We start from the raw sequence: 57,266 nt of genomic DNA, 5'->3' as shown, positions 1-57,266 counted from the left end.
CTCTCCTACGGCGCGTCCGTCGAGTTCGGCGACGGCACCGGCGGAGTGCGGCAGTCCATGACCGAGTTCTACGGCGGTGTGCTGTGCATCGTCGAGGCCGGATTCGGGGCGCACCTGGCGGTGCTGGCGTCCGACGAGGCCGACGTCGGGATCGTCGGCCACAACATGAACGAGCTCGTCGAGCAGATCGGCGAGCACCTGCGGAGTCCGAACCGGGTCGAGGTGTCATGACCAGGCGGCTGCTCGACGACGAGAACCCGGACCGGCTCTACATCGTCACCGGCGGCCGCACCCGCCCCGCCGACGAGGGTTTCGACTCGGTGACCTTGGTCGTCGCCGAGGGCGAACCGACCCCGGGGATGCAGTCCGAGCACGCCACCATCCTGCGCCTGGGACGCCGGCCGATCTCGGTGGTCGAGCTCTCCGCCGAGCTGCGGCTCCCGGTGAGCGTGGTGCGCATCCTGCTCGGTGATCTCCAGGCGATGGGCAAGATCACCGCCCGGCACCCCACGACCCGTCGCGACCCGTCGGAGATCCCGACGCCCGACTTCCTCAAGCAGGTGCTCGTTGGACTTCGCAACATCTGACCGGACCCCGTTGCGGCACACCGCCTCCGACGGGTTGAAGATCGTCATCATCGGCGGTTTCGCGGTCGGCAAGACGACCATGGTTCGCTCGGTCAGCGAGATCCGGCCGTTGAACACCGAGGAGACCATGACCACCGCCGGCATCGGCGTGGACTCCACCGCAGGTGTGGGCGGCAAGACCACGACCACGGTGGCCTTCGACTTCGGTCGGCTCACGCTCAACGAGCGGATGGTGCTCTACCTGTTCGGAGCGCCGGGGCAGGAGCGGTTCTGGTTCATCTGGGACCAGTTGTTCAGCGGCTGCCTCGGTGCGATCGTGCTGGTGGACTCCCGCCGCATCGAGGACTGCTGGTACGCCATCGACCGGCTGGAGGAGCAGGGCACGCCGTTCGTGGTGGCGCGCAACGTCTTCGGCGTCCCCAGGCACGACCTGCAGCAGGTGCGCGAGGCGCTGGACCTGCCCGACGAGGTACCCATGATCGACTGCGACGCCCGGGACCGGGAGTGCAGCAAGGAGGTGCTCGTGCGGTTGGTGCAGCACCTGCACGAGATGTCGCTGGCCCGGAGCCGGTGATGGACCCGCACGTGGGCGCGACCCCGTTCTTCGGCGCGCGGTTCCACCGCGACCCGGCCGCGGTGTACCGGCGGCTGCGTCACGAGCACGGCCCGGTGGCGCCGATCCAGCTGGAGGGCGGCGTACCGGCCTGGTGCGTGCTGGGATATCGCGAAGTGCACTACGTGGTGGGCAATCCCGAGACCTTCAGCCGCGATCCGAGGCGCTGGAATCGCTGGAACCGCGTCCCGGAGAACTGGTCGCTGCGCGCCTACGTCGAGCCCCGGCCGTCGGCGCTGCTGGCCGACCTCGCCGAGCACCGCACCCGAGGGAAGGGCGTGCACGAGGCGCTGGCCACTGTGGACTCCGTCGAGCTGGACTCGGAGGTGGAGCGCATCTGCGACACCCTGATCGACCGCTTCGCCGGTCGCGGCTTCGCCGATCTGGTCGTGGAGTACACCCATCAGATCCCGCTGCTGGCGATGGCCAAGATCTACGGGATCCCCGACGACGAAGCCCCGATGCTCACCCACGACGTCGCGCTGTCCGGGCAGGAGGGCGAGGAGGCGGTCCGCGCGCACGAGCGCACCGTCGGCCGGATGCTGCGACTGGTCCGCGAGCGCCGGGCGAGGCCGTCCGGCGACCTGGTCTCGCACCTGGTGAAGCACCCGATCGGCTTCTCCGAGGACGAGGTCGCCGCCGACCTGTTCATCACCCTGGGCAAGGCGCATCTGACCACATCGGACTGGATGGGCAACGCGCTGCGGTTGATGCTCACCGAACCCCGCTTCGCGATGGACCTGGCGGGCGGGCGCAGCAGCGTCGGTCACGCGCTCAACGAGGTCCTCTGGGAGGACACCCCGACCCAGAACCAGGTGGGCCGGTGGGCGACCCAGGACATCCAGCTCGGCGGAAAACCCATCAGGCAAGGGGATCTGCTGGTCCTGGGGCTGGCGGCGGCCAACGCCGATCCGCAGGTCCGGCCCCACGGCCACGAGGGCGCGATCGGCAACCACGCGCACCTGTCCTTCAGCCACGGGGAGTACGGCTGCCCCTACGCGGCTCAGGAGATCGCCAGGACCATCACGACCACGGGGATCGAAGTCCTCCTCGACCGCCTGCCGGACACCGAGCTCGGAGTCCACCCGGACGACCTCACCTGGCGGCCCTCGGTCCTCATGAGAGGTCTCACCTCCCTCCCGGTCACCTTCTCCGCCCACTGACCCCGTCCGCAGAAGAAGGGGAGTGGCGGCGACGGAGGTCAGAGCCAGCGGTAGCGGCGTTCCGGGCGGCCGGTTCCTCCGTAGCGGAGGCGAACCTCCGCCCGGCCGGTCTCGACGAAGTGCTCCAGGTACTTCCGGGCGCTGACCCGGGACAGCTCGGTGGTGTCGGCGCACTCGGTCGCCGACAGGTCACCGCCGTCCGCGGACTGATCGCGGAGGATTTCCTCGACGATGCGCGCGGTTTCGGGCGAGAGCCCCTTCGGCGGCGTGACGCCGCGGGCCCGCGTGCCGAAGAGGCGGTCGACGTCCTGCTGCGCCGCGGGGGAGTCGCCGGGCAGCTCGCCGAGCGCGCGGTGGACCGACCGGAAGCTCTCCAGCCGCTCCCGCAGCGCCTCGTAGCTGAACGGCTTGATCAGGTAGTGCAGCGCTCCGCCGTGGATCGCGCCGCGCACGGTGTCGAGGTCGCGGGCCGCGGTGATCACGATGACGTCGGGATCGGCGGAGGAGCGACCGCGCAGCTGGCGCAGCACGGACATGCCGTCGATGTCGGGCAGGTAGATGTCCAGCAGCACCAGGTCGGGGCGCAGTTCGTCGACGGCGACCACCGCGTCGGCCCCGGTGTGCGCGACGCCGACGACCTCGAATCCCTCGACCCGCGAGACGTACCCGCTGTGCACCTTGGCGACCATGAAGTCGTCGTCGACGACCAGAACTCTGATCATGCTCCCTCCCACGGCAGCCGCGCGGTGAACACCGCGCCGTCGGCGTTGTGCACCTCGACCGATCCACCGCGCTCGCGGCAGATCTGCCTGGTCAGCGCGAGACCCAGCCCGCGCTCGCCGCCACGGGCGGCCTTGGTGGTGAACCCGTGCCGGAACACCTCCTCGACGATCTCCGGAGCCACGCCAGGACCGGAATCGCGCACCACGACGGTGATCTCGTCGCTCTGCCGCAGCTCCACCTCGATCCACGCGTCCTTCGTGGACTCCAGCGCGTCGAGCGCGTTGTCGATGAGGTTGCCCAGCACGGTCACCACGTCGGCGGAGAGCTGCTCGTCGATCTCGCCGAGGAAGCCGCCCTCGTCCAGCCGCAGGCCCACACCTCGCTCGGCGGCGAGGCTCGCCTTGGCGATCAGCAGCGCGGCGGTGGCGGGATCGCGTACGCGCGAGGTGACCTCGGTGTGCCACTGCTCGCTGTGGTGGCTGATGCGCTGCACGTAGCGCTGCAGCTCGTCGTACTCGCCGAGCTCCACCAGCCCGGAGATGGTGTGCAGGCGGTTGGAGAACTCGTGGGTCTGGGCGCGCAGCGTGTCCGTGGTGTCGCGGTGCACCGCCAGCTCGCGCTGCAGGTCGACGAGTTCGGTGCGGTCTCGCATGGTCACCACCGCGCCGACCGAGGAGATCGGCATCCGGTTGAGCACCACGACCCGTCCTCGTCGCAGCACGATCTGGTCGACGCCGTCGGAGCGCCCGGTGAGCACGTCCCGGGCGCGATCCCCCAGTGCCAGGTCGTCGATGTCGCGGCCGAGGCAGTCCTGCGGCAGCGCCAGCAGCCGCAGCGCCTGGTCGTTGACCAGCGTGATCCGGTTCTGCTCGTCCACGCCGACGACGCCCTCGCGCACGCCGTGCAGGAGCGCTTCGCGGTGCTCGACCAGCCGGGTGATCTCCTGCGGTTCCAGGCCCAGGGTTTGCCGCTTGACCCGGCGTGCCAGCAGCACCGAACCCGCGATGCCCAGGAACGCGGCGAACGACAGCAGCGCGAGCGGGTTCTCGGGTGCTTGGCGCAGGCCTTGCAGGAGGTCGGGCGTGTTGCGGCCGGCCGCGACGATCCCGATGATGCGCGCGTTGGTGGAGACGACCGGAACCTGGGCCACGAGCGTGTCCGTGCCGTCCGCCGAGACCTCGCCCACCCAGGCCGAACCGTCGAGCACGCTCGACTCGCCCAGCGGCAGCGGTTGCCCGCGCTGACCCGGATCGGGCGAGGTCAGCACGATGCCGCGGGCGTCGGCGATGATCACCTGATCGGCACCGGAGAGGCTGCGCGCGCTCTCGGCGAGGATCGGCAGCGCGTCGCGCCGGTAGGGGTCTCCCAGGCTCGCCCGGACGGTCTCGGTCGCGGCCACGTCCTCGGCGACCGACAGCATCTTGCGACCCTCGCTCGCCCGGAACGCGGCGTCGCTCTGCGACACGGAGTAGACGGCGACGGTGCCGAGCAGCACCAGGATGATCAGCAGCTGCCAGCTCAGCAGCTGCCGCGACAAGCTCCCCTGCACACGCAGCACCGCGCACCTCCTAGCCGGGAACGGTAACCGCTCGCGGCCCGGCCGCCGCAAAGCACCTGCTCAAAACGGACAGCGCCGCTACCAGGCGATCCGGGTTCCGCTGCTTGCGCGCGAATTCCGCCTTCGTCGCCACCGTGGGCTAGGGGTCGTTTCAGAGTGCGGCGGAGCCGCTGTTTCAGGTGTGGGACTCAGCCGGCACCGCCGCGGGTTCTGACACGTCGTCTGGCGAGTACGCCGCGACGCCGTGTATTGGCATACATCAGGAGTGGCGCACGGAGTCCAGACGGCGTGTCAGGTTCCGCTACCCGCACCGCCACGCAAGGTGATTCTGATGAAACGACTGCTTACACAAGTTTCGGAAGTGTCGTTAGGTGATTAAGGGAGACACGGCGTCGTGCGGGCGTGCAGCATGAGCCGGCTCACGTTCCGACCACAATGGAGAGGCGGGATCGCCCGTGCGGCTACGCAGCGCGCTGGCTGTGATCGCAGCCGTGCTGCTGGTGCTCCTGGTGCCACCACTGATCAGCACCAGCGGTGACAGCAGCGCCGAAGCGCAAATCCGGGGACTGCGGATGCTCGTCCCCAACTCGCCCGGCGGCGGGTACGACATCACAGCCCGGACCGCGGTCAAGGCGATGGAGGACGCCGGGCTGCAGGACAACACCGAGGTGTTCAACCTCCCCGGCGCCGGCGGCACCGTCGGGCTGGGGCGCGTGGTCAACGAGCGCGGCAACGGCAAGCTCGCCATGTCGATGGGACTGGGCGTGGTCGGCAGCGTCTACACCAACCACTCCCCGGTGTCGTTGGCGGACATCACGCCGATCGCGAAGCTCGTCGAGGAATCCAACGTGATCGTGGTCGGCAAGGACTCGCCCTACCGGAGCCTCGACCAGCTCATCAACGATTGGAAGGCCCACCCGGGTGAGGTCCCGGTCGGTGGTGGTTCGTCCCCGGGCGGACCCGACCACCTGGCGCCGATGCTCATGGCCAAGGCCATCGGCCTGCAGCCCAAGCAGGTCAACTACGTGCCCTTCGACGGTGGCGGTGAGCTGCTCGCCTCGGTGCTCGGCGGCAAGGTCGCCTTCGGCGTCTCCGGCATCGGTGAGTACCGCGACCAGATCGAAGCCGGTGAACTGCGCGTGCTGGCGGTGACCGGCCCGGAGCGGCTGCCCGGTGTGAACGCGCCGACGCTGCTCGAGTCCGGTGTGGACGTCAACTTCACCAACTGGCGCGGCATCGTCGCTCCGCCCGAGATGAACGAGCGGGACCGGGCCAAGCTCGTGTCGCTGTTCGAGCGCCTCAACGGGACCCCGGAGTGGAAGGAAGCCATGCAGCGCAACGGCTGGACCGAGGCGTTCCAGCCGGGACCGCAGTTCGGTGAGTTCCTGGCGCAGGAGAACGACCGGGTGGCCACGGTGCTCAAGGAGTTGGGACTGGCATGACCGAAACCGCGACCACGACCCCGGAAACCCCCGAGTCGCCGAAGCGGAACTGGCTGCGGGAGCACTCCGAGCTGGGCATCTGCGTGCTGCTGGCGCTGCTGGGCGTTCTGGTGCTCGCCGACGCCGCGTCGATCTCGGCCGACTTCACCCAGCGCGGCCCGGTCGGACCGAAGACCGTGCCGTTCCTCATCGGCGGTCTGCTGCTGGTCGTCTCGGTGCTGCTGGCGCGCGACGTGCTGCGCGGCGGGCGAGGTGAGTCCGAGACCGGCGAGGACGTCGACCTGTCGGCGCCCAGCGACTGGCGGACGGTGCTGCTGCTGTCTGCGTCGTTCCTGGCGAACGCGGTGCTGATCAACGTCATCGGGTTCCCGCTGTCCGGGATGATCCTGTTCTGGGGCTGCTCCTACGCGCTGGGAAGCCGCAACGCCGTGCGGGATCCGCTGCTGGCGGCGGTGCTCTCGGTGGCGACGTACTTCGTGTTCAACAACCTGCTCGGTGTCCCCCTGCCCGGCGGCCCGCTGATGGGGGTGCTGTAACAGATGGAATCGCTGAACCTTCTCCTCGACGGTTTCGCCACCGCGCTGACCCCGATGAACCTGGTGTGGGCGGCGCTCGGCGTGCTGCTGGGCACCGCCATCGGCGTGCTTCCCGGGATCGGGCCGGCGATGGCGGTCGCGCTGCTGCTGCCCGTCACCTACGCGCTGGAACCGACGAGCGCCTTCATCATGTTCGCCGGCATCTACTTCGGCGGCATGTTCGGCGGGTCGACGACGTCGATCCTGCTGAACACGCCGGGGGAGAGCTTCTCGGTGATCGCCGCGCTCGAGGGAAACCCGATGGCCCGCAAGGGGCGTGGCGCTCAGGCGCTCGCGACGGCGGCGGTCGGGCACTTCATCGGCGCGATCGTCGGCCTGACCCTGCTGGTGCTGCTGGCCCCGACCGTGGCGTCGCTCGCGGTGGACATCGGCGCGCCCGATTACCTGGCGATCACGGTCCTGGCGTTCATCGCCATCACCTCGGTGCTCGGCAAGTCCCGGATCCGCGGATTCGCCTCGCTGCTCATCGGTTTGACGATCGGGATCATCGGCCTCGACGAGATGACCGGTCAGCAGCGGTTGACCTTCGGCATGCTGCACCTGGCCGACGGCATCGACGTCGTCCTCGTCGCGGTGGGGCTGTTCGCCATCGGCGAGTCGCTGTGGGTCGCCGCGCACCTGCGGCGCAGCAACGCGGCACCGATCCCGGTCGGGCGCGCGCTGCTGACGGGTTCCGACGTGCGGCGCACCTGGAAGCCGTGGCTGCGCGGCCCGTTCATCGGGTTCCCGTTCGGCGCGATTCCCGCTGGTGGAGCGGAGATCCCGACGTTCCTGTCCTATGTGGCCGAACGTCGTCTGTCCAAGCACCGCGACGAGTTCGGCAAGGGCGCCATCGAGGGCGTGGCCGGACCTGAGGCGGCGGCGAGCGCGTCCGCTGCCGGCACCATGGTGTCGATGCTGACGCTGGGTCTGCCGACCACGGCGGTGGCGGCGGTGATGCTGGCCGCGTTCCAGCAGTACGGCATCCAGCCGGGTCCGCTGCTGTTCGCGCGCGAGTCGGAACTGGTCTGGGCGCTGATCGCGAGCATGTTCATCGGCTCCGTGCTGCTGCTGGTGCTGAACCTGCCGCTGGCGCCGGTCTGGGCGAAGCTGCTGCAGATCCCGAGGCCGTACCTGTACGCGGGCATCCTGTTCTTCGCCAGCGTCGGTGCCTACGCGATCGGCGGTGAGCCGCTCGACCTGGTGCTGCTGTTCGTGATCGGGCTGATCGGCTTCGCCATGCGCCGGTACGGCCTGCCGGTCCTGCCGGCGATCATCGCGGTGATCCTCGGACCGACCTCGGAGCAGCAGATGCGGCGGGCGCTGCAGATCAGCGATGGCAGCCTCAGCGGATTGGTCAACACCCCGTTCGCGATCACGGTCTACTGCATCGTCGCGCTGATCCTCGTCTGGCCCTTGCTCGCTCGTCTCCTGCCCCGGCGCGAGGCGAAGCCGCAAGAACCCCAAGAGGGGGAGAGGGTCGACGCCTGACCCCCGAGGCGTCTCCCTCCGGTGGCCCGGTCGAACTCCCCCCGTCCGACCGGGTCACCTCGCGGTTTCCGCTGCTGGCGGGCAAGATCGAGCGCGCGCCCGAACGACGTGGCACGACCTCGAATCCAATTTGGCCGGAAACCCGGAAAAAGTCCCGGCGGCGGATCCGGGGTTTCCCGGCGCGACCGGTGAATGTCCGCAGGGCACGGGGATCAGCGCGGGTTGCGCGGAGTTACTACACTGATCGAGGTGGTGGACTATCGGATCGACGACCTCGCTCGCACTGCGGGAACAACGGTGCGCAACGTGCGCGTCTACCAGGACCGCGACCTCCTGCCGCCACCTCGCAAGGAAGGCCGCACGGCGATCTACTCCGACGCGCACCTGACCCGGCTCAAGCTGATCATCAGCATGCTGGAGCGGGGATACGCGTTCGCCCAGATCAAGGAGATGATCGGCGCCTGGGAGTCGGGCCGCAGCCTGGGTGAGGTGCTCGGCCTGGAAGAGGTAGTCGCGGACCGGACCTGGGCCGTGGAGAAGCCGCGCTCGGTGACGCTCGGCGAGTTGCGCAGGAACTTCGGTTCGCAGATCACCCCGAGCGTGGTCAAGCGGGTCATCGACCTCGGGATCCTGGAGCGTCGTGGACGCGGATTCGTCACCACGAGCCCCCTGCTCTACGACGCGGCCGTGGACATGGTCGCCCTCGGCATTCCGCTCGGCGAGACGCTGACGATCGCCGAGGACATGCTCAGCAAGGTCGGCGAGCTCGGTGACGACCTCGCCGGCCTGGTCAAGGAGCACGTCGTGACGCGCGTGGCGACCGTCGAGGAAGCCGCTCCGTTCTACGGCGACGTCATGGACCGGCTGCGCCCGCTGGTGTTCAACGCGCTGCAAGCGGCGGCCATCCGCTCCGCCGAACGGCTCATCCCGGCGGTGGTCGGGGAGCGCATGGCCGACGTCATGGCTCAGACGCGCGTTCCGGAGGGAAGCCAGGAACCTTCCCGGGGCTGAGCCGTCCGCGCCCCGCTCGAATCGACCCGTTCCACCGCTCCCTGGTCCAGTGTGGACCGATGTCGTCCTGATCGGTTCAGCTCGGCGGAGAGTGCGGTCAGAGCCTCAGGTCGAAGTGCCCATCCGGCTGGTGTGACGGGGTTTCAGCGGAGTTCAGCCCGCGAATGCCGCCGATTTCCTGGTTCTGGTCGTCGTCGCCGCCAGGAAGGGGCGTTCGGCCCGGATGCCATCATTACCCTGCAAGGACTGGCGGACGGTCCGTGCGGACGCGGGTCCGGTCGCCATCCTCGATGAGCTGGAAGGCGCGAGAACATGACAGCGAACCCGGCCGGGTGGCGAGCTTCGTCGCGGTCTCAGAACGTGAGTTCCCGCGTCGAGGTAGGCCCGTTGAGACCCGGTGTTGCCGTGCGGAATTCGAGGCACCAGGACGGTGTGTACCTGACGACTTCAGCGGAGCAGTGGAGGTCGTTCCTCACCGCGGTCAAGACCGGGCGTTTCGACCGATGACGTGCGAAGGGGCTCCTCCCGATCGAATCGGAGGAGCCCCTTCGCACGTTCTGCCTCAGTTCTTGCCGAAACCCGCCCTGCGGAGGGCGTCGGCCATGGAGCCGCTCGGGGCGTCGTTGCGCTGACGACCACCGCCGCGGTTCTGCTTGCCCCCGCCGTTGCCGCCGCGGGGACCACCGTCGTTGCGGTTGCCGCCGCCGTTGCCGCCGCGCGGGGCGTTGCCCCTGCCGCCGCCCGCTCGGGAGCCCTGCTCGGCTCGTTCCGGCTTGACGCCCTTGCCCGGCTCGTCGTCCAGCCGCAGCGTCAACGAGATCCGCTTGCGCGGGATGTCGACGTCGAGGACCTTCACGCGGACGATGTCACCGGACTTGACCACGTCGTGCGGGTCGTTGACGAAGTTCTTCGACATGGCGGAGACGTGCACCAAGCCGTCCTGGTGGACGCCCACGTCGACGAACGCGCCGAACGCGGCGACGTTGGTGACCACGCCCTCCAGCGTCATGCCCTGCTGGAGATCGGCGATCTTCTCCACGCCCTCCGCGAACGTCGCGGTCTTGAACTCCGGACGCGGGTCGCGGCCCGGCTTGTCGAGCTCGGCGAGGATGTCGGTGACCGTCGGCAGACCGAACTGCTCGTCCACGAAGTCCTGCGGGCTCAACTGCTTGAGCAGCGTCGCGTTGCCGATCAGCGATCCGATCTCGCTGCTGGTGCTGGACAGGATGCGGTGCACCACCGGGTAAGCCTCGGGGTGCACGGCGGAGGAGTCCAGCGGGTCGTCGCCGTCGGGAATCCGCAGGAAGCCCGCGCACTGCTCGAACGCCTTCGGGCCCAGCCGCGCCACGTCCTTGAGCGCCTTGCGGTCGCGGAACGGACCGTTGCCGTCCCGGTGTCCCACGATGTTGGCCGCGAGCGTGTCGCTGATGCCCGACACCCGGGTCAGCAGCGGCGCGGACGCGGTGTTGACGTCCACGCCGACGGCGTTCACGCAGTCCTCGACCACCGCGTCCAGCGAGCGCGACAGCTTCGACTCGGAGACGTCGTGCTGGTACTGGCCGACGCCGATGGACTTCGGGTCGATCTTGACCAGCTCGGCCAGCGGGTCCTGGAGCCTGCGGGCGATCGAGACCGCGCCGCGCAGCGACACGTCCATGTCCGGCAGCTCGCGCGAGGCGTAGGCGGACGCGGAGTAGACCGACGCACCGGCCTCGGAGACCGAGACCTTGCTGAGCTTGAGCTCGGGGTGCTTGGTGATCAGCTCGCCGGCCAGCTTGTCGGTCTCCCGCGAGGCCGTGCCGTTGCCGATGGCGATCAGGTCCACGTCGTGCTGCTGGGCGAGCGCGGCCAGCTTGGCCAGCGCCTGGTCCCACTGCCGCTGCGGCTGGTGCGGGAAGATCGTGTCGGTGGTCACCACCTTGCCGGTGCCGTCGACGATCGCGACCTTGACACCGGTGCGGTAGCCCGGGTCGAGACCCATGGTGGCGCGCGAACCCGCGGGCGCGGCCAGCAGCAGGTCGCGGAGGTTCGCGGCGAACACCCGGACGGCCTCGTCCTCGGCGTGCTGGCGCATCCGCAGTCGCAGGTCGACGCTCAGCCGGGTCAGCACCCGGGTGCGCCAGGCCCAGCGGACCACGTCCGAGAGCCACTTGTCGGCCGGACGGCCCTGCGCGGAGATCCCGAACTGCTGGGCGATCCGCAGCTCGTAGGGCGTCGGGCCTTCCACCGGGGTGCCGTCGTCGGGTTCCAGCGAGAGCTCCAGCGCCTCCTCGTTCTCACCGCGGAACAGCGCGAGGATGCGGTGCGAGGGCAGGTCGGTGAACGCCTCGTCGAACTCGAAGTAGTCGGCGAACTTCGCGCCCTCCTCCTGCTTGCCCTCGCGGACCTTGGAGACGATCCGGCCGCGCGTCCAGACCTGTTCGCGCAGCTCACCGATCAGGTCGGCGTCCTCGGAGAAGCGCTCCACGAGGATCGAGCGGGCGCCGTCCAGCGCGCCCTGGGTGTCGGCGACGCCCTTCTCGGCATCGACGAAACCCTCTGCGGTGGTCTGCGGATCGTTGCTCGGATCCGAGAGCAGCTGGTCGGCAAGGGGTTCCAGACCGGCCTCGATGGCGATCTGGGCCTTGGTGCGCCGCTTGGGCTTGTAGGGGAGGTAGATGTCCTCCAGGCGCGCCTTCGAATCGGCGGCGTTGATCTGGGTTTCGAGCTCGTCGGTGAGCTTGTCCTGCGAGCGGATCGACTCCAGCACCGTGGCGCGCCGCTCTTCGAGTTCGCGCAGGTAGCGCAACCGTTCTTCGAGCGTGCGCAGCTGGGCGTCGTCGAGTGCCCCGGTCACTTCCTTCCGGTAGCGCGCGATGAAGGGCACGGTCGACCCGCCGTCGAGCAACTCGACAGCAGAGGCCACCTGGCCTTCGCGGGCTCCGAGTTCCTCGGCGATCTTCTGATGAACAGTCGTCACGTTTCCTGGTTCCGCCTTCTCTGCGATCTTCGCCAGATCCGATCGAGCATTGTGCCCGACGGGAGTCCAGCGCAACCGTGCCACTCGGCCCGGCGTGTCGGTTCGGCCGGGGTCGTTCGCGATCCGTTGGACCGTACCGATTTCGAGCCTCTGTGACCCTTGTCCCACGGAGATCGCGACTGTATACAGTTGTGGACAGTCCGTTCGACGGTGAACGAGGCGAACGATGCGGCACTCTCCGGCGACAGTGATCCCCTGGGCGGTGGCGGTGCTGCTCACCTGCGCCGTCGTGGCCACCGCACCCGCCGAGCAGCGGCAGGGGAGCCCCGTCGCTCAGGTGCTCGGCGACCGGCAGCTGCGGCTGATGGCACCGGCCGCGCCCGGCGGCGGATGGGACCAGACCGCGCGCGAGATGCAGAACTCCCTGCAGGACCTCGTCGGGCGCACCGAGGTCTACAACGTCAACGGCGCGGGCGGGACGATCGGGCTCAGCCAGTTCGTCCGCTACCAGGCAGATCCGGCCCAGCTGCTGGTGACCGGGCTGATCATGGTCGGCGCCGTCAAGGCCAACGACTCACCGGTCTCGCTCGAGAACACCACTCCTCTGATCCGGCTGACCACCGACGCCGAAGTCATCGCGGTGCCGCAGGACTCGCCGATCCGCTCGCTGTCGGACCTCACGGCTCGGATGCGCGGCGACCTCCGAGCGGTGTCCATCGCGGGAGGCTCGGCCGGCGGCGCCGAGCACATCCTGGCCGGCCTGCTCGCCCAGGCCACCGGCGCCGACCCCGCGCAGCTCTCCTACGTCGCGCACTCCGGCGGCGGCGAACTGCTCAGCACCGCGCTGTCCGGGCGGGCGACCATCGCGATCTCCGGCGTCTCCGAGCTCGAACCGCAGATCACATCCGGGCAGATGCGGGCGCTGGCGGTCTCCAGCGCGCAACGCGCACCCACGTTGCCCGACGTGCCGACGCTCCAGGAGAGCGGGCTGGACGTGCAACTGGACAACTGGCGCGGAGTCGTCGCCCCGAAGGGCATCTCCGCCGAGCAGGAGCGGGCTCTGGAGCAGGCGCTGCTGGAGATGACCCGGTCGCCGAAGTGGCGCGAGACGCTCGCCGAGCAGGGGTGGGGCGACGCGACCCTGGGAGGCCCCGAGTTCGAGACCTTCCTGCGCGCCGAACAGGACCGGGTTGCCGACGTGCTCTCCAAGATCGGGTTGGGGTGATGGCCGTGCAGGACCGGCGAACCGCGCTCGCCACCGGGCTCTTCGGGGTCCTGATGCTGCTCGCAGCGGTGGTGCTGGTCGTCGACGCGATGCGGTTGCCCGACCAGGGCTCGGCGATGGGGCCCGCGGTGATGCCGGTCATCGTCGCCGTGCTGCTGGCCGCGGTCGGGATCGGTCTGGCGGTGCGGTCCGGGAGGCAGCTGCCCCGAGCCGAGCGGGACGAGCGCACCGGCGCCTGGTGGCGGGTGGTCGGCCTGGTGGCCGCGCTGCTGGCGTTTGCCGCACTGCTGCCGGTGGTCGGGTACGTGCTCGCGGCGACCGGGCTGTTCGTGGCCGCAGCACTGCTGCTCGGAGCTCCTCGCCGCTGGGTCGTGCTGGCCTACGGGTGGGCGCTCGCCGCGGCGGTGTTCCTCGTCTTCGACCGGCTCATCGGATTGAGCCTGCCCAGCGGACCTTGGGGTTTCTAGGTGGAACAGATCGGACTGCTGCTCGAGGGGTTCGGCAACGCCCTCACGCCCGGGCACCTGCTGTGGGCGCTGGTGGGCGTGACCATCGGCACGGCCGTGGGTGTGCTTCCCGGCATCGGGCCCGCGCTGACCGTGGCGCTGCTGCTGCCCATCACCTTCCGGCTCGAAGCCTCCAGCGCGCTCATCCTGTTCTCCGGCATCTACTACGGCGGGATGTACGGCGGGTCGACCACCTCGATCCTGCTCAACACTCCCGGTGAGAGCGCCTCGATGGTCTCCGCGCTGGAGGGCAACAAGATGGCGCGGTCCGGACGCGCCGCAGCGGCGCTGGCCACCGCAGCGCTCGGCAGCTTCGTCGCCGGGACCATCGGGACCCTCGGCCTGACCTTCCTCGCGCCGGTGGTTGCCGGGTTCGCCACCAGCTTCGGGCCGCCCGAGTACGTGGCGCTGATGGCGGTGGCGTTCGTGACGGTCAGCGCGCTGCTCGGCCCGGACCTGCTCAAGGGCGTCGCGAGCCTGCTGGTCGGGGTAGCGGTCGGTCTGGTGGGCATCGATTCGCAGACAGGTCAGCCCCGGCTGACGTTCGGCGTGGACTCGCTGCTGGACGGCGTCGACGTGGTCATCGTGGTGATCGCGTTGTTCGCGCTCAGCGAGTCCTTCGGGCACCTGCTCAGCGGGACCGGGGCCTCGACCGTGCAACCGCTGCGCGAGCGCGTCGTGCTGTCCCGCTCCGACCTCCGCCGTTCCTGGCCGGCGTGGCTGCGCGGGACCGCGCTGGGCTTCCCGATCGGGAGCCTGCCCGCGGGCGGCGCGGAGGTGCCGACGTTCCTGAGCTACAGCGTCGAGCGGAAGCTGACCAAGCACCCCGAGGAGTTCGGGCACGGCGCCATCGAAGGCGTGGCCGGGCCAGAAGCCGCCAACAACGCCGCGTCGGCGGGCGTGCTGGTCCCGCTGCTGACGATCGGGCTGCCGACCTCGGCGACGGCGGCCGTCATCCTCACCGCCTTCCAGTCCTACGGGCTGCAACCCGGGCCGGAGCTCTTCGAGGAGTCCGGGCCGCTGGTGTGGACGCTCATCGCCAGCCTCTACATCGGCAACCTGATGCTGCTGGTGCTCAACCTCCCGCTGGTGCGGCTGTGGGCCACGCTGCTGACGATCCCCGCCTACGGCATCTACGCCGGGGTGCTGGTCTTCGCCACGCTCGGCACCTACGCCGCCGGTGGGACGACGGTCGACCTCGTGGTGCTGTGCGTGCTGGGGCTGCTGGGCCTGGTGATGCGGCTGGCGGACGTCCCGGTCGCTCCTGCGGTGGTCGGCCTGATCCTGGGGCCCATCGCCGAGCAGCAGCTCCGCCGCGCGCTGACCATCTCCGAGGGCGACCTCTCGATCCTGTTCTCGGGCCCCATCGCCCTCGCCCTCTGGGCCGTGGCCGCCCTGGCCCTGCTCATCGCGATCGCCGCTCCACTGCGCCGCACCCTGACGGGCGGTAGCCGGTGACGGGCGGTGACCGACGACGGGCGGTGACGGGCACGGGGTGGTTGTGGTCCGAACTGTCCCGACGAAACGGACATTGATCATGGACGGTTCGGACCAGAACTGCCTCCCGCCCGCGGCTCGCCCCAGGCGGAGGCCGGTGGAGCGTTCGCGTGGGGCGGTGACCGGGCGGGGTCGTGATGTGGTTAGGATTCGGCCAGCCCTGGGGGCGACTCACGGCGAGTAGCCGGATATGTGGGCAGTGATACCCAATGGGGTGAACCTAGGTAGTCGCCTAGGTATAAACCTCGATGGCAGGACACTCTCCGTCGCGGAGTGTGGGGCTCGTGAAACCCGAGACCCCCGACCACAGCAGATCCCCCGAAAGCAACGACCACGTCTCGACCCCGAAGCACGAGGCGAACGAGCGCGGCTGGCAGGCCAAGGCGACTGGCGTCGACGACGCCCTGCGCACGGCAGTGGATCGCGTGCGGCCGGCGGCGCACCGCGTCGGCCAGTGGCTCGCGCCGCTGATCCAGCGCCTGATGCAGTGGCTGACCCCGCTGCTGCAGCGCGTGCAAGACGCCCCCGCTGTGCGGCGCCTCCGGGAGAGGGTTGCGCCGCACGTCCCCGACTCCGTCAAGAACGCCCCCCGACTGCGCTCCATGCAGGTGGGAGCCGGCATCGCAGCCGTCGGCATCGTCGGCCTGATCATCGGCGGCCTCGCCGGCGGTGACGACCGCGACGTCGAGGAAGCCGCGATGGCCTCCCCCATGGAGCAGAAGAAGGCCGAGAACCCGCAGACCCGCGCGGAGACCACGTCCGGCGACAACACGCAGGACGCCCCGCTGGGCCCGCCGGTCGAAGGCATCGACGTTTCCAACCACAACGGGAACATCGACTGGAAGAAGGTCGCCGGCGACAACAAGAAGTTCACCTTCGTGCTCGCCAGTGACGGCACCGACTTCGCCAACCCGAAGTACTCCGAGCAGTACCACGGCGCCAAGGACGCGGGCCTGATCGCAGGTGCCTACCACTTCGCGCGGCCGGACGACTCCGACGGTGCGACCCAGGCGAACCGGTTCCTGGACATCATGGACTACCAGAACGACGGCAAGACCCTGCCTCCGGTGCTCGACCTCGAGGTCGACCCGAACGGCGGCAGCTGCTACGACATGAGCGTCGACCAGATGCACCAGTGGACCAAGGCGTTCAACGACACGGTCAAGCAGCGCACCGGCAAGGACCCGATCATCTACGCGAACCCGTCCTTCTGGAAGCAGTGCATGGGAAGCACCGACACCTTCAGCAACCACAACCTGTGGCTGGCTGCTTACGAGGTCGACAGCCCCACGGTGCCCAAGGGCTTCCAGGACTGGGACTTCTGGCAGTACACCGACAAGGGCAACGTCGCCGGCGTCGGCGGCAACACCGACATCAACCAGTACAAGGAAGGCATCGAGCGCCTCAAGGAGCTCGCCGGCTGACCGAGTGCTGAATCCCGGAGAGCGGGTCGTCCATCACATGGGCGGCCCGCTCTTTCGCGCGTGCGGGGGAAAGGTGGCCGCGGCCGGTTTGCGAACGCCCGAAGGGCGATATTCTCGTCAGCGGCGATCACCCGATCGGAGGGCGCGGCGGAATGTCACGGTGGGAGCAAGAGGTCACTCGAGCGAAGCAGCTGCTGCTCGACAGTGATCACGACGCCGCTGCGCAGGCGTTAGGCACCGTGCTGGAGGAAGGTGACTACGAAGCCGCCGCCCAAGCCGGGCTGATGCTCGGCGCGATCCTCACCGAGGACGACGACCTCGTCGCCGCTCGCGACGTATACCAGCGCGTGATCGACTCCGGTCACCCCGTGCACGCCCAAGCCGCCGCCATCGCACTCGGCCACCTGCTGCTCAACACCGGGGAACTGCCCACCGCCCAGGTGCTGCTTCGCTTCGCCACCGAAGGGGCCGAGCCCGACGACGCCGGCCGGGCCGACGTCCTGCTGGCGCAGGTGCTCCAGCAGCTCGGCGACGTCGCCGGTGCGCGTGAGGCCCGGACCCGGGCGCTGTCCTGCGGCGATCCCGCCGTGGTCGAAGCCGCCCAGCACCTCAACCTGCCGCCCGAGCGCACCGAGGGAACCGAGTTCCTGCAGATCGCCTACCAGCGCGCTCTGGCGATGCTGGAGCAGGGACGCGACCACGACGCCGAACCGCTGCTGCGCAAGCTCCTCGACAGCGGTCATCCGCACTACGGCTCGCTCGGCGCGGGCAAGCTCTACGCCCTGCACGTCGGGGACACCGGCATCACCAAGCAGCTGGCCGAGCAGATCATCGAGCTCGGTCATCCCGAGCACCTCGCGTGGGGCCACGTGCTGCGCGGCGGCGTGCTGGTGGCCCTGGACGACCCGGCCGGTGCCGCGCGTGCCTACGAGCGCGCCGCCCGGGACCCGCGCCCGAGCGTGCGGCTGCGGGCGCTGATCCAGCTGAGCCTCCAGCTGCGCCGGTTGGATCGCGTTCCGCAGGCGCGCGAGGCGCTGCAGCGGGTCATCGACAGCCGGCACCCGCGATTCGGCTTGGAGGCGCTGGGCGTGCTGGCCGAGCTGCAGCGCGACACCGGCGAGATCGAGGCCGCGATCGAGACATTCGGCATGGTGGTGGCGTCCGGGCATCCGGACAAGGCTCCGCGGGCTGCCTACCACGTCGGCGTGTTGCGCTACGACCTCGGCGACGAGGACGCTGCCGCGGAGGCGTTCCGGCTCGCCGCGGACGCCGAGGACGCCAACGTGGCGCACGAGGCCGCCCTCGCTCTGTCCATGATGGACAGCGATGAACCGGAGCCGGGCGTGGAGGACACCGCGCAGCTGGTGATCCCGCCGATCGATCCGGAGCCCGCGCCCGAGCCCGAGGAACCGGTCGCCCCCGCCGAACTGGAGCGGCGCGCGCGGCAGGCTGCCGCCTCCGGCGACATCGGCGCCGCGCGCGAGTCGTACGAGTCGCTCATCGACGGTGATCCCGAGAACGCCGACCGCGCGCGGGTTTCCCTCGCCATCGCGGAAGCCGCGTTGGGGGACCCGGGGCGTGCCCGGCACCTGCTGCGCAGGGTCGCCGTCAGCGATGCCGGAGCAGATGCGCGGCACGCCGCGTTCGTCCACGCGCTGTTCGACGAGCCCGCAGCCCGCGACGTGCTTCCCGTGCTGCTGCGCGTCGAGCGCGACGAAGAGTCCGAAGTGGACGCCCTGCTGGCCGCGGCCGAACCGCACGTGCGCGAGCTCGCCGAGGCGGCCCGCGCCGAACGCGGCGGTGGGGCACCGGTGGAGGACCTCGCGCGGCTCTCCGAGTCGCCGAACGCTCTGGTCGCCACCGCAGCGCGCAACGCGCTGGCCGAGAACCTGCTGCTCGGCGACGAGCAGGCGCGAGCGATCGGGCTGCTGCAACGCGTGGTCGACGAGGGACATCCCGCGTTGCGGCCGTGGACCGCCAGCAGGCTGGGCGAGCTGCTCATGGAGCAGGGAGATCCGGACGGCACCATCGCCGCGTTCGAGACCGCGCTGGCCACCGGGCACCCGGTGATCCTCGGTGACGTGTTCGGCAAGCTGGTGTTGATCTACCGGACGCTGGAGCGCGACGAGGCGTTGGTCGACCTCTACCAGCGCACGGCCGTCAGCGGACATCCCGAGTACGGGCCGCGCGCCGCGTTCCTGCTCGGTGAGCACCACGTCGACAACGACCGGCTGGACCAGGCGCTGGACATGTTCACCCGCGCCGCGGGGTCGTCGTCGACGGCGGCGTCCGAGTCGGTGTTCGCGATGCGCGCGCTGCGCCAGGAGCTGGAACCGGCGCGCGCCAGCTTCCTGCTGCTCGCGGACGAGGACGAACCGCACTACACCGCCAGCAGGCTGTGCCTCGACCTCGCGCAGCGCTACCTGCGCCGCGGCGTCCCGGAGTTCACCGACTGGGCGCTGCGCCTGGTCGCCGAGTCCGGTCACGGCGAACTGCGGCAGCGGGGCCTGCTGCTGCTCGGCGCGTTGCGCGAGGAGAACGGCGACGTCGGCGGTGCGCTGGAAGCCTGGCAGCGGGCCGCGGAAGGGGTGGACCCGGAGGAAGCCGCCGTCGCGAAGATCAGCATGGCCGATTCGCTGCACCGCGGTGGGCGAACCGAGCACGCGGCCGAGCTGCTCGCCGAGGTCGCGGGGGCCGGGGTGGGCAGGTCCGAGGAGGCCGCCGCCCGTCTCGCCGAGATCCGTCCCGCCGAACCTGAGCCGGAAACCACTGAGGAGCGAGAAGAATCCGTCGAGGAGCGCGCGCATCGCCTGCTGCGCCAAGGCGATGCGGACGGCGCTCGCGCTCTGATGGCCGAGCACCACGGATCCGGCCAGGTCGGCGGCTTCTGGTGCGCGGTCCGGACCGATCTCGCCGCTGCCGCCCGCATTCTCGCCGAATCCGATGACGAGGAGTCGCACGTCTGCTCCGAGCTGGCCTTGGACCGGGGTCGTCGGGCGCGGTCGGCCGGTGATCCGGAGGCTCGCGCGTTCTTCCGGCTGGTCGCCGACCACGGTCACCGCGCCACGCGTCCGAAGGCGCAGATAGCGCTGGGCAAGCTCGCGGACGAGCGGGGTGAGAACGCGATCGCGCTGAGCTGGTACCGCCGCGCGATCCGCACCGGTGAACCCGTGGCCGTGGCGCGCGCGGGAGTCCTCCTGGCGCAGCTGCTCGTCCGCGTGCACGACCTCAACGGCGCGATCGCCGTCGCCCGCCACGCCCGGACGGAGGGTGCCGGGAGCGCCGCGGTGGAAGCCGGTGTGCTGCTGGGGCACCTGCAGCACCGGGCCGGTGAGCCCGCTGCGGCCGAGCAGACCTGGGACGAGGCCGAACGCGCAGCCGAATCGTCGGAGATCTTCGGCACGGCGTTGCAGCGACGCATCCGGGCCGTCGGCGAAACCGCGCCTGAATCAGCGGAGATGTTGTTGCGCGCGGCCGAATCCGACGACGCGCCCACCGCGGTTCAGGCGCACCTGCTGCTCGCCGACCGCGCCGAGCAGCAGGCCGAAGCGATCCGCTGGCTGGAGCGCGCCGTGGCGCTGGGCGTGCCGGTGCAGTCCGACTCCGCCCGCGGCCGGCTCGGCGAACTGCTGCTGGACGAGGGCGAGAAGGGCGAGGCCGAGCGCCACTTCGCGCGGGTGAGCCACTGCGACGTGCCTGAGGTCGCCGCTCGCGGTGAGTTCGGCATCGGGCTGATCCGCTACGAGTCGGGTGACCTGCCGGGCGCGGTGAACGCCTTCGTCAAGGCGGCCGGGCACGTACCGGAGGCCGAGCTGGGGGAGGACGCGCTGAACAACGTGCGGGTCGTCCTCGACGAGCAGCGCGGCCACGGCGACCACGTGGAGGCCGCCGACACCCTGCGCCGGATGACGGCCGTGGTGCCGGAGGCGCACGTCGCGGAGTGGGCGCAGGAAACCGGTTCGGCTCTGCTGGCGGACGACGACGCGGATTCCGCGCTCGTCTACTTGCGCTGCGCGGTGGAGATCGGTGCCCCGGACCCGGCACCGGAGACCGTCCTGACGCTGGGGGAGGCGTTGCACCGGCGAGGCGATCTCGCCGGCGCCCGCCAGGCGTACGAGCGGGTGCTGGGTGCGGACGAGCACCTGGCAGCGCAGGCGAACTTCCGGCTCAACGAGCTGCGGGCGGACGAAACTCCCGTCGGAAGCAGGGAAGCGCGCTAGAGGCTGTTGATGAATTCGCCGGAGGAGATTCGAGCTCAGGCCCGGATGAGCGTTTCGGGCAGGGCGAGGACCTGGTCGACGACGTCGATGACAGCACCGCTGGTGCGCCAGTAGGCTGCGTTGTCGTCGGTGCGGATCTCGCCGCGTCGTGGAACCCTCGCGGCGCGGACGTGGTCCTCGGCCAGCACTTCCACGATGTCGATGACGTCCCCGTGGGGGCGCACGTAGATCAGCGCCTCCAGTTCGCCGGTGCCATCGCGCACCGGTGGCATGAGTTGAAAGCCGCGCAGCACGAGCTGGCGCAACCACATGCTCGGGTCGGGTTGGCCGCCCACCTGTTCGGACGAGAGCATCTGCTTCCCCCAGATCTTTCGTCGCAGCTCATCTGCACGTGCACGCGATTCGCCAGACTTTAACACAGCGGAGAGCTACCAGTCGATCACGGAAAGTGATTGCATGGCCCGTTCGCAGGGCGAACGCGATATCCATCGGTGCAACCAAACGCTTGCTTGTTTTCAAGGTCCTGCCGGGACTACTCTCAAGCTGGCCACTGGTGGCGACGGAAGGGACTCCTCATGGCGGAGGCTTACATCATCGACGCGGTTCGCACGCCGGTCGGTAAGCGCGGCGGCGGACTCAGCGGGATCCACCCGGCGGACCTGTCCGCCCACGTGCTGCAGAACCTGGTTGACCGCACCGGAATCGACCCGGCGGCGGTCGAGGACGTGATCTGGGGCTGCGTCGACACCGTCGGCGCGCAGGCCGGGAACATCGGCCGCACCGGCTGGCTCGCGGCCGGCTACCCCGAGCACGTTCCCGGCGTCACGGTCGACCGCCAGTGCGGCTCGTCGCAGCAGGCGGTGCACTTCGCCGGACAAGCCGTGATGTCGGGGGTCAGCGACCTGGTCGTCGCGGGCGGCGTGCAGAACATGAGCGCGATCCCGATCGGCAGCTCCCTGCGCGGATCCGACCAGCTCGGGTTCCCCCGCGCCTACGGGCCCGACTGCGGATCGGAAGGCTGGGCCAAGCGCTACGGCGACGAGGTCGTCACCCAGTTCCGCGGCGCCGAGCTCATCGCCGAGCAGTGGGACCTCTCGCGCGAGGCGATGGAGGAATTCGCGCTGCGCAGCCACCTGCGCGCGATCGCCGCCATCGACGGCGGGCACTTCGACGGCGAAACCGCGCCGCTGGCCGGTGTCGAGCGCGATGAAGGGCCGCGGCGCGACACCGACAAGGACAAGCTCGCTGGGCTGAAGACCCTCACCGAGGGCGGACGTCTCACCGCGGGCGTCGCCAGCCAGATCTCGGACGGATCGGCCGCGATCCTGGTGGCCTCCGAGCAGGCGGTCCGCGAGCACGGACTGACCCCGCGAGCCCGCATCCGGCACATGAGCGTGCGCGGTGACGACCCGGTGAAGATGCTGACCGCACCGATCCCGGCGACCAAGCACGCGCTGGAGAAGGCCGGGATCGCGGCGTCCGAGATCGATGTCGTCGAGATCAACGAAGCCTTCGCGAGCGTCGTGCTCGCGTGGCAGAAGGAGATCGACATCGACCCGGCCAAGGTGAACCCCAACGGTGGGGCGATCGCCCTCGGCCACCCGCTCGGCGCCACCGGCGCCAAGCTGATGACCACCATGCTCAACGAGCTCGAGCGCACCGGCGGTCGCTACGGCTTGCAGACCATGTGCGAAGGAGGAGGCACAGCCAACGTGACGATCTTGGAACGTCTCTGAGCCTTTCCAGTGGACCCTTTTGCGTGGCGGTGCGGGTAGGGGAAACCCCGGAGGGAAAGCACAGCGGCTTCGTGGACTCCGCGCGCCACTCCTCGTGTATGTCCAATACACGTCGTCGCGGCGTGCTCGCCACGAAGCCGCTCAGAACCCCCGGCGGTGCCGGTTGCTCAGGTGGGGTGGTGCGAAAGCACCTGCGGTGCTTGCCTGACGGTTCTCGGTATCGGTTTTTTGGTTCGGGCTGTTGGTTTTTTGCTCGGCGGAGGAATTGTGGCTATTAACAGGGATTACATCGGGTTCGAGTTCTCCTCGGACGAGGCGTACGAGGTCACTCGGGGGAAGATCCGGGAGTTCGCCGATGCCGTCGGCGATCCGAACCCCGCGTACCGGGACCGGGCCGCGGCGCGGGCGCTCGGGCATCCGGACGTGATCGCACCGCCGACCTTCGGGATCGTGGCGACCGGTGCGGCGTCGGAGAAGAACCCGATCCTGCGCCCGGACTTCGGGCTGAACTACCGGATGGTCGTGCACGGCGAGCAGAAGTTCAGCTACCGGCGCCCGATCCGCGCCGGCGACGTGCTCAGCACCAGGGGCCGGATCGTGGAGATCCGCGACGCCGGGCGCAACGAGCTGATCCGCATCGAGACCGACATCGTCGACGTCGACGGTGACCTGGTCGGAACCGCGGTCAACACGATCATCTCGCGCGGAACCGCAGAGGGAGGGCAGTGAACGTGGCTGCGAGCGTGGCATTCGATCAGGTCGAGGTCGGCACCGAGATCCCCGCGCAGCGCTATCCCCTCCAGCGCTTGACGCTGGTGCGCTACTGCGGTGCTTCCGGTGACTTCAACACCATTCACTGGAACGAGCGGATCGCCAAGTCCGCCGGGCTCCCGGACGTCATCGCGCACGGGATGCTGACCATGGCCGAAGCCGCCCGGCTGGTCACCGACTGGGTCGGCGACCCCGGTGCCGTCGAGGAGTACGGCGTGCGCTTCGCCAAGCCCGTCGTCGTGCCCGATGACGACGCGGGCGTCGAGGTCGAGGTCGCCGGTCAGGTAACCGAGAAGCTCGACGGCAACCGCGCGGTGGTGGAGCTCTCGGCCACGTCCGGTGGCGAGGAGGTGCTGGCCCAGGCCCGCGCCGTCGTCCGCCTCGCCTGAGGCGAGCACAACGCGAGGCCGCAGGAATCGTCATCAGGATTCCTGCGGCCTTCACGTGGTGCGCTAACCGGTCAGCAGGGTGGCGCGGTGGGCGCTCGGGGTCCCGAAGAGTTGGGTCGCGGAGTGGGCGCGCTTGAGCTGGAGGTGCGCTTCGTGCTCCCAGGTGATCCCGATGCCCCCGTGCAGCTGCACCCCTTCGGCCGCGATCGCGTAGTGCGCCTCGGTGCAGGACGACTTCGCCATGGCCGCCAGTTCGCTCGCCCTCTCGTCCTGAGTGGACACCGCCCAGGACGCGGCGTAGGACAGCGATCGCGCCGATTCCACCGCCACGTAGCAGTCGGCCATCCGGTGCTTGAGCGCCTGGAACGAGCCGATCGGACGGCCGAACTGGGTGCGCATCTTGGTGTACTCCACCGTCTCGTGCAGCCACCGCTGCGCCGCTCCCACCGACTCGGCCGCCACACCGGCGGCGGCGACGTCGAGGATGCGCCGCACCGGTGGCCGTCCGAGCAGGCGTGCCGGAGTGGCGGAGAGGTGGATCTCGGCCATCCGGCGGGTCAGGTCCAGAGGAGCGGTGGCGACCGCGGTGGCAGATCCGGTTTCGAACAGCGCCGGTCGACCTTCGCAGTCCGCCAGCACCAGGACCGTGTCGGCCTGCGCCCCGTCGAGGACGTCGACCTTGCGGCCGTCCAGCACCCACCCGTCGCCGGAGCGTCGCGCGGTGGTGGCGAAACCCGACTCCTGCCAACCGGAATCCGGTTCTGCCCAGGCCAGCGCGACGATCTCCTCACCGGAGGCGATGCCCGGGAGCAGCCGGCCGCACGCCTCGGGGTCGCCTGCGGCCAGCAGTGCCTCGGCGCCGAGCACGACGCTGCTCAGGAACGGGATGTCGGAGAGCCTGCGCCCGAGCTCCTCCACGACGATCAACGTCTCCAGCAGGCTGAAACCGCCGCCGCCGTACTCCTCGGGGATTCCCAGCGAGTGGGCCCCGACCTGCTCGGCCAGCTGCTTCCAGACCTCGCGGTCGAACCCGTCCGCCAGGACGTCGGGTTCTCCAGCCGCGGGCCCGCCCCGGCGATCCAGCAACCGGCGCACCACTGCCCGGAGCTCCTCCTGCTCCTCGGTCCAGGCGAACCGCACAACAACCTCCAAGTTCGGGCGAATCCACGTCCGCGCCGCTGTCGACGAAACTTCCCGACTTCACACGAAGGCCGGGCGCGTGGTGGTCAGGGGCTTCCGATGGGGGTGTCCGGGTCGGTGGAGAGGGAGGTGGCGATGCGCCGCCGGTGCCACGCGGGGGTTCCCCACGACTGCCGCAGGGCGGTGGCCTTGGTGAGGTAGCGGTGCAGGTCGTGCTCGGCGGTGTAGCCGATGGCGCCGTGCACCTGCAGCGCGACCCGGGCGGCCAGGTGTGCGGCGTCCGCAGCGGCGACCTTGGCCGCCGAGGCGTCGCGACCCCCGTGCGGGGTTCCCGCCGACAGCGCCGCTCCCCGGATGAGCGGGCGGGCGAACTCCAGCTTCAGCAGCGCGTTGGCCAGGTGGTGCTTGACGGCCTGGAACTCGCCTACCGGGCGGCCGAATTGCTGCCGCTGCTTGACGTGCTCGGTGGCCAGGTCCAGCATCCGGTTGCCCAGCCCGAGGGCGTAGGCGGCGCACCCCAGCACGGCCAGGTCGAAGGCCCGGTCGAAGTCGGCCCCCGCGATCTCCTCGTCACCGCTGGAGGAGACCTCGAACAGCCGCCGGGTGGCGTCGAAGGATTCCCGGCGCTGCAACGAGATCCCGGTCAGCAGGCGGCTCGAGGTCGGACCGACGGCGTAGACCTCGTCGGCGAGGTCGGCGTCGAGGGCGTAGGGGACGTGCCGGTCGACGACCGCCGTACGCGCGGTGGCGTCGGCGGTGAGGTCCGGCAGCAGTGACGGCAGCAGCGCCAGCGACTCGATCACCGGTCCCGGCAGTCCGGCGTAGCCGCATTCCTGCAGGCAGAGGGTCAATTCGATGGGGCCGAGGCCCAGTCCGCCGCGCTCCTCGGGCAGCGTGATGCCGGTGACCCCGAGGTCGGCGATGCGCTGCCACAGCTTGCGCCAGCCCTCGCCGTCGCCGGCGGCCCAGGCGCGGGCGATGTCCGGCACGTCGGCCGCGGCGAACATCGAGCGCAGGGTGTCGGCCATGTCCTGCTGTTCGGGTTCGAGCACGAACCTCATCGCGACCCCCTCGGCAGGCCGAGCACCCGCTCGGCGGCGATGTTGCGCTGGATCTCGTTGGTCCCCGCGTAGATGGGGCCCGCCAGCGAGAACAGGTAACCCTCGACCCAGGAACCGGTTTCCGCCTCCGGCCCCAGCAGGTCCCAGGCGGTTTCGTGCATGGAGGTGTCCAATTCGGACCAGAAGACCTTGTTCAGGCTCGCTTCGGCTCCCAGTCCGGCTCCGTCGAGGACCTTGGTCACCGTCTCGAACGTCGCCAGCCGGTAGGCCTGCGCCGACATCCACGCGTCGACGACCCGGTCGTCGTCGAGCGCGTCGGGGACCTCGGTGAGCCGTCGGGCGGTGGCCAGGAACCGGCCGGGACTGCGCAGCGTGAGCCCGCGCTCGTTGCTGGCGGTGCTCATCGCGACCCGCCAGCCGTCGCCGACCCCGCCGAGCACGTCCGCGTCGGGCACGAAGACGTCGTCGAGGAACAGCTCGGCGAACGCGGGTTTGCCGTCGATCCGCTGGATCGGCCGCACGGTGACACCGGGGGCGTCCAGCGGGAACAGGAAGTAGGTCAGTCCCTTGTGCCGGGGTGCGTCCGGATCGCTGCGGAACAGGCCGAAGGCGATGTCGGCGAAGGCCGCGCGAGAGCTCCACGTCTTGTTCCCGCTGAGCAGCCAGCCGCCGTCGACGCGGCGCGCGGTCGAGCGGATACCGGCCAGGTCGCTGCCGGCCTCGGGCTCGGACCACGCCTGCGCCCAGATGTCCTGCCCGGCGGCCATCCTGGGCAGGTAGCGCTGCTTCTGCTCAGCTGTCCCGTGCTCGAAGAGCGTGGGGGCGAGCAGGAAGATCCCGTTCTGGCTGACCCGGCCGGGGGCTCCGGCGGCGTAGTACTCCTCCTCGAAGATCACCCACTGCAGCAGCGACGCGCCGCGGCCGCCGAACTCCTCGGGCCACGACACCACCGACAAGCCCGCCGAGTGCAGCACCTTCTCCCACTCGCGGTGCGCGGCGAACCCCTCGGCGGTCTCCAGCGACGGCAGCGGTTCGGCGGGCACGTGCTCGGCCAGCCACGTTCGCACCTCGTCGCGGAAGGCCAGATCGGTGTTGGAGAACGACAGGTCCACGGCTCACCCACGCTCCTCGTTGGACTTCTTCATGCTGCGCGCGTCCATGCCCGCCAGGGAGTCCTTGCCGACCTCGGCGTTGTGCGCGTGGGCGAAGTGGTGGAGCCCGAACACCGAGTCCATGCCGCTCTGCATGCCCATCAGGTCCTCGGCCTGGTTGACGGCCTTCTTGGTCAGCGACAGCCCGAACAGGGGCATCTCCGCGACGGTGCCCGCCAACTCCATCGTCGCGCCGGAGAGCTCCTCGCGCGGCACGACCTGGTTGACCATGCCGATCTCGTAGGCGCGCTGGGCGCTCATCCGCTTGCCGGTGAACAGGAACTCCTTGGCGATCCTGGGGCCGAGCATCCACGGGTGGGCGAAGTATTCCACGCCCGGGATGCCCATCTTCACCACGGGATCCGCGAAGAAGGCGTCCTCGCTGGCCACGATCAGGTCGCACACCCACGCCAGCATCAGCCCACCCGCCACGCAGGCGCCCTGCACCGAGGCGATCACGGGCTTGGGCATCTCGCGCCAGCGGCGGCACATGCCCAGGTAGACCTCCTGCTCGCGGGCGAAGCGCGACTCGCCGCCGGAGTGCTTGGTGTGGTCCCACCACAGGCCCGCCCGACGCGGGTAGCTGACGTCGATGTCGCGCTCCGGCGAGCCGATGTCGTGACCGGCTGAGAAGTGCTTGCCCTCACCCGCCAGGACGATGACCTTGACCTGGTCGTCCTCGCACGCCTGGTAGAACGCGTCGTCGAGCGCGTAGGTCATCACCGAGTTCTGCGCGTTGCGGTAGGTGGGCCGGTTCATCGTCACCACGGCGACCTGGTCGCGAACCTCGTAGTTGACGACCGCTTGTTCTGCTGCCATCGGGCGCTCCTAGCTCGGCCTTGCGATTGCGGCACGTCGAGGTTAGCCGAACAAGCAAGTGCTTGGTAGAGTGACGATCCAGGGAGGGCGGCGTTCGCGCTGAAAGCGTCGCCCCAGCGGGGGTGTGGCGGTTCCGCTCGGAGCCGCCGTGGAGACGCCGAGGAGGCGGTCGTGGACCTCACCGACAGTGCCGGCGAAGCGGCGTTCCGCCGCGAAGTCCGGCAGTGGTTGTCCGAGAACCTGACCGGCGAGTTCGCCGAGGCGCGGGGTCTCGGCGGGCCCGGGCGCGAGCACGAGGGGTTCGACGTGCGGCTCGCCTGGGACCGGTTGCTGGCCGAGCACGGCTGGACGTGCCTGGGCTGGCCGAAGGAGTTCGGCGGACGCGAAGCGACCGTGGGGGAGCAGGTGATCTTCCACGAGGAGTACGCCCGGGCTCAGGCTCCGGTGCGCGTCGGGCACATCGGTGAGGAACTGCTCGGACCCACCCTGATGGCCTTCGGCAGCCCGGAGCAGCAGGAGCGCTTCCTGCCTGAGATCGTCGGCAGCCGGGAGCTGTGGTGCCAGGGCTACTCCGAGCCCGGAGCGGGATCGGACCTCGCCAACGTCTCCACCACCGCTCGCCTGGAGGGCGACGAGTGGGTGCTCAACGGGCAGAAGGTCTGGACGTCGATGGCGCACGTCGCCGACTGGTGCTTCGTCATCGCGCGCACCGACCCGGAACTCAGTCGCCACAAGGGACTCTCGTACTTCCTGGTGCCCATGGACCAGCCGGGAATCCGGGTGCGGCCGATCATGCAGCTCACCGGAACCTCCGAGTTCAACGAGGTGTTCTTCGACGACGCCCGCACCGCCGCGGGCCACGTCGTGGGCGAGGTCGGGGAGGGCTGGAAGGTGGCGATGGGCACGCTCGGCTTCGAGCGCGGCATCGGCACCGTCGACCAGCAGGTCGTCTTCCGCCGCGAACTCGCCGAGATCACCGAGCAGGCCCGCGCCTGCGGAGCCGTCGAGGACCCGCTGCTGCGCGATCGCCTCGCCCGCGCCTGGACCGACCTGGAAGCCCTGCGCTGCAGCGTCTTCCGCCTCCTGGGGGCGGACGGCCCACCGGGGCCGGAGTCCTCGGTGGTCAAGCTCCTGTGGTCGAACTTCCACCGCGAGCTGGGGGAACTCGCCATGGCGGTGGCCGGGCCCAGCGGGCTCACGGCGCAGGCCCAGCCCTACGACCTCGACAGCCGTCAGCGGCTGTTCCTGTTCACCCGCGCCGACACGATCTACGGCGGCTCCAACGAGATCCAGCGCAACATCATCGCCGAGCGGGTGCTCGGCCTGCCGCGCGAACCCCGACCCCAGGAGGGCTCCCGATGACCCAGGCACCGCCCCCGCACGGCCTGCTCAACGGAAGGACCGCGGTGGTCACGGCCGCGGCCGGCACCGGAATCGGCTCGGCGGTCGCGCGCCGGATGCTCGAAGAGGGAGCGCAGGTGCTCATCAGCGACCGGCACGAGCGCCGGCTCGCCGAGACCCACGCCGAACTCGCCGAGCTGCCGGGCGCCAAGGTCGCCTCCGTTGCCTGCGACGTCACCGACGAGTCGCAGGTGCAGCGCATGTTCGACACCGCGACCAGCACGTTCGGCCAGGTCGACGTGGTGGTCAACAACGCCGGGCTGGGCGGCACGGCCTCGATCCTGGAGATGACCGACGAGCAGTGGGACAAGGTCGTCGACGTCACCCTCGGCGGCACCTTCCGCTGCACCCGCGCCGCGACCCGGCTCTTCCGCGAGCAGGGCAATCCGGGCGTCGTGGTCAACAACGCCTCCGTCGTGGGCTGGCGGGCTCAGGCGGGTCAGGCGCACTACGCCGCCGCCAAGGCGGGCGTGATGGCGTTGACCAGGTGCGCCGCGGTGGACGCCGCGGATCTGGGAGTCCGGATCAACGCCGTGGCGCCGAGCCTGGTGATGCACGAGAACCTGGCCAAGGTCACCTCCGACGACCTGCTGGCCACGCTCACCGAGCGGGAGGCCTTCGGCCGGTCGGCCGAGCCGTGGGAGATCGCCAACGTGATCGTCTTCCTGGCGTCGGACTACTCGACGTACCTCACCGGTGAGGTCATCTCCGTGTCCAACCAACACCCGTGACAACACCTCGGCCGCGCAGCGCCCCGAGGTCTTTGAGAGGATGGCTAGGTGGTCTCGACCAAGCGCTTGTCCGCCCGCAACCGTCCGGGGCGCGAGAACGGTTCCGAACGTCGCGCGGAACTGCTCTCGATCGCCGGTGAGCTGTTCGCCACCCGCGGCTTCCTCGCGACGACGGTACGCGACATCGCCGACGCGGCGGGCATCCTCTCCGGCAGCCTCTACCACCACTTCGACTCCAAAGAGGCGATGGTGGACGAGATCCTCCGGGAGTTCCTGGACGACCAGCGCCAGGCCAACGCCAAGGTCATCGAGGAGGCGTCGGACCCCCGGACGGCCCTGACGGAGCTGATCAAGCAGTCGTACTCGGCGCTGCGCAAGCACCCGGCGGCGATCGCGATCTTCCAGAACGAGGCCAACTACCTGGCCGAGTTCGAGCGCTTCGACTACCTGCCGGGCGTGGCCGACGAGTTCGAGAAGACCTGGCTGCGAGTCCTCCAGGAGGGCCAGAAGACCGGTGTCTTCCGCGAGGACCTCAACCCCAAGCTCACCTACCGGTTCATCCGCGACACCGTCTGGACGACGGTCCACTGGTTCAAGCCGAGCGGCAAGCTCAGCATCAAGTCCATCGCGGACCAGTACATCACCATCCTCTGCGACGGCATCGTCACTCGCTGAGGTTCTTCCGTGGTTGGTTGCTCGGCGGAGCAGGTAGCGGAACGTTCTGAAAGAACCAGCGAAGCGAACGTGGGCGCCACCCCAGGGGTGACGCCCACGTTCGCTTCGGGGGTCAGGTGATGAGCTTGGCCGTACGGCGCAGCGTTTCGGCCGCGTCGGTGACGATGCCGTCGATGAGCTCCTCGCAGCTGGGGAGCTCGTCGATCATGCCTGCGACCTGGCCCGCCGGCAGGACTCCGGCGTTCGGACGGCCGTCCACCAGCGCCGACTTGATCAGCATCGGCGTGTTGGCGGCGAGCAGGACCCGGCTGAGCGGGAGCTTCTGGGCCTTGCGCATCGCCAGCCCGTCGGTGATCAGCTGCTTCCAGCTCATCCCGGTCAGCGACTTGAACGCGACCGCCTGCCGCAGCGCGTCGGGAAGTCTCCGGACGAGGCTGCTGGACTCGGCCGAGTCAGTGAGGTCGGTGCGCAGCATCCGGTGCGGGAGGCCGTCGACCTTGGACGTGACGACGGTGTCGCCGACCTGAGCGTCCAAGTAGGACCGCTTGACCTCGTCGGGGACCCTGCTGTCAGTGCTGAGCAGGAAGCGGGTTCCCATCGCCACTCCGGCCGCCCCGTAGCTCAGCGCGGCGGCCAGGCCGCGGCCGTCGAAGAACCCGCCCGCGGCGATGACCGGGATGTCCACCGCGTCCACGACCTGCGGCAGCAGCAGCGTCGTGGCGACCGCACCGGTGTGCCCGCCGCCCTCACCGCCCTGCACCAGCACCGCGTCGGCGCCCCAGGCGGCGACCTTCTCGGCGTGCCTGCGGGCGCCGATGGACGGGACCACCACGACCCCGGCGTCCTTGAGCTTGCCGATCAGCCGCTGCGAGGGCGCGAGGGCGAAGGAAGCGACCTTGACGCCCTCCCGGATCAGCAGGTCGACGCGCTCCTCGGCGTCGCCGGCGTCGGCGCGCAGGTTCACCCCGAACGGCTCGCCGGTGCGCTCCTTGACCTCCCGGACCGCGTCGGTGAGCTGCGGCAACGTCATCGTCGCCGAGGCCAGGACGCCGAGGCCGCCCGCGTTGGCGGTCGCCGAGACCAGGCTCGGGCCCGCCACCCAGCCCATACCGGTCTGCACGATCGGGTGGCGGACGCCGGTCAGATCGCACAGCGGTGTGCGCACCAGCTGCTCGATCACGACGGAACCTCCTTGTCGCGCAGCCCCTTCGGATCGATGCGGTCGCGGATGAGCGAGAGCTCCTCGTCCGTGGGCGATCGGGTCTCGGCGACGTCGCCCGCGGCGAGCTCGAAACCGGTCTTCTCGCGCACCTCGTCCACGCTCACGCCCGGGTGCACCGAACGCAGCCGCATCGAGCCGTCCGGGCCCTGGAAGTCCAGCACCGCGAGGTCGGTCACCACGACCTGCACGTCGTGGTACTTCGCGCCGACCTGCTTCGCCCGGTCGTGCCCGACACCGGCCACCAGGTCCACCGACTCGACGAAGATCTTGGTGCTGTGGTTGGGGATCCAGTAGTTGGTGGTGTGGTTGACCGAGTTGCCCGGCGCTCCGCGCACACCGATCAGCTGCACCTTGGGCTGCGCCCAGTCGCCGATGCGGGAGATGTTCTGGTTGCCGAACCGGTCGACCTGCGAGGCGCCCATCATCACCCGGCGCTTCCCGCCGGTGAGCAGGTCGAGGACCTTGTTGTAGGGCAGCCATCCCTCGACCGTCCCGGTGGATTCCTCGCCCAGCGCGGGCGTTTCGGACAGCAGCATCGCCTCGCCGTCGGACATCAGCAGGTCCGGTGCGGTGGTCAGCCGTGCGAGTCGCGCCCCGATCGAGGGGATCGTGCCGAACGGCGAGGCGATGGCCGCCCCCGCGTCGGCGAAGCTGTCGGCGCAGGCGACCGCGCAGATCTCGGCTCGGGTGATCGTCATGCCGGTACCTCCGCGCGCGCGTGGAACTTCTGGACCGCTGCCTGGTACTGCTCCTCGTCGCCGTCCAGGAACTCCGCGCGGAACGCCTCCCACTGGCCGGGTTTCGCGCTGGCGACGTAATGCCGCTGGAACGCCTCGTCGCGGCCGTAGTCCGGCACGCAGCTGGTGAAGTGCGCGCCGTGGGGCGTCTCCACCACGCCGTGCGGGTAGAGCCGGTTGATCAGCAGCGTCTGCGGCGGAGCGGTCTCGGTGAGCTCCTCGGTCTCCACGATCCGCTCGCAGCTGAGGAAGCTGCGTTCGGCGGCCGCGCACATCAGGTCGTCGAAGTACGGGTCGGGGCCGAGGTACTGGCCGTTGCCGTAGCGGTCGGCGCGGTTCATGTGCACCAGCGCGACGTCCAGGTTCAGCGCCGGCATCGCGACCAGCTCCTCGCCGTCGGCGTAGGGGGAGCGGACGGTGCGCAGGTCCGGGTTCAGCGCCATCACGTCGGAACCGAGTCCGGCTCGCGTGGGCAGGAACGGCAGGCGCGCCGCTGCCGCGCGGAGCCCGGCCAGCACCATGCCCTCGTCGTACTCGGCCACGTCGAGCTCGCCGCGCTGGCGGGCCGCCCGGAAGTGCGGGTCGAGCGGGATCGAGTCCAGCGAGACGAAGCCGTAGACGACCTTGCGGAGCTTGCCCGCGGCGCAGAGCAGACCGACGTCCGGCCCGCCGTAGGAGACCAGCGTCAGGTCCTTGAGGTCGGAGCGCAGGATCGCGCGCACCAGGGCCATCGGCTTGCGCCGCGAACCCCAGCCGCCGATGCCGATCGTCATGCCGTCGCGGAGCTGGGCGACCACCTCGTCAGCGGCCAGTTGTTTGTCCTGCACCTACGCCTCCTTCTCGCGGCCGAACTCGGCGCGGATCTTGTCCGACACCCCGGTGAGGTTGAGCTCGAAGGTGAAACCCTGCTCGAACCGGTAGCTGCGGTTGACGTCCACCGGGTCGATCCCGTTGAGCGCGGCCTTGGCCTTGCGGATCACCAGCGGGTCCTTCGCGGCGATGTCGGACGCCACCTCCAGCGCTGCGTCCAGGAGTGCCTCGCGCGCAACGACCTTGTGCACGGATCCGAACTCGGCGAGCTGCTGCGCGGTCGCCGTCTGTCCTGTGTAGAACATCGCGCGCATCATGTGCTGCGGCACCAGGCGGGAGAGGTGCGTGGCGGCGCCGAGCGCGCCGCGGTCCACCTCCGGCAGGCCGAAGGTCGCGTCGTCGCTGGCGACGATCACGTCGGAGTTGCCGACCAGGCCGATGCCGCCGCCCACGCAGAAGCCCTGCACGGCGCTGATCACCGGAACCGGGCACTCGTAGACGGCTTTGAACGCCTCGTAGCAGCCGTTGTTCACGGCGACCAGCTTCTCGTGGCCGGGGTCGGCGGCCAGTTCCTTGATGTCCACACCCGCGTTGAAGCCGCGTCCCTCGGCCCGCAGCACCACGACCCGGGTCTGCTCCTGGGCGCCGCTGTCGCGCAGCGCCTCGGCGAGGTCGAACCAGCCCTTGACCGGCAGAGCGTTCACCGGGGGGTGGTCGACGGTGAGGACCACGATTCCGCCGTCCCGCCGTTCGATTTGCGTGCCCATGCCACCTGCCAAACCTAGCACTTGTTTGGTTGGGTTGTTACCGTAGCAACATCGCAGGACACCCCGCCAGGGGCGAAGGATCAGGGAGCGGCGGATGGGCATCGAGATCGACCTGACCGGCCGGGTCGTGCTGGTCACGGGCGGAACGCGCGGGATCGGCGCAGGGATCGCCGAGACGTTCCTGCGAGCCGGGGCGGAGGTCTACGTCTGCGCGCGCAAGCCGGTCGAGCAGCTGCCCGCGTCCGGATCGAACGAAGCGCGGTTCATCGAGGTCGACGTGCGCGAGGGAGAGCAGGTCGCGCAGCTCGTCGAGGAGATCCAGCGGCGTTCCGGGCGGCTGGACGTGGTGGTGAACAACGCCGGGGGAACTCCCGTCGCCGACACCGTCACCGCGTCGATCCGCTTGCACCGCAAGGTCGTCGAGCTGAACCTGATCGCACCGCTGCTGCTCGCGCAGCACGCGCGCGACGCGCTCGCGGAGACCCACGGCTCGATCATCAACATCAGCAGCGTCTCGGGCCGGCGCCCGTCGCCGGGAACGGCCGCCTACGGCGCGGCCAAGGCCGGGCTGGACAACCTCACCGGCAGCCTCGCCCAGGAGCTCGCCCCCGACGTCCGGGTCAACGGCGTGGTGGTCGGCCTGGTGCGGTCGGAGGACCAGGCCGATCACTACGGCCAGTCCGACCTGACCTCGATCGTCCCCCTCGGACGCCTCGCGGAGCCGTCGGACGTGGGCAACGCCTGCCTCTTCCTCGCCTCACCGCTGGCCTCCTACATCAGCGGTTCCACCCTCGCGGTCGACGGCGGAGGCGAGAGGACCGCCTACCTCAACGCGGTTCGCACCTGACCACCCGCACGCCCGACCGTCCCACCCCGCCGGGATTCCGGGCGGGTTCCGTGGTTCTGGGGAACTTTCTCGTTCGCAACGGTTTCTAGGAGGTAGCACGTGATCTGCGAGGACAGGGTCGTCATCGTGACCGGGGGTGCGCGCGGGTTGGGCCGGGCGCACGCGCTGGAGTTCGCGCGGCAGGGCGCGAAGGTCGTCGTCAACGACATCGGCGTGCAGCTGGACGGATCCGGTGGTGACGGGTCGGCCGCGGCGGAGGTGGCCGAGGAGATCCGCGCGCTGGGCGGTCAGGCCGAGGTGCACGGCGCCGACGTGGCCGACTGGGATCAGGCGCGGGAGCTCGTGGAGTTCGCGGTCGAGCGGTTCGGCCGGCTGGACGTGCTGGTCAACAACGCCGGTTTCGTCCGCGACCGGATGTTCGTCAACCTCGCCGAGGACGAGTGGGACCAGGTCATCCGCGTTCACCTCAAGGGGCACGCCGCGACCATGCGCCACGCCGCGCAGCACTGGCGCGATCGGGCCAAGGCCGGCGAGACCGTGCGGGGGCGGATCGTCAACACCACCTCCGGCGCAGGCCTTCTCGGCAGCGTCGGGCAGTCGAACTACGCCGCGGCCAAGGCGGGGATCATCGCGCTGACCCTCAACACCGCGGCCGAGCTCACCCGCTACGGCGTCACGGTCAACGCCATCGCGCCCTCGGCCCGCACCCGGATGACCGAGACCGTCTTCGCCGACATGATGGCCCAGCCCGGCCAGGGATTCGACGAGATGGCCCCGGAGAACGTCTCGCCGCTCGTGGCCTGGTTGGGCAGCGTCGAGTCCGACGAGGTCACCGGCCGGGTCTTCGAGGTCTCCGGTGGCGACATCAACGTCGCGACCGGCTGGACGCGCGGCCCCTCGCGCGATGCCGGACGCCGCTGGAAGGCCGACGAACTCGGTCCGGTGGTGGGAGAACTGCTCGCCAAGGCTCCCGTTCCGGACCCCGTCTACGGCACCTGAGCAGCAGGGGTGGTACATCTCTTTTGAGCAAGTTCGCCGGACGACGGGGTGGAGGACAGGGTGAGCGAATCGCGGCACGCATGGATCGAGCCCGGCGTGGAAGAGGTCGGGCCCGGCGTGCACCGGATTCCGCTGCCGCTGCCGAACGACGGCCTGCGCGCGGTCAACGTCTACGCCATCGAGGACTCCGACGGGCTGGTGCTCATCGACTCGGGTTGGGCGCTGGAAGAGGCGCGCACCCAGCTGGAGAAGGGGCTCGGCGAGATCGGCTACGACTTCGCCGACGTGCAGCGGTTCCTGGTCACCCACGTGCACCGGGACCACTACACGCTCGCGGTGCAGCTGCGCCGCACGTTCGGGTCGAAGATCAGCCTCGGAGCGGGCGAGCAGCCGACGATGGACGCGATCCTCGCCGGCGGCACCGAACTCGCCGAGCTGCGTCGGCTGCAGCGCTGGGGCGCCAACGAGCTGATCGGCAAGCTCGCCGAGGCCTACGGCGGCACACCGCCGGAGCGCAAGGAGAAGAACCCCTACGAGCAGCCGGACGAATGGCTGCACGGCAAGGTCGAGATCCCGCTGGGCTCCCGCACCCTGCTCGCCGTGCCCACTCCCGGCCACACCCGGGGACACGTCGTCTTCCTCGACGCCGACTCGTCGACGATGTTCTCCGGGGACCACATCCTGCCGCACATCACGCCGTCCATCGGCGTGGAATCGGCCCGCCCGGAGCTGCCGCTCGGCGACTTCCTGGATTCGCTGCGGCTCATGCGGACGTACCCGGACCTGCGGCTGCTGCCCGCGCACGGCCCGGTCGGCGGCAGTTCGCACCAGCGGGTCGATGAGCTGCTGCAGCACCACGACGAGCGCCTGCAGCAGACCGCCGAGGTCGTCAGCGGTGGAGCCGGGACCGCCTACGAGGCGGCGCGGAAGCTCGGCTGGACCCGGCGCAACAAGGACTTCTCCGAGCTCGACCTGTTCAACCAGGTGCTCGCCGTCGGCGAGACCAGCGCGCACCTGGACCTGCTGGTCGAGCGCGGCGAGCTGAGCGCCGTCGAGAACGGTGACGCGGTGGAGTACTCAGGCCAGCAGTAGCCGGACGGTCAGCTCGAGCCGGCTGGACACGTCGGAGGCCGAGGCACGGCGGGTCACCCAGGCGACCAGGTTCGACAGCCACACGTCGCCGATCACCCGCGCGATGGCCCGCTGCTCCTCGGTGGGCTCGTCGGGGGTCATGGCCTGGGTGAACAGCTGCTCCATCAGCAGCGCCACGGTGTCGACCTCGTTGGCGACCGAGGTGTCGGCGAACATGAACGCCCTGGTCATCGCCTCGGTGAGCTCGGGATTGCGCTGCAGCTGGCGAGTGGTGCGGCTGAGCACGTGCAGGACCCGGTCGTAGGCGGTGTCGCCCGGGATCTTCGAGCGGTCCATCTTCTCCTGCTCGCGGGCGAACTCCCGCGCCAGGCCGACGACCAGCAGGTGGATCTTCGACGGGAAGTACCGGTAGAGGGTGCCGAGCGCGACATCGGCCTTCTCGGCCACCGCGCGCATCTGCACAGCGTCGTAGCCGCCCTTGTTCGCGAGCGCGATGGTGGCGTCGATGATGCGTTTGCGCCGCTCGGCCTGCGCCGTGGTGCCGGTGGCGCCGCCCCGGAGTGCCTCCAGCACGTTCTGCGAGCTTTCCATGGTTCGGGCTCTCCTTGAACATTCGACGGACATCGGGTGACGGCGGAGCGTGTTCGTCGCCACGCGAATCATCGTCCGGGGCTACCAACGGGTTAAGGTAAGCGGGTTACCTCGACCGAAACATGTTCCAGTCTACCCAGCCCGCGGCCCCCGGGCAGTGTGAGGTGAATCGTGCGGATCGCGTTGCTTTCCTATCGGAGCAAGCCGCATTGCGGTGGGCAGGGCGTCTACGTCCGCTACCTCAGCCGCGGCCTGGCCGAGCTGGGGCATCACGTCGAGGTGTTCTCCGGGCAGCCCTACCCGGAGCTGGACCCGGGTGTCGATCTCACCCCCGTGGACAGTCTTGACCTCTACAACGACGACGACCCGTTCCGGACTCCGCACTGGCGTGAGCTGCGCGATCACATCGACCTGCTCGAGGTCGCCACGATGTGGACCGCGGGTTTCCCCGAGCCGATGACCTTCAGCATGCGCGCCGCCCGCCTGCTCGCGGCCCGCGCGCACGAGTTCGACGTCGTGCACGACAACCAGTGCCTGGGCTCGGGTCTGCTCTCGTTGCAGCGGGCCGGGATTCCGCTGGTCGCCACCGTGCACCACCCGATCACCCACGACCGCCGGGTGGACCTCGCCGCGGCGAAGCTCTGGAAGAAGCCCACCGTGCACCGCTGGTACGGCTTCACCAAGATGCAGGCGCGCGTCGCCCGTCGGATCCCGCAGCTGCTGACCGTGTCGCAGAACTCCGCGGACGACATCCGCGCGGACTTCGGCGTCGGCCAGGAGCAACTGCGGGTCGTGCCGCTGGGCGTCGACGCCGACGTGTTCACGCCGCCGACAGCACCGCGCGTGCCGGGCCGCATCGTGGCCATGGCGAGCGCCGACACCCCGATGAAGGGCGTCGGCACGTTGCTGGAGGCCGTCGCGAAGCTGCGCACCGAGCGCGAGGTGGAGCTGGTGCTGGTCAGCAAGCTGACGCCCGGTGGGCCGACGGAGCAGCGCATCGAGGAGCTCGCGATCGGCGATGTGGTCCGCACCGTCAAGGGCATCAGCGACCAGGAGCTCGCCGAGCTGCTGGGTTCCGCGGAGGTGGTGAGCGTTCCGTCGCTCTACGAGGGGTTCTCGCTGCCCACGGTGGAGGCGATGGCCTGCGGCACGCCGCTGGTCGCCAGCCGCGCGGGCGCGATCCCCGAGGTGGCGGGCCCGGACGGCGAGTGCGCCGACCTGGTGCCGCCGGGCGATGCCGAAGCCCTGGCCAAGGCGCTCGAAGGGCTGCTCGATTCGCCGGAGCGCCGAGGTCGCCTCGGCGCCAACGGACGCGAACGGGTGCTGGCCCGCTACAGCTGGAAATCCGTGGCAGCGGCGACCGTCGACTGCTACGCCGAAGCGATCGCGCGCAGCCCGCGCGGTGGGAAGGGAGCAACGCGTTGCTGACGGTGGACTTCGACAGGCTCGGCGTGCGGCCGGGACAGCGAGTGCTGGACCTGGGCTGCGGCGGTGGCCGGCACGCTTTCGAGCTGTACCGGCGCGGCACCGACGTGACCGCCTTCGACCAGGACGTCGAAGAGCTGGAGAACGTGTCCGCGATGTTCGCCGCGATGGAGGCCGAGGGCGAGGTGCCGGAGGGCGCCAAGGCCCAGACCGTCTCCGGTGACGCGCTCGCGCTGCCGTTCGCCGACGGGGAGTTCGACGTCGTCATCGCCTCGGAGATCATGGAGCACATCCCCGAGGACGAGAAGGCGATGCGCGAGCTCGTCCGCGTGGTCAAGCCGGGCGGACGCGTCGTCGTGACCGTCCCGCGCGCGTGGCCGGAGCGGATCTGCTGGGCTCTGTCCGACGAGTACCACCAGGTCGAGGGCGGGCACGTGCGGATCTACTCCGCCGGGGAGCTGATCGGCAAGCTCACCGACGCCGGGCTGCGCTACGCGTTCCGCGACCACCAGCACGCGCTGCACGCGCCGTACTGGTGGATCAAGTGCGCGGTGGGCACCGACAACAACGATCACCCGCTGGCCAAGGCGTACCACGCGTTCCTGGTGTGGGACATGATGAAGGCACCGTGGATCTCGCGCACCGCCGAGAAGCTGCTGAACCCGGTCGCGGGCAAGAGCATCGCGGTCTACCTGGGCAAACCGGGGGCGGCGCGTGCCGGCGCCTGAGCTGCCGGGCGTCGTCTCCGCGGAGGCTCTCGTCCAGACCGGCAAGGCCATCGCGTCCGTTCAGCTCCCGTCGGGGGAGATCCCGTGGTTCCCGGGCGGTCACACCGACCCGTGGGACCACGTGGAGTGCGCGATGGCGCTGACGGTCGTCGGGCAGGTCGCGGAGGCCGAGCGCGCCTACGAGTGGCTGCGCACGACCCAGGGCGCTGACGGTTCCTGGCCGCTCCAGGTGCGCGACGGTGTGGTGGAGGACGCGGGCGCCGACACCAACTACTGCGCCTACCCGGCCGTCGGCGTCTGGCACCACGTGCTGATCACCGGCGACGAGGAGTTCGCCGAGCGGATGTGGCCGATGGTGCGCGACGCGATCGACTTCGTGCTCACCGCGCAGCACCAGCGTGGCGAGATCGACTGGGGCATCGGGGAAGCAGGCCCGACCGGTGAGGCCTTGCTGGCCGGCAGCTCCAGCATCCACCAGAGCCTGCGGTGCGCGCTGGCGCTGGCGGATCGCGTCGGTGAGCAGCAGCCGAGCTGGGAGGTGGCCGTCGGCCGCCTCGGCCACGCGCTGCGCAGGCATCCGGAGGCGTTCACTCCGAAGACCCGGTACTCGATGGACTGGTACTACCCGATCCTCGGTGGAGCGGTCCGGGGCGAGGCCGGGCGCCGGCGAATCGACGAGCGCTGGAACGACTTCGTCGTGGACGGCCTCGGAATCCGCTGCGTCGACGACAACCCGTGGGTCACGGGTGCCGAAACGTGCGAGCTGGTCCTGGCTCTGGACGCCCTGGGCGAGCACGACCGCGCGGTGGCCCAGCTCGCCGCGATGCAGCACCTGCGCGATCCGGACGGTTCCTACTGGACCGGCTACGTCTTCGCCGACGACAAGCGCTGGCCGGAGGAGCAGTCCTCCTGGACCGCGGCGGCCGTCGTCCTCGCCGCCGACGCCCTCACCCGGACTTCCTTGGGCAACGGCATCTTCCGCGGCGAGGGGCTCCCGCAAGGCCTCCCGGTCGAGAACGCCTCCTGCTGCGAGTACGAACACACCCGCTGATACCGCCACCGCGGCCGGAGGCGGTGAAGTCGTGGGGTGGGGGAAGTTTTCATGAAAACTTCCCCCACCCCACGAACTGTCAGGGGAGGGCGCCGGGCTCTCCTGCGGTGCGTTCGAGGACGCGCATCGAGCCGGTGACCCGCGTTTCGGTGAAGGCTCCCGTGTCCAGCGCGCGCCGGTAGATGTTGTACGGGGCCTGGCCGCCGTCCTCGGGGTTCGGGAAGACGTCGTGGATGACCAGCGCGCCGCCCGGTGCGAGCCAGTGCGCCCAGCCCTCGTAGTCGGTGATGGCGGCCTCCTCGGTGTGGCCGCCGTCGATGAACAGGAAGGTCAGCGGGGTCCGCCAGAAGCCGGCGATCGTGCCGGAGCGGCCGACGACGGCCGTGACCTCGTCCTCCAGCCCCGCCCGGGCGAGGGTGCGGCGGAACTCGCCGAGGGTGTCGAGCTTGCCGACGGTGGCGTCGACCAGGCCCGGGTCGTGGTACTCCCAGCCGGGCTGGTGCTCCTCGGAGCCGCGGTGGTGGTCGACCGTGACGATCCGGCCGCCGGTGCTGCGCGCGGCAGCACCCAGGAAGATCGTGGACTTCCCGCAGTAGGTGCCGATCTCGACGCCCACGCCCGTCCCCAGGTAGGCGGTGGCGGTCTCGTGCAGTGCCAGACCCTCGTCGGTGGGCATGAACCCGGTCGCTCGCTCGGCGAGGTCGAGCAGTTCCGCAGGCATCGACGGGTGGTGCTCGCGTTCGGTGGTCGATCCCTGCGTCACGTGGTGCCTCTTTCGACTAGCTGCTGGTGCGCATTGCAGGGTACCCGGTCCACCCGCTAGCTTGTTAGAACATGTTCTAATTCTCGCAGTGCGGGCGCGGACGAGGAGGCGTTGTGCCGATCGCGATCACCGAGGAGCAGCGAGGGCTGCAGGAATCCATCCGGTCCTGGGCCGAGGGCTTGGGCACCGACCCGGTGCGCAAGCTGGAGAACGCCGATGCCCCGGTCTGGCACGAGGAGGAGACCTGGACCGGCCTGACCGAGATCGGCGTCTTCTCCTTGATCACCGAGCAGATCGGCACCCTGGCCGATCTCGCGGCCGGGCTGGAGCAGGCCGCCGACGCGCTGGTGCCCGGACCGGTGTGGTCGACCGCCGTGGCGGTCGGGCTGCTCGGCGGGGCGGACTTCGCCGAAGGCAGGGCCACCGCGGCCCTCGCCCTGGAACCCGGCGAGCTGGTCGGGACCCGATCAGGCGACGAGCTCGTGGTGTCCGGCCGCATCGGCGCCGTTCCCGGTGCCATGGGCGTGACCCACCTGCTGCTGTGCGCCCGGGTGGACGAGCAGGACGTCTGGTTCCTGGTCGGCGCGGAGCAGGTCGAGCGAACGGCCCGCCCCTCGCTCGACCCGTCCCGGCCCGTCGCCGAGGTCGTGCTGCACGACGTCGCGGTTCCTGCGGAGAACGTCCTGGCCGGCCGTGACGTGCGCGACCTCGCGGTCACGCTCGCCGCCGCCGAGGCCGCCGGGATCGCCGGGTGGTGCCTGCGCACCGCGGTCGACTACGCCCGCACCCGCGAGCAGTTCGGCCAGGTCATCGGGTCGTTCCAGGCGATCAAGCACCTCTGCGCCCAGATGCTGTGCAAGGTCGAGAAGGCCACCGCCCTGGCCTGGGACGCCGCGCGCGCGGCCGAGGACGCACCCGACGAGCACCCGCTGGCGGCGGCGGTGGCGGGAGCGGCGGTCTTCGACGCAGCGGTGGAGGTCGCCAAGGACTGCATCCAGGTGCTCGGCGGCATCGGCTTCACCTGGGAGCACGACGCGCACCTCTACCTGCGGCGAGCGCTGGCGCTGCGGCAGACCGTCGGAGGTTCCGCCGTCTGGCGCCGCCGGGTCGCGGACCTCTCCGCGTCCGGAGCGCGCAGGACGCTGAGCCTGTCCACCGAACTCCCCGAGGAGCGGCGCGGTGAGATCCGCGGCGCGGTCGAGGAGATCGCCGGGCTCTCCCCGCAGCAGCAGCGAATCCGGCTCGCCGAGACCGGTTACCTCGCCCCGCACTGGCCGAAGCCCTACGGCTGCGGCGCGACCCCGCACGAGCAGCTGCTCATCGACGAGGAACTGGACCGGGCGGGCGTGCAGCGCCCGGACATGGTCGTGGGCAACTGGGCCGTGCCGACGATCGTCGAGCACGGGACCGACGCCCAGCGGGAGCGGTTCGTCTGGCCGACCCTGCGCGGCGAGATCGTCTGGTGCCAGCTGTTCTCCGAACCGGGCGCCGGCTCCGACCTCGCCGGTCTGCGCACCAAGGCCGAACGCGTCGACGGCGGGTGGAAGCTGACCGGGCAGAAGGTGTGGACCTCCCTGGCCCAGGAAGCGGACTGGGGGATCTGCCTGGCCCGCACCGACCCGGACGCGCCGAAGCACCGCGGCATCAGCTACTTCGTGGTCGACATGCGCTCCGAGGGCGTCACGGTCCGCCCGCTGCGCGAGATCACCGGTGTCGAGCGGTTCAACGAGGTGTTCCTCGACGACGTCTTCGTCCCGGACGAGTGCCTGGTCGCCGAACCGGGCCAGGGCTGGAAGCTCGCGCGCACCACGCTGGCCAACGAGCGCGTCGCGCTCGGCGGCGGCTCGAGCCTCGGCCAGGAGGTCGAGCGGCTGCTGGCCGATACCGCGGACACCGACCCGTCGGTGCGAGAACGCCTGGGCGCCGCCGTCGTCGAAGGACTGGCCGGATCGTTGCTGCGGTTGCGGGCGACGCTGCGCAGCTTGCAGGGGAAGGGGCCGGGCGCCGAGTCCAGCGTGGAGAAGTTGCTGGGCGTCTGGCACCGCCAGAACGTCGCGGAGCTCGGCGTCGAGGTGCTCGGTGCCGAAGCGCTCGTGATGGAGGCGGAACCGGTGCACGAGGTGCTGCTCACTCGTGCGCTGTCGATCGCGGGCGGCACCACGCAGATCCTGCTCAACGTGATCGCCGAGCGGATCCTCGGGCTGCCGCGCTAGGGGTGTCGAGCGACTCCCCGAGCTCACCGGTGCGGGCTGAGCGCGGCCTCCGCCGGGTTCGTGCGCGGCACGGCTCGACGGCTTCCGGTGCTCGCTCCCGTCGCCTTTCGCGCGACGGGAGCGGAGCGCCTCGCGCGCGGTTCCCGAGGCTTGCGCAAGGGGTCGCTGGGACGGTAGTAGTAGAACAAGTTTCACAACGTGGCCAGGGTTGGTCGAGGGGGCGGGATGGAGTTCACGCTCGGGGAGACGCAGCAGGCAGTGAGGGATCTGGCGGCTGAAGTTCTGGCCAAGGAGACCGAGCGAGCCGCCGCCTCAACTGGAATCGGTTTCGATGAGTCGGTGTGGAAGGCGCTGGGGGAGTCGGGCTTGCTCTCGCTGCCGGTCCCCGAGCGCCTGGGCGGGGCCGGACTCGGCCCGCTCGAGGTCGGTCTGGTGCTCGCCGAGGTGGGCAAGGCCGGGGTCGGCGTCCCGGCGCTGGCGACGCTGGCCTTCGGCGTCCTGCCGATCGCGCGGCACGCCGACGAGTCCCAGCAGGAGCGGTTGCTCGCCGAGCCCGGACGCGTGTTCAGCGCGGCGCTCAACGAGGCCTCCGCCCCGCTGCCGACGAAACCCCGCACGGTGTCGGAGAAATCACGCGTCACCGGGCGCAAGACCGGCGTGCTGCACGCCGACACCGCGCACCGCCTGCTGGTGTCCGCCAGCACCGAGCAGGGGCCCGCGATCCTGCTGGTCGACCCGCACGCCGACGGCGTGACGCTGCGCTCGGTGCGCTCCTCGGTCGGCGTGGAGTGGGTCGTGGACCTCGACGACGTCGAAGGCGAAGTCCTCGGCTCGCCGAGCGAAGCGGTCCTCGACGACGTGCACTCCTGCGCTCTCGCGGGGATGTGCGCGCTGGGAGACGGAGCAGTGGCCGCGGCGCTGGAGCTCACCGCCGAGCACCTGCGCACGCGGCACCAGTTCGGCAAGCCGCTGGCGGCCTTCCAGGCCGTCGCGCAGCAGATCGCCGACGTCTACGTCGTCAACCGGACCCTGCACCTGGCGGCGCTGTCGGCGTCCTGGCGTTTGGGCACCGGGCGCGACGCGGGTGAAGACCTCGACGTCGCCGCCTTCTGGCTCACCGACCAGGCACCTGCCGCGATGCACACCTGCCACCACCTGCACGGCGGGCTCGGCGTGGACATCACCTACCCCATGCACCGCTACTACTCGCAGGTCAAGGACCTGGCGCGGCTCGCGGGCGGCGCCGCGCACCGCGTCGACGTCCTCGCCCGACACGCCTGAGGAGAAGCCGTGTTCATCGAACTCACCGAGGAGCAGCGGGCGCTGCAGGCCGAGCTGCGCGAGTACTTCAGCAACCTCGTCACCCCCGAAGAGCGCGAAGCGCTCGCCCTGGACCGGCACGACGAGGCCCACCGCGCGGTGGTCCGCCGGATGGGCCGCGACGGCTGGATGGGCGTGGGCTGGCCCGAGGAGTACGGCGGGCGCGGTTTCGGCGACGTCGAGAACTACATCTTCGCCAACGAGGCGTCGAGGGCCGACGTGCAGCTGCCGTCGGTGACGCTGCAGACCGTCGGGCCGACGCTGCAGACCTACGGCACGGAAGAGCAGAAGGCCTTCTTCCTGCCCAAGATCCTCGCCGGGGACGTGCACTTCGCTATCGGCTACACCGAACCGGACGCGGGCACCGACCTCGCCTCGTTGCGCACCACCGCGGTGCGCGACGGCGACGACTACGTCGTCAACGGCCAGAAGATCTTCACCACCGGGGGGCACGACGCGGACTACATCTGGCTGGCCTGCCGCACGAATCCCGATGCGCCCAAGCACAAGGGCATCTCGATCCTGATCGTCGACACCCGCGATGAGGGCTACTCGTGGACGCCGATCATCACCGCCGACGGGTCACACCACGTCAACGCGACCTACTTCAACGACGTGCGGGTTCCGGCCTCGATGCTGGTGGGGGAGCAGGACCGCGGCTGGAAGCTGATCACGACCCAGCTCAACCACGAGCGCGTCATGCTCGGCCCGTCGGGCCGCACCGGTGGGTTGCGCGAGCGGGTGCGTGATTGGGCGGCCGAGCGCGATCTGCTCGAACTCCCCGACGTGAAGCGGGTTCTCGCGCGGGTGCGGGCCTTCGAGCGGGTCAACGAGCTGCTGAACTGGCAGGTCGCCGCGTCGGCGTCGCTCGGCCCGGTGGAGGTCGCCGACGCCTCGGCGACCAAGGTGTTCTCCTCCGAGACCGTGCAGACGCTGGGTCGCGAGCTGGAGGAGATCGTCGGCAGGCACGGCGATCCGTCCGAAGAGGACACCGCGGAACTGCTGCACTGGCTGGACGTTCAGGCCAAGCGGAACATCGTGCTGACCTTCGGCGGAGGGGTCAGCGAGGTCCAGCGCGAGCTGATCGCCACCGCCGGGCTGGGACTGCCGCGGGTGCCGCGCTGAGGAATGGAGCATCATGACCAGTACGACCACTGAGGCAGAGGAGATCCGCGCGGCGGCCAACCGGATCGCCGAGCGCGGTTCCAGCGCACCGAGGCCGGCCCGCGATCCGGTGAACCTGCCGATGATCAACAACTGGGTCGAGGCGATGGGCGACGCCAACCCGGTCTACACCTCGGCTGAGGTCGCCGAGAAGTCCGTCCACGGCGGGCTCGTCGCCCCGCCGGCGATGGCGCAGGTGTGGACCATGGGCGGGCTCAACCCCGAGCGCGATCCCGACGACCCGCTCTACTCGATGATGGGTGCGCTCGACGAAGCCGGGTACACCTCGGTGGTCGCGACCAACTGCGAGCAGACCTACCACCGCTACCTCCGGCACGGCGAGCAGCTCGCGGTCACCACCAAGCTCGACTCGGTGGTCGGGCCGAAGACCACCGGCCTCGGCGAGGGCTGGTTCGTCACCACCCGCAACACCTGGTACGTCGGCGATGAGCCGGTGGCCGAGATGATGTTCCGCGTCCTGAAGTTCAAGCCTGCGGAAGCGAAGACCGCTGAGCCCCAGTCGGAACCGGAGCCGCCGGCCGAGGTCATCCGGCCCGCGATCAACCAGGACACCGCCTACTTCTGGGAGGGCACGGCCGCAGGCGAGCTGCGCATCCAGCGCTGCGGCGGCTGCGGACTGCTGCGGCACCCGCCGGGGCCGATGTGCCCGGAGTGCGGTGCCACCCAGCGCACCCACCTGGTGTCCGAAGGGCTCGGCGAGGTCTACAGCTACGTCGTGCACCACCGTCCCGCGATCCCGGGCAAGAAGCTGCCGCTGGTGATCGCGCTGGTCGCGCTCGACGAGGGCGTCCGGATCCTCGGGGAACTGCACGACGTCGACCCGGAAGAGGTGACCATCGGGCAGCGCGTCCAGGTCGCCTACCAGCGCGTCGACGACGAACTCACGCTGCCGTACTGGAAACCGTCGGAGGACGCATGAGCGACGATTTCGGCTCGCGCGCTCATGCGTCCGACCGGGTGCGGGTGTCCCGCAGAACAGGGGAGGACGCATGACACTGGCGCGCACACGTTCGGCGGGTGAGGTCGCGATCGGCGACGCCCTGCCGGAGGAACGCATCAACGCCACTCCGACCTTCATCGTGAGCACGGCCATCGCGACCCGCGACTTCCAGGACGTGCACCACGACCGGGACCTGGCGCAGGCCAAGGGTTCCGACGACATCTTCCTCAACATCCTGACCTCGACCGGTCTGGTGCAGCGCTACGTCACCGACTGGGCGGGTCCGGAAGCGCTGGTGCGCGGGGTGTCGATCAAGCTCGGCGTGCCCTGCTACGCCTACGACACGCTGACCATGCACGGCCAGGTCCTGGAGCAGGGCGAGGGAGTGTTCGTCGTCGAGGTGCTGGGCCGCAACCAGCTCGGCACCCACGTGACCGGCCGGGTTCGGCTGGAGCTGCCGGAGGTGGCCCGATGATCTCAGGGAAGACCGCGATCGCGGGGATCGGTGCGACCGAGTTCTCCAAGGACTCCGGGCGCAGCGAACTGCAGCTGGCCGCCGAGTGCGTGCGCGGCGCGATCACCGACGCGGGGCTCGAACCGTCCGATGTGGATGGTCTGGTCACCTTCACGATGGACACCAACACCGAGGTCGCGGTGGCCCGCGAGGTCGGCATCCCGAACCTGAGCTACTTCAGCCGCATCCACTACGGGGGCGGCGCGGCCTGCGCCACGGTGCAGCAGGCGGCGATGGCGGTGGCGACCGGGATGGCCGAGGTCGTGGTCTGCTACCGCGCCTTCAACGAGCGCTCCGGGCAGCGGTTCGGTCAGTTCAACGCCGGGTTGTCGGGTCAGGCCACCTCCACCGGCGTGGACAACAGCTGGTCCTACCCGATGGGCCTGGGCACTCCGGGTGCGCAGGTGGCCATGTTCGCCCGCCGCTACATGCACGCCTACGGCGCGACGAGCGAGGATTTCGGGCGCATCGCGGTCGCCGACCGCAAGCACGCCGCGGCGAATCCGAACGCGTGGTTCTACGAGCGTCCGATCACCCTGGAGGACCACCAGAACTCCCGGTGGATCACCGAGCCGCTGCGGCTGCTGGACTGCTGCCAGGAGAGCGACGGCGGGGTGGCGCTGGTGATCACCAGCCTGGATCGCGCCCGCGACCTGCCGAACCCGCCCGCGGTGGTGGCCGGAGCCGCCCAGGGCAGCGGGCCGGACCAGTTCACCATGACCAGCTACTACCGGGACGACATCACCGGCCTGCCTGAGATGGGCCTGGTGGCGCGCCAGCTGTGGGAGCAGTCCGGGATCGGCCCGCAGGACGTGCAGGTCGGCATCCTCTACGACCACTTCACGCCGTTCGTGCTGGTCCAGCTCGAAGAGCTCGGATTCTGCGGCCGGGGTGAGGCCAAGGACTTCATCGCCGACGGAGCCATCGAGCACGGTGGTCGGCTCCCGCTCAACACCCACGGCGGCCAGCTGGGCGAGGCCTACATCCACGGGATGAACGGCATCGCCGAAGGGGTGCGGCAGATCCGCGGGACGGCGGTCAACCAGGTCGATGCTGTCGGCAACGTCCTGGTGACGGCGGGCACCGGGGTCCCCACCAGCGGACTGGTGCTCGCAGCAAACTGAAACATGTTATAGATTTTGGCGCTGTTGGCGCTATGATGTAGCCGGAACAGCACGTGAAAGGGGTTCCGCATCGTTCGGAACCTGTTCCAGTCACCAGGGGTGCCGGGGAGGACGAATGCTCAGTGCCGAGACCCGCGAAGGGCTCGCCGAGCGGTTGTGGCGGGCCGAGCGCGAACGGGAGCCGATCCCGCCGCTGATCGAATCGCACCCGGACATCGACGTGGTCGACGCCTACGAGATCCAGCTGATCAACATCCGCCGCCGGGACGTCCCGACCGCCGGGCACAAGGTCGGGCTGTCCTCGCCGGCGATGCAGCAGATGATGGGCGTCGACGAACCGGATTACGGGCACCTGCTCAGCGACATGCAGCTGTCCGAGGACGTTCCGCTCGACGCCCGTGCCTACTGCTACCCGCGCGTGGAGGTCGAGGTCGGCTTCCTGCTGTCCGAGGACATCCCGCCGGACTGCGACGAGCAGGGCGTGCTCGACCGCACCGAAGCGCTGATCCCCTCGATCGAGCTGATCGACAGCCGCATCCGCGACTGGCGGATCGGCATCGCCGACACCATCGCCGACAACGCCTCCTCGGCCGGCTACGTGCTGGGAGCGCAGCGAGTGGCACCGGGGGCGCTCGACCCGCGCGGCATCGACGCCGTGCTGCACCGCAACGGCGAGGTCGTCGCGGAGGGCCGCTCCGACGCGGTGCTGGGCAACCCCGCCACCGCCGTGGCCTGGCTGGCGAAGAAGGTCGCCGGGTTCGGGGTCCGGTTGCGGGCCGGGAACGTCGTGCTGCCCGGTTCCTGCACCCGCGCCATCGACGTGCGGCCAGGGGATGTCTTCCGGGCCGAGTTCACCGGTCTCGGCACGGTCGGCCTCACCGCGAAACCCTAGAGACCTCAACACACCTCAGGAGGGGCGCCATGACGGCCAAGGCGGCCATCGTCGGGTCGGGCAACATCGGTACCGACCTGCTCTACAAGCTCAGCCGGGCGAAGCACGTCGAGCCCGCCTGGATGATCGGCATCGACGCCGACAGCGACGGCCTCCGCCGCGCTGCGGACCTCGGCGTGGCCACCAGCGCCGGGGGCGTGGACTGGCTGCTGGAGAACGAGAGCCCGGACATCGTCTTCGAGGCGACCTCGGCCTACGTGCACCGGGCCAACGCCCCGCGCTACGCCGAGCGCGGCATCCGGGCGATCGACCTCACCCCGGCCGCCGTCGGACCCTACGTCGTCCCGCCCGTCAACATCGACGAGCACCTCGGCGCCCCGAACATCAACCTCATCACCTGCGGCGGTCAGGCCACCATCCCGATGGTGCACGCGGTGTCCCGGGTCGTTCCGGTGGCCTACGCCGAGATCGTCGCCTCGGTCGCCTCCGTGTCGGCGGGACCCGGAACGCGGTCGAACATCGACGAGTTCACCCGCACCACCTCCAAGGGGATCGAGGTCATCGGGGGAGCCGAGCGCGGCAAGGCGATCATCGTGCTCAACCCGGCCGACCCGCCGATGATCATGCGCGACACCATCTTCTGCGCCATCCCGGCCGACGCCGACACCGACGCCATCGGCGAGTCGATCACCCGCATGGCCGCCGACATCGCCGAGTACGTCCCCGGCTACCGGCTGCTGTCCGAGCCGCAGTTCGACCCGCCGTCGGCGCTCACCGGCGGGCAGGCGCGCGTCGCGGTGTTCGTCGAAGTCGAAGGCGCGGGCGACTTCCTGCCGAACTACTCCGGCAATCTCGACATCATGACCGCCGCCGCGGTGCGGGTCGGCGAAGAGCTCGCCGGCACCGGGGCGTTGCAGAAGGAGGCCGCGCGGTGACCGGACTGCCCAAGACCCATCTGCCCAAGACTTACAGCGACGAGCTGGACCTGCGCATCACCGACACCTCGCTGCGCGACGGCTCGCACCACAAGCGGCACCAGTTCACCGCCGACGAGGTGCGCGACATCGTCACCGCGCTCGACGGGTCCGGGGTGCCGGTGATCGAGGTGACCCACGGCGACGGCCTGGGCGGATCCTCGTTCAACTACGGGTTCTCGCGCACTCCCGAGCAGGAGCTCATCACGCTGGCCGCGGAGACCGCGCGCAACGCCAAGATCGCCGTGCTGATGCTGCCCGGGGTGGGCGTCACCGACGACATCCTCATCTCGCGCGACAACGGTGCCTCGGTGTGCCGGATCGCCACCCACTGCACCGAGGCCGACGTGTCGGTGCAGCACTTCGGGCTCGCGCGCGAGCAGGGCATGGAAACCGTCGGGTTCCTCATGATGGCCCACTCCCAGCCACCGGAGGTGCTGGCCAAGCAGGCCCGGATCATGGTCGACGCCGGATGCCAGTGCGTCTACGTCGTCGACTCCGCCGGTGGGTTGGTGCTGGAGCAGGTCGCCGAGCGCGTCTCGGCTCTGGACGCCGAGATCGGCGGCGACGCGCAGATCGGCTTCCACGGGCACGAGAACCTCGGTGTCGCGGTGGCGAACTCGGTCGCCGCGGCCCGTGCCGGTGCCGTCCAGATCGACGGCAGCACGCGGCGATTCGGTGCCGGCGCGGGCAACACGCCGGTCGAAGCGTTCGTCGGCGTGTGCGACAAGCTCGGATTCCGGACCGGCGTGGACTTCTTCGCCATCGCCGACGCCGCCGAGGACGTGGTGCGCCCGGCGATGCCGGAGGAATGCCTGCTGGACCGCTCCGCGCTGATGATGGGTTACGCCGGGGTGTACTCCAGCTTCCTCAAGCACGCCGCCAACCAGGCTGAGCGCTACGGCGTCAGCCAGGCGCAGCTCCTGGTTCGCGCCGGTGAGCGCAAGCTCGTCGGCGGCCAGGAGGACCAGCTGATCGACATCGCGCTGGAACTGCAGCGCGAACAGGCCAAGTGACCACACCGGAACTTTCGAACGGAGCACTGCATGAGTGACCGGGACAGCACAGAAGTTCTCGAAGCGGTGCGCAAGCTGCTTCCTTCGCTGCGGGATCGCGCCCAGCAGGCCGAGGACGGCCGCAAGATCCCGGCGGAATCCATCGGCGAGCTGCAGGACGCGGGATTCTTCAAGCTGCTGCAGCCCCAGCGCTACGGCGGCTACGAGGCCGACCCGGTGGAGTTCTACACCGCGGTGAAGCTCATCGCCAGCGCGTGCGGCTCGACCGGCTGGGTCGCCTCCATCCTCGGCGTCCACCCGTGGCACCTGGCCCTGTTCCCGCAGCAGGCCCAGGAGGACGTCTGGGGCAAGGACCAGAACACGCGGATCTCGTCCTCCTACGCGCCGATGGGCAAGGCGAAGGTCGTCGAGGGCGGCTACCGGCTGACGGGTAAGTGGAGCTTCTCCTCCGGCTGCGATCACGCGAGCTGGGTGTTCGTCGGCGGCCCCGCGCTGGACGGCGAGGGCAACATGGTCGACTTCTGCACCTACCTCCTGCCGCTCGACGACTACACGATCAACGACGTGTGGGACACCGTCGGGCTGCGCGGCACCGGCAGCAACGACATCGTCGTCGAGGACGTGTTCATCCCCGAGCACCGGGCGCTGAGCTTCATGTCCATGTCGAAGACCCAGTGCCCCGGCCACGAGGTCAACACGGCGCCGCTGTACCGGCTTCCGTGGGGCACCGTGCACCCCTCGACGATCACCGCGCCGATCATCGGCATGGCGCAGGGTGCCTACGACGCGCACGTCGAGCACCAGGCCAAGCGGGTTCGCGCCGCCTACGCCGGTGAGCAGGCCAAGGACGACCCGTTCGCCAAGGTCCGCATCGCCGAGGCCGCCAGCGAGATCGACGCCGCGTGGCTGCAGCTGTCGACCAACATCGCCGACGAGCTGGCTCTGCTGCAGGCGGGCGAGGAAGTGCCGATGTCGTTGCGGCTCAAGGCACGTCGTGACCAGGTGCGCGGTACCGCGCGGGCGATCTCCGCGGTCGACCGGCTCTTCGAGAACTCCGGTGGGCGGGCGCTGCAGGCGGGCACCCCGATCCAGCGGTTCTGGCGGGACGCGCACGCCGGCCGGGTGCACGCGGCCAATGACGCCGAGCGCGCCTACACGATGTTCGGCAGCGGAGAATTCGGTCTACCGGTGAAGGATTCGATGGTCTGATGGTGGAGATCAAGAGCCAGGACGCGACACTGCCCTCCGGGCTGACGCTGCACTACCACGAAGCCGGCGTCGGCAACGACAACACCGTGGTCATGCTGCACGGCGGCGGGCCAGGGGCGTCGGCGTGGAGCAACTTCAGCCGCAACATCGAGGCGTTCGCCGATGACTTCCACGTCATCGCCGTGGACCAGCCCGGATTCGGCAAGTCCTCGAAACCGACCGAGCACGGCCAGTACTTCACCCACAGCGCGGGCGCTCTGCACGAGCTGTTCGACGTCCTGGGCGTCGACAAGGCGCACCTGCTCGGCAACTCGCTCGGTGGCGGGACGGCGGTGCGCTTCGCGCTGAACTTCCCCGAGCGCGCGGGTCGGCTGGTGCTGATGGGGCCGGGCGGCTTGAGCCTCAACGTGTTCGCGCCGGACCCGACCGAAGGGGTCCAGAAGCTGGGCCAGTTCGGAGCGCCGCCCGGCCCGACCAAGGAGAAGCTCGAAGCCTTCCTGCGGACGATGGTCTACGACCAGTCGCTGATCACCGAGGAGCTGCTCGAGGAGCGCTTCGCGGCGGCCAGCGCGCCGGAGTCGATGGCCGCCATGAAGGCGATGGGCAAGTCCTTCTCCCAGCCCGAGAGCTTCGAAGAGGGCCTGCTGTGGCGGGAGGCCTACAAGCTGCGGCAGCGGGTGCTGCTGATCTGGGGCCGCGAGGACCGGGTCAACCCGCTGGACGGGGCGCTGGTGGCGCTGAAGCTGATCCCGCGCGCGCAGCTGCACGTCTTCGGTCGTTGCGGGCACTGGGCGCAGCTGGAGAAGTTCGAGGAGTTCAACAGCATCACCAAGGACTTCCTGGACGGCTAGTGCCGATCTGCCGGCGGCGGAACCGCTGTCGCCGGGCCCGCCGCGACACGACCACAGCACGCTCCACAAGGCGAAGGAGAGGTAGTCCCATGGGTATTCGCTCGCTCGGGTACCTGCGCATCGAGGCCACCGACATCGAGGCGTGGCGGGTGTACGGCTTGAAGGTCCTCGGCATGGTCGAGGGCAGCGGGAACGATCCGGACGCGCTGTACCTGCGCATGGACGACTTCCCGGCCCGGCTGGTCATCGTGCCCGGTTCGCAGGACCGGCTGCTGCAGGCCGGATGGGAAGCCGAGCACGCGGCGGGCCTGCAGGAGATCCGGGACTCGTTGAGCGCCAACGGGGTTCCGTTCAAGGAGGGCACGGCCGAGGAGCTCGCGGACCGGCGGGTGATGGAGCTGATCCGCTTCAGCGACCCGTCGGGCAACGAGCTGGAGGTCTTCCACGGTGCCGCGCTGCAGCACCGGCGGGTGGTGAGCCCGTACGGGCACACGTTCGTCACCGAGGAGCAAGGGCTCGGGCACGTGGTGCTGTCCACCCACGACGACGAGGCGGCGCTGCGGTTCTACCGCGACGTGCTCGGGTTCAAGCTGCGCGACTCGATGCGCATGGCGCCCGAGCTGGTCGGCAGGCCCTCCGACGGGGAACCGGCGTGGCTGCGGTTCTTCGGCTGCAACCCGCGGCACCACAGCCTGGCGTTCCTGCCGATGCCCACGCCCAGCGGCATCGTGCACCTGATGGTCGAGGTAGCCGACGTCGACGACGTCGGGCTGACCCTGGACCGCGCCTACCGGCGCAAGGTGCCGATGTCGGCGACCCTGGGGAGGCACGTCAACGACCTGATGCTGTCGTTCTACATGAAGACCCCTGGTGGCTTCGACGTCGAATTCGGCTGCGAGGGAAGGCAGGTCGACGACGACGACTGGATCGCGCGCGAGAGCACGGCGGTCAGCCTGTGGGGCCACGACTTCAGCCTCGGCAACAGGCCTCAGTGATGGGAGGGGCGATGGAAGCGGTGGTCTCGGAGATCGACGGTGCGACGTTCCGGCGCACGCTCGGGCACTTCTGCACCGGTGTGACGGTGGTGACCGGCAGCTGCGACGGTCAGCCGGTGGGTTTTCGCGTGCCAGTCGTTCTCGGCGCTGTCCCTCGACCCGGCCCTGGTGCTGTTCTGCCCGGGGAAGAACTCCCGGGCGTGGCCGCTGATCGAGCGTTCCGGGCACTTCTGCGTCAACGTGCTGGCGGCCGGTCAGCGCGACGTCTCGTCGGTCTTCGGGCGCAAGGGCGAGGACAAGTTCGCCGGCCTGAGCTGGAGCCCGGCTCCGTCGGGATCTCCGCTCCTGGACGGCACGCTCACCTGGCTCGACTGCGCGGTCGAATCGGTGCTCGACGGCGGTGATCACCACATCGTCATCGGCCGGGTGCAGACGCTCGGCGAGACGACGGAGGAAGACCCGCTGCTGTTCTACAAGGGCGCCTACACGGGCATCACCCGTCCGACGACCCCCGCCCAGTACTGGCCGGAGGACTTCCTGACGGGCACGCCGGACGACTGGCTCTGACGTCCGCCTCACCACCTGGTGGGGTGCGAGTGCGAAACGTCGCGCGAACTCCGGGTCTGGAACTCCGGGCTCGAAGTTCGCGCGACGTTCGTTCGCGGGCCAGGGGGTCGGGAATGGGAAACGCGCGCCGCCCCGGAGTGCTGGGGCGGCGCGCGTCGTCTTGGGAGCGGCGGATCAGAGCCGTTCGATGATGGTGCCCGTGGACAGCGCGCCACCGGCGCACATGGTGACCAGGGCCGTGCTGGCCGTCGCGGCGTTCGAGTTCGTGCAGCGCCGAGGTGAGCAGGCGGGCGCCGGTGCTGCCGACCGGGTGGCCGAGGGCGATGGCGCCGCCGTTGACGTTGACCCGGTCCAGGTCGGGGCCGTGGACGTCGGCCCAGGACAGCACGACCGAGGGCGAAGGCCTCGTTGACCTCGAAGACGTCGATGTCGCCGATCTTCATCCCGCTGCGCGCGAGCACCCGCTCGGTGGCCTGCACCGGCCCGTCCAAGTGGTAGTAGGGCTCGGCGCCCACCAGGCACTGGGAGACGATCCGGGCGCGCGGGACGCAGTCCCAGGGCCTGGGCGCGGTCGGAGTCCATCAGCAGGAGGGCCGCCGCGCCGTCGGAGATCTGCGAGGAGCTGCCCGCGGTGTGCAGCCCGTCGGGAGGACCGGCCTTGAGCCCGCCGAGGGTCTCCACGCTCGTCTCGCGCAGTCCCTGGTCGCGGGTGACCTCGCCGTCGGCGGTGCTGACCGGGACGATCTCGCGGTCGAAGCGGCCTTCGTCCCACGCCAGCTGCGCGCGTTCCTGCGAACGCACCCCGAAGCGGTCGAGGTCCTCGCGGGTGATGCCCCGGCGGCCCGCGATGCGGTCCGCGGCCAGGAACTGGTTGGGCATGTCGATGTCCCAGGAATCGGGCTTGGGCCGGCCCACGTCGGTGCCGATGTTGCTGCCCAGCGGCACCCGGGTCATGGCCTCGACGCCGCAGGAGATGCCGACCTCGATGGCGTCGGTCGCGATGAGACCGGCGATGAGGTGGGTGGCCTGTTGCGCCGATCCGCACTGGGCGTCGATCGAAGTGCTGCCCGTCTCCTCGGGGAGCCCGGAGTGCAGCCACGCGGTGCGGGCGACGTTGCCGGACTGCTCGCCGGCCTGGGTGACGCAGCCGCCGATGACCTGTTCCACCACTGCGGGGTCGATGCCCGCGCGTTCCACCAGGCCGCGCTGCGCCGCGCCGAGGATCTCCGAGGCGTGCAGCCCGGACAGCCAGCCCTTGCGCTTGCCGATCGGCGTCCGCACCGCCTCCACGATCACCGGAGTGCCCACCTGAATCTCCTCTCACCGCAATCGCTACCGCCACGAATCTAGAACATGTTATCCCCATGCGCCATGACCGGAGGGGAGGCGGAACGATCTTTGCCTTGGCTTGCACGATTCATCTGTAGTTAAAGGGGTTTACCGAACGCGCTCCATGTGGTTCGCTTCACATAGAACTCGTTTCAGTTCGTGCAGCGCAGGAGGTAAGCCGTGGTAGCACCGAGCCTTCCGGAAGGCTTCGACTTCACCGACCCCGACCTCTACTCC

Annotated in this window: 52 protein-coding genes and 2 pseudogenes (1 of these 54 running past the window's edge); 39 read left to right on the top strand and 15 right to left on the bottom strand. The window is 70.0% G+C overall.

The features are described from left to right. The 4 genes in view from FHU35_RS19030 to FHU35_RS19015 are tightly spaced (each overlapping or abutting the next) and all read left to right on the top strand, a layout consistent with a single transcriptional unit that may run on beyond the window. A protein-coding gene (locus FHU35_RS19030; protein ID WP_145741646.1) for a roadblock/LC7 domain-containing protein crosses the window boundary here: on the top strand, positions 1-231 show its 3' portion. 174 nt of this gene lie to the left of the window's left edge; the window shows 231 of its 405 coding nt (coding positions 175-405); its start codon lies off the left edge, out of view; it ends in the stop codon at positions 229-231. Continuing rightward, positions 228-587, top strand: coding sequence for a DUF742 domain-containing protein (locus FHU35_RS19025; protein WP_145741644.1), 360 nt, complete (start codon positions 228-230; stop codon positions 585-587). The genes FHU35_RS19030 and FHU35_RS19025 overlap by 4 nt, the downstream gene beginning before the upstream one ends. After that, a complete protein-coding gene (locus FHU35_RS19020; protein ID WP_145741642.1) occupies positions 568-1,161 on the top strand; it encodes a GTP-binding protein in 594 nt (197 codons plus the stop codon). The genes FHU35_RS19025 and FHU35_RS19020 overlap by 20 nt, the downstream gene beginning before the upstream one ends. Further along, on the top strand, positions 1,161-2,363 hold the full coding sequence (locus tag FHU35_RS19015; protein WP_145741640.1) for a cytochrome P450: 1,203 nt from the start codon (positions 1,161-1,163) through the stop codon (positions 2,361-2,363). Before FHU35_RS19020 ends, FHU35_RS19015 begins: the two co-directional genes overlap by 1 nt. Before the next feature lie 38 nt (positions 2,364-2,401). Here FHU35_RS19015 and FHU35_RS19010 read toward each other — a convergent pair whose 3' ends face one another. Both FHU35_RS19010 and FHU35_RS19005 read right to left on the bottom strand, forming a co-directional pair. Continuing rightward, complete coding sequence (locus tag FHU35_RS19010) at positions 2,402-3,085, bottom strand: response regulator (protein WP_145741638.1); 684 nt, start codon at positions 3,083-3,085, stop codon at positions 2,402-2,404. Then, positions 3,082-4,644, bottom strand: a complete 1,563-nt coding sequence (locus FHU35_RS19005) for a sensor histidine kinase (RefSeq protein ID WP_425474157.1) — start codon at positions 4,642-4,644, stop codon at positions 3,082-3,084. The genes FHU35_RS19010 and FHU35_RS19005 overlap by 4 nt, the downstream gene beginning before the upstream one ends. 455 nt (positions 4,645-5,099) lie before the next feature. On the opposite strand from FHU35_RS19005, the gene FHU35_RS19000 reads away from it, so the two are divergent. The 5 genes from FHU35_RS19000 (at position 5,100) to FHU35_RS18980 (ending at position 9,670) form a co-directional block, all read left to right on the top strand. After that, positions 5,100-6,086, top strand: a complete 987-nt coding sequence (locus tag FHU35_RS19000) for a Bug family tripartite tricarboxylate transporter substrate binding protein (RefSeq protein WP_145741636.1) — start codon at positions 5,100-5,102, stop codon at positions 6,084-6,086. Continuing rightward, the gene (locus FHU35_RS18995) at positions 6,083-6,622 is read left to right on the top strand and encodes a tripartite tricarboxylate transporter TctB family protein (RefSeq protein ID WP_145741634.1); all 540 of its coding nucleotides are present in this window, start codon (positions 6,083-6,085) and stop codon (positions 6,620-6,622) included. The genes FHU35_RS19000 and FHU35_RS18995 overlap by 4 nt, the downstream gene beginning before the upstream one ends. Before the next feature lie 3 nt (positions 6,623-6,625). After that, a complete protein-coding gene (locus FHU35_RS18990; RefSeq protein ID WP_145741631.1) occupies positions 6,626-8,152 on the top strand; it encodes a tripartite tricarboxylate transporter permease in 1,527 nt (508 codons plus the stop codon). 249 nt (positions 8,153-8,401) lie between these two features. Further along, the gene (locus FHU35_RS18985) at positions 8,402-9,163 is read left to right on the top strand and encodes a MerR family transcriptional regulator (protein ID WP_145741629.1); all 762 of its coding nucleotides are present in this window, start codon (positions 8,402-8,404) and stop codon (positions 9,161-9,163) included. 312 nt (positions 9,164-9,475) lie between these two features. Further along, positions 9,476-9,670 carry a DUF397 domain-containing protein gene (locus FHU35_RS18980; protein WP_145741627.1) on the top strand — a complete coding sequence of 65 codons (195 nt, stop codon included), beginning with the start codon at positions 9,476-9,478 and terminating at the stop codon, positions 9,668-9,670. A gap of 55 nt (positions 9,671-9,725) precedes the next feature. Here the strand turns inward: FHU35_RS18980 and FHU35_RS18975 are convergent, their stop codons facing one another. Beyond that, entirely contained in the window at positions 9,726-12,122 is a 2,397-nt protein-coding gene (locus FHU35_RS18975) for a Tex family protein (protein ID WP_145741625.1), read from the bottom strand. Between the two features lie 226 nt (positions 12,123-12,348). Between FHU35_RS18975 and FHU35_RS18970 the strand changes: the two genes are divergently transcribed. The 5 genes from FHU35_RS18970 to FHU35_RS18950 all read left to right on the top strand — a co-directional run bounded on the left by FHU35_RS18970 (position 12,349) and on the right by FHU35_RS18950 (position 20,994). After that, a complete protein-coding gene (locus FHU35_RS18970; RefSeq protein WP_145741623.1) occupies positions 12,349-13,347 on the top strand; it encodes a tripartite tricarboxylate transporter substrate binding protein in 999 nt (332 codons plus the stop codon). Next, a complete protein-coding gene (locus tag FHU35_RS18965) occupies positions 13,347-13,814 on the top strand; it encodes a tripartite tricarboxylate transporter TctB family protein (protein ID WP_145741619.1) in 468 nt (155 codons plus the stop codon). Before FHU35_RS18970 ends, FHU35_RS18965 begins: the two co-directional genes overlap by 1 nt. Then, a complete protein-coding gene (locus FHU35_RS18960; protein WP_222429432.1) occupies positions 13,815-15,311 on the top strand; it encodes a tripartite tricarboxylate transporter permease in 1,497 nt (498 codons plus the stop codon). A gap of 323 nt (positions 15,312-15,634) precedes the next feature. After that, positions 15,635-16,774, top strand: a complete 1,140-nt coding sequence (locus FHU35_RS18955; RefSeq protein WP_246110417.1) for a GH25 family lysozyme — start codon at positions 15,635-15,637, stop codon at positions 16,772-16,774. 152 nt (positions 16,775-16,926) lie between these two features. Further along, the gene (locus tag FHU35_RS18950; RefSeq protein ID WP_145741615.1) at positions 16,927-20,994 is read left to right on the top strand and encodes a tetratricopeptide repeat protein; all 4,068 of its coding nucleotides are present in this window, start codon (positions 16,927-16,929) and stop codon (positions 20,992-20,994) included. A gap of 35 nt (positions 20,995-21,029) precedes the next feature. Here the strand turns inward: FHU35_RS18950 and FHU35_RS18945 are convergent, their stop codons facing one another. After that, a complete protein-coding gene (locus tag FHU35_RS18945) occupies positions 21,030-21,347 on the bottom strand; it encodes a hypothetical protein (RefSeq protein WP_145741613.1) in 318 nt (105 codons plus the stop codon). A gap of 222 nt (positions 21,348-21,569) precedes the next feature. On the opposite strand from FHU35_RS18945, the gene FHU35_RS18940 reads away from it, so the two are divergent. The 3 genes from FHU35_RS18940 (at position 21,570) to FHU35_RS18930 (ending at position 23,890) form a co-directional block, all read left to right on the top strand. After that, entirely contained in the window at positions 21,570-22,730 is a 1,161-nt protein-coding gene (locus tag FHU35_RS18940; RefSeq protein ID WP_145741611.1) for an acetyl-CoA C-acetyltransferase, read from the top strand. A 267-nt stretch (positions 22,731-22,997) separates the two neighbouring features. After that, on the top strand, positions 22,998-23,459 hold the full coding sequence (locus tag FHU35_RS18935) for an FAS1-like dehydratase domain-containing protein (protein ID WP_145741608.1): 462 nt from the start codon (positions 22,998-23,000) through the stop codon (positions 23,457-23,459). A gap of 14 nt (positions 23,460-23,473) precedes the next feature. After that, positions 23,474-23,890 (top strand): MaoC family dehydratase, encoded by a 417-nt coding sequence (locus tag FHU35_RS18930; RefSeq protein WP_246110416.1) that lies wholly within the window; start codon positions 23,474-23,476, stop codon positions 23,888-23,890. Positions 23,891-23,953: 63 nt separating this feature from the next. Here the strand turns inward: FHU35_RS18930 and FHU35_RS18925 are convergent, their stop codons facing one another. From FHU35_RS18925 to FHU35_RS18910, 4 genes are all read right to left on the bottom strand, one after another. Then, positions 23,954-25,030: an acyl-CoA dehydrogenase family protein gene (locus FHU35_RS18925; protein ID WP_145741602.1), complete on the bottom strand. Its 1,077-nt coding sequence runs from the start codon at positions 25,028-25,030 to the stop codon at positions 23,954-23,956. A gap of 86 nt (positions 25,031-25,116) precedes the next feature. Beyond that, positions 25,117-26,091, bottom strand: coding sequence for an acyl-CoA dehydrogenase family protein (locus tag FHU35_RS18920; RefSeq protein ID WP_145741600.1), 975 nt, complete (start codon positions 26,089-26,091; stop codon positions 25,117-25,119). Continuing rightward, entirely contained in the window at positions 26,088-27,203 is a 1,116-nt protein-coding gene (locus tag FHU35_RS18915; RefSeq protein ID WP_145741598.1) for an acyl-CoA dehydrogenase family protein, read from the bottom strand. The genes FHU35_RS18920 and FHU35_RS18915 overlap by 4 nt, the downstream gene beginning before the upstream one ends. 3 nt (positions 27,204-27,206) lie before the next feature. After that, complete coding sequence (locus FHU35_RS18910) at positions 27,207-28,061, bottom strand: enoyl-CoA hydratase (protein WP_145741596.1); 855 nt, start codon at positions 28,059-28,061, stop codon at positions 27,207-27,209. Positions 28,062-28,232: 171 nt separating this feature from the next. On the opposite strand from FHU35_RS18910, the gene FHU35_RS18905 reads away from it, so the two are divergent. From FHU35_RS18905 to FHU35_RS18895, 3 genes are read left to right on the top strand one after another with little or no spacing between them, the layout of a single operon-like run. Next, positions 28,233-29,423 carry an acyl-CoA dehydrogenase family protein gene (locus FHU35_RS18905; protein ID WP_145741594.1) on the top strand — a complete coding sequence of 397 codons (1,191 nt, stop codon included), beginning with the start codon at positions 28,233-28,235 and terminating at the stop codon, positions 29,421-29,423. Continuing rightward, entirely contained in the window at positions 29,420-30,193 is a 774-nt protein-coding gene (locus tag FHU35_RS18900) for an SDR family oxidoreductase (RefSeq protein ID WP_145741592.1), read from the top strand. Before FHU35_RS18905 ends, FHU35_RS18900 begins: the two co-directional genes overlap by 4 nt. A gap of 48 nt (positions 30,194-30,241) precedes the next feature. Then, entirely contained in the window at positions 30,242-30,868 is a 627-nt protein-coding gene (locus FHU35_RS18895; RefSeq protein WP_246110415.1) for a TetR/AcrR family transcriptional regulator, read from the top strand. A gap of 112 nt (positions 30,869-30,980) precedes the next feature. On the opposite strand, the gene FHU35_RS18890 is transcribed toward FHU35_RS18895, so the two are convergent. The 4 genes from FHU35_RS18890 to FHU35_RS18875 are packed head-to-tail and all read right to left on the bottom strand — an operon-like array spanning position 30,981 to position 34,404. Beyond that, positions 30,981-32,033 (bottom strand): NAD(P)H-dependent flavin oxidoreductase, encoded by a 1,053-nt coding sequence (locus FHU35_RS18890; protein WP_222429450.1) that lies wholly within the window; start codon positions 32,031-32,033, stop codon positions 30,981-30,983. An 11-nt stretch (positions 32,034-32,044) separates the two neighbouring features. Then, the gene (locus tag FHU35_RS18885) at positions 32,045-32,788 is read right to left on the bottom strand and encodes a CoA-transferase subunit beta (RefSeq protein WP_145741590.1); all 744 of its coding nucleotides are present in this window, start codon (positions 32,786-32,788) and stop codon (positions 32,045-32,047) included. Then, on the bottom strand, positions 32,785-33,654 hold the full coding sequence (locus FHU35_RS18880) for a CoA transferase subunit A (RefSeq protein WP_145741587.1): 870 nt from the start codon (positions 33,652-33,654) through the stop codon (positions 32,785-32,787). The genes FHU35_RS18885 and FHU35_RS18880 overlap by 4 nt, the downstream gene beginning before the upstream one ends. Next, positions 33,655-34,404 carry an enoyl-CoA hydratase family protein gene (locus tag FHU35_RS18875; RefSeq protein WP_145741584.1) on the bottom strand — a complete coding sequence of 250 codons (750 nt, stop codon included), beginning with the start codon at positions 34,402-34,404 and terminating at the stop codon, positions 33,655-33,657. 94 nt (positions 34,405-34,498) lie between these two features. Here FHU35_RS18875 and FHU35_RS18870 point away from each other — a divergent pair, with 94 nt between their 5' ends. The 3 genes from FHU35_RS18870 to FHU35_RS18860 all read left to right on the top strand — a co-directional run bounded on the left by FHU35_RS18870 (position 34,499) and on the right by FHU35_RS18860 (position 37,342). Continuing rightward, the gene (locus tag FHU35_RS18870; protein ID WP_186459504.1) at positions 34,499-35,251 is read left to right on the top strand and encodes an SDR family oxidoreductase; all 753 of its coding nucleotides are present in this window, start codon (positions 34,499-34,501) and stop codon (positions 35,249-35,251) included. A gap of 102 nt (positions 35,252-35,353) precedes the next feature. Next, complete coding sequence (locus FHU35_RS18865) at positions 35,354-36,250, top strand: SDR family oxidoreductase (protein ID WP_222429449.1); 897 nt, start codon at positions 35,354-35,356, stop codon at positions 36,248-36,250. Positions 36,251-36,310: 60 nt separating this feature from the next. Continuing rightward, entirely contained in the window at positions 36,311-37,342 is a 1,032-nt protein-coding gene (locus tag FHU35_RS18860) for an MBL fold metallo-hydrolase (protein ID WP_246110414.1), read from the top strand. On the opposite strand, the gene kstR is transcribed toward FHU35_RS18860, so the two are convergent. Next, positions 37,328-37,933 (bottom strand): cholesterol catabolism transcriptional regulator KstR, encoded by a 606-nt coding sequence (gene kstR / locus FHU35_RS18855; RefSeq protein WP_145741576.1) that lies wholly within the window; start codon positions 37,931-37,933, stop codon positions 37,328-37,330. The genes FHU35_RS18860 and kstR overlap by 15 nt on opposite strands. Before the next feature lie 171 nt (positions 37,934-38,104). On the opposite strand from kstR, the gene FHU35_RS18850 reads away from it, so the two are divergent. Genes FHU35_RS18850 through FHU35_RS18840 form a run of 3 tightly spaced genes read left to right on the top strand, consistent with a single transcriptional unit; the run spans position 38,105 to position 41,137 of the window. Further along, positions 38,105-39,361, top strand: coding sequence for a glycosyltransferase family 4 protein (locus tag FHU35_RS18850; RefSeq protein ID WP_145741573.1), 1,257 nt, complete (start codon positions 38,105-38,107; stop codon positions 39,359-39,361). Positions 39,362-39,363: 2 nt separating this feature from the next. After that, a complete protein-coding gene (locus FHU35_RS18845; RefSeq protein ID WP_246110472.1) occupies positions 39,364-40,086 on the top strand; it encodes a methyltransferase domain-containing protein in 723 nt (240 codons plus the stop codon). Next, positions 40,073-41,137, top strand: coding sequence for a prenyltransferase (locus FHU35_RS18840; RefSeq protein ID WP_186459503.1), 1,065 nt, complete (start codon positions 40,073-40,075; stop codon positions 41,135-41,137). The genes FHU35_RS18845 and FHU35_RS18840 overlap by 14 nt, the downstream gene beginning before the upstream one ends. Before the next feature lie 79 nt (positions 41,138-41,216). Here the strand turns inward: FHU35_RS18840 and FHU35_RS18835 are convergent, their stop codons facing one another. Next, positions 41,217-41,900, bottom strand: a complete 684-nt coding sequence (locus FHU35_RS18835; RefSeq protein WP_246110413.1) for a class I SAM-dependent methyltransferase — start codon at positions 41,898-41,900, stop codon at positions 41,217-41,219. A gap of 113 nt (positions 41,901-42,013) precedes the next feature. On the opposite strand from FHU35_RS18835, the gene FHU35_RS18830 reads away from it, so the two are divergent. The 13 genes and pseudogenes from FHU35_RS18830 to hsaB all read left to right on the top strand — a co-directional run bounded on the left by FHU35_RS18830 (position 42,014) and on the right by hsaB (position 55,700). Then, complete coding sequence (locus FHU35_RS18830) at positions 42,014-44,113, top strand: acyl-CoA dehydrogenase family protein (protein ID WP_145741568.1); 2,100 nt, start codon at positions 42,014-42,016, stop codon at positions 44,111-44,113. Positions 44,114-44,338: 225 nt separating this feature from the next. Beyond that, complete coding sequence (locus FHU35_RS18825; RefSeq protein WP_145741566.1) at positions 44,339-45,394, top strand: acyl-CoA dehydrogenase family protein; 1,056 nt, start codon at positions 44,339-44,341, stop codon at positions 45,392-45,394. A gap of 9 nt (positions 45,395-45,403) precedes the next feature. Then, entirely contained in the window at positions 45,404-46,558 is a 1,155-nt protein-coding gene (locus FHU35_RS18820; protein WP_145741564.1) for an acyl-CoA dehydrogenase family protein, read from the top strand. A gap of 13 nt (positions 46,559-46,571) precedes the next feature. Further along, a complete protein-coding gene (locus FHU35_RS18815) occupies positions 46,572-47,537 on the top strand; it encodes a bifunctional MaoC family dehydratase N-terminal/OB-fold nucleic acid binding domain-containing protein (RefSeq protein WP_145738059.1) in 966 nt (321 codons plus the stop codon). A gap of 70 nt (positions 47,538-47,607) precedes the next feature. Continuing rightward, positions 47,608-48,033, top strand: coding sequence for a MaoC family dehydratase (locus FHU35_RS18810; RefSeq protein ID WP_145738060.1), 426 nt, complete (start codon positions 47,608-47,610; stop codon positions 48,031-48,033). Beyond that, complete coding sequence (locus FHU35_RS18805; protein ID WP_145738061.1) at positions 48,030-49,196, top strand: lipid-transfer protein; 1,167 nt, start codon at positions 48,030-48,032, stop codon at positions 49,194-49,196. Before FHU35_RS18810 ends, FHU35_RS18805 begins: the two co-directional genes overlap by 4 nt. Positions 49,197-49,311: 115 nt before the next feature. Continuing rightward, positions 49,312-50,088: a 2-keto-4-pentenoate hydratase gene (locus FHU35_RS18800; RefSeq protein ID WP_145738062.1), complete on the top strand. Its 777-nt coding sequence runs from the start codon at positions 49,312-49,314 to the stop codon at positions 50,086-50,088. A gap of 29 nt (positions 50,089-50,117) precedes the next feature. Then, positions 50,118-51,023: an acetaldehyde dehydrogenase (acetylating) gene (locus tag FHU35_RS18795; RefSeq protein ID WP_145738063.1), complete on the top strand. Its 906-nt coding sequence runs from the start codon at positions 50,118-50,120 to the stop codon at positions 51,021-51,023. Beyond that, positions 51,020-52,078, top strand: a complete 1,059-nt coding sequence (dmpG, locus tag FHU35_RS18790) for a 4-hydroxy-2-oxovalerate aldolase (protein WP_246110186.1) — start codon at positions 51,020-51,022, stop codon at positions 52,076-52,078. Before FHU35_RS18795 ends, dmpG begins: the two co-directional genes overlap by 4 nt. Before the next feature lie 30 nt (positions 52,079-52,108). Then, complete coding sequence (hsaA, locus tag FHU35_RS18785; protein ID WP_145738064.1) at positions 52,109-53,287, top strand: 3-hydroxy-9,10-secoandrosta-1,3,5(10)-triene-9,17-dione monooxygenase oxygenase subunit; 1,179 nt, start codon at positions 52,109-52,111, stop codon at positions 53,285-53,287. Further along, on the top strand, positions 53,287-54,138 hold the full coding sequence (gene hsaD / locus FHU35_RS18780) for a 4,5:9,10-diseco-3-hydroxy-5,9,17-trioxoandrosta-1(10),2-diene-4-oate hydrolase (RefSeq protein ID WP_145738065.1): 852 nt from the start codon (positions 53,287-53,289) through the stop codon (positions 54,136-54,138). Before hsaA ends, hsaD begins: the two co-directional genes overlap by 1 nt. Positions 54,139-54,227: 89 nt before the next feature. Next, complete coding sequence (gene hsaC, locus FHU35_RS18775) at positions 54,228-55,133, top strand: iron-dependent extradiol dioxygenase HsaC (protein ID WP_145738066.1); 906 nt, start codon at positions 54,228-54,230, stop codon at positions 55,131-55,133. An 11-nt stretch (positions 55,134-55,144) separates the two neighbouring features. Continuing rightward, positions 55,145-55,700: pseudogene (gene hsaB, locus FHU35_RS18770) on the top strand (3-hydroxy-9,10-secoandrosta-1,3,5(10)-triene-9,17-dione monooxygenase reductase subunit). A 174-nt stretch (positions 55,701-55,874) separates the two neighbouring features. Here hsaB and FHU35_RS18765 read toward each other — a convergent pair. Next, positions 55,875-57,008 (bottom strand): annotated as a pseudogene (locus FHU35_RS18765) (steroid 3-ketoacyl-CoA thiolase). Between the last annotated feature and the right edge of the window lie 258 nt (positions 57,009-57,266).

This window comes from Saccharopolyspora dendranthemae (assembly GCF_007829955.1).
Classification (GTDB): domain Bacteria; phylum Actinomycetota; class Actinomycetes; order Mycobacteriales; family Pseudonocardiaceae; genus Saccharopolyspora; species Saccharopolyspora dendranthemae.
The sequence above is the reverse complement of the archived record's forward strand: the minus strand, read 5'-3'. Positions and strand labels throughout refer to the sequence as shown.

Excerpts from the sequence above, each read along its gene's own strand:
- FHU35_RS18980 (WP_145741627.1), top strand. The coding sequence starts at position 9,476 with ATGACAGCGAACCCGGCCGGGTGGCGAGCTTCGTCGCGGTCTCAGAAC.
- FHU35_RS18995 (WP_145741634.1), top strand. The coding sequence starts at position 6,083 with ATGACCGAAACCGCGACCACGACCCCGGAAACCCCCGAGTCGCCGAAG.
- FHU35_RS18920 (WP_145741600.1), bottom strand. The coding sequence starts at position 26,091 with ATGAGGTTCGTGCTCGAACCCGAACAGCAGGACATGGCCGACACCCTG.
- FHU35_RS18795 (WP_145738063.1), top strand. The coding sequence starts at position 50,118 with ATGACGGCCAAGGCGGCCATCGTCGGGTCGGGCAACATCGGTACCGAC.
- FHU35_RS19015 (WP_145741640.1), top strand. The coding sequence starts at position 1,161 with ATGGACCCGCACGTGGGCGCGACCCCGTTCTTCGGCGCGCGGTTCCAC.
- FHU35_RS18950 (WP_145741615.1), top strand. The coding sequence starts at position 16,927 with ATGTCACGGTGGGAGCAAGAGGTCACTCGAGCGAAGCAGCTGCTGCTC.
- FHU35_RS18885 (WP_145741590.1), bottom strand. The coding sequence starts at position 32,788 with ATGACGATCACCCGAGCCGAGATCTGCGCGGTCGCCTGCGCCGACAGC.
- FHU35_RS18940 (WP_145741611.1), top strand. The coding sequence starts at position 21,570 with ATGGCGGAGGCTTACATCATCGACGCGGTTCGCACGCCGGTCGGTAAG.
- hsaD (WP_145738065.1), top strand. The coding sequence starts at position 53,287 with ATGGTGGAGATCAAGAGCCAGGACGCGACACTGCCCTCCGGGCTGACG.
- FHU35_RS18965 (WP_145741619.1), top strand. The coding sequence starts at position 13,347 with ATGGCCGTGCAGGACCGGCGAACCGCGCTCGCCACCGGGCTCTTCGGG.
- FHU35_RS18825 (WP_145741566.1), top strand. The coding sequence starts at position 44,339 with ATGGAGTTCACGCTCGGGGAGACGCAGCAGGCAGTGAGGGATCTGGCG.
- FHU35_RS18990 (WP_145741631.1), top strand. The coding sequence starts at position 6,626 with ATGGAATCGCTGAACCTTCTCCTCGACGGTTTCGCCACCGCGCTGACC.
- FHU35_RS18900 (WP_145741592.1), top strand. The coding sequence starts at position 29,420 with ATGACCCAGGCACCGCCCCCGCACGGCCTGCTCAACGGAAGGACCGCG.
- FHU35_RS18800 (WP_145738062.1), top strand. The coding sequence starts at position 49,312 with ATGCTCAGTGCCGAGACCCGCGAAGGGCTCGCCGAGCGGTTGTGGCGG.
- hsaA (WP_145738064.1), top strand. The coding sequence starts at position 52,109 with ATGAGTGACCGGGACAGCACAGAAGTTCTCGAAGCGGTGCGCAAGCTG.
- FHU35_RS19025 (WP_145741644.1), top strand. The coding sequence starts at position 228 with ATGACCAGGCGGCTGCTCGACGACGAGAACCCGGACCGGCTCTACATC.
- FHU35_RS18910 (WP_145741596.1), bottom strand. The coding sequence starts at position 28,061 with ATGGCAGCAGAACAAGCGGTCGTCAACTACGAGGTTCGCGACCAGGTC.
- hsaC (WP_145738066.1), top strand. The coding sequence starts at position 54,228 with ATGGGTATTCGCTCGCTCGGGTACCTGCGCATCGAGGCCACCGACATC.
- FHU35_RS18870 (WP_186459504.1), top strand. The coding sequence starts at position 34,499 with ATGGGCATCGAGATCGACCTGACCGGCCGGGTCGTGCTGGTCACGGGC.
- kstR (WP_145741576.1), bottom strand. The coding sequence starts at position 37,933 with ATGGAAAGCTCGCAGAACGTGCTGGAGGCACTCCGGGGCGGCGCCACC.
- FHU35_RS18970 (WP_145741623.1), top strand. The coding sequence starts at position 12,349 with ATGCGGCACTCTCCGGCGACAGTGATCCCCTGGGCGGTGGCGGTGCTG.
- FHU35_RS18810 (WP_145738060.1), top strand. The coding sequence starts at position 47,608 with ATGACACTGGCGCGCACACGTTCGGCGGGTGAGGTCGCGATCGGCGAC.
- FHU35_RS19010 (WP_145741638.1), bottom strand. The coding sequence starts at position 3,085 with ATGATCAGAGTTCTGGTCGTCGACGACGACTTCATGGTCGCCAAGGTG.
- FHU35_RS18945 (WP_145741613.1), bottom strand. The coding sequence starts at position 21,347 with ATGCTCTCGTCCGAACAGGTGGGCGGCCAACCCGACCCGAGCATGTGG.
- FHU35_RS18815 (WP_145738059.1), top strand. The coding sequence starts at position 46,572 with ATGACCAGTACGACCACTGAGGCAGAGGAGATCCGCGCGGCGGCCAAC.
- FHU35_RS18805 (WP_145738061.1), top strand. The coding sequence starts at position 48,030 with ATGATCTCAGGGAAGACCGCGATCGCGGGGATCGGTGCGACCGAGTTC.
- FHU35_RS18875 (WP_145741584.1), bottom strand. The coding sequence starts at position 34,404 with ATGGGCACGCAAATCGAACGGCGGGACGGCGGAATCGTGGTCCTCACC.